The organism is Campylobacter concisus, assembly GCF_902460675.1.
Taxonomy (GTDB): Bacteria; Campylobacterota; Campylobacteria; order Campylobacterales; family Campylobacteraceae; genus Campylobacter_A; species Campylobacter_A concisus_AJ.
On record NZ_CABPUQ010000001.1, the window covers coordinates 359,242 to 414,315 of the forward strand.

Sequence of the window (55,074 nt, forward strand, 5' to 3'; positions counted from 1 at the left end):
GGAATTCGATGGAAATCAAAATCAAAGCTCTAGATAGCGTAAATACCCTAGCAAGCACGACTGTAAGTGCAGATACTATAAAGTCTAGCGTAGAAAAACTAGCAAAAAAAGCGGCAAAAACTATGAAAGTAGATGGCTTTAGACAAGGCCATGTGCCAGTCGCTGTCGTGCTAAAACGCTACGAGAAAGAGCTAACAAACGACGCTGAGCAAGATGTCTTAAGAGATGTAGTCGAAGAGGCTATCAAAAAAGCAGGCAAGAAGAATGACGACCTTATCGGCGAGCCTATCGTTTCAAAATTTGACAAAAAAGATGACAAGATCGACGTTGAGCTAACAGTTTCATTTAAGCCAAGCGTTGATGTGAGCGGTTATGAGAGCTTGATACCTGAGTTTTCAAACCCACGCGTTTTGAAAAAAGATATCGATGAGAAGAAAACTGAGCTTTTAAAAATGATAGCTCCGCTTGAAAAAGTAGAGGGCAAAAGAGGCCTAAAAGTGGGCGATTTTGCTAAATTTGACTTTGAGGGCTTTGTTGATGGCGTTGCATTTGAAGGTGGCAAGGCTGAAAACTACGTGCTTGAGATCGGCTCAAATCAATTCATCCCAGGCTTTGAAGATGGCATGGTAGGCATAAAAGCTGGCGGCGAAAAAGATATAAACGTTAAATTCCCAGAAAACTATGGCGCTGCACATTTAGCTGGCAAAGATGCTGTTTTTAAAGTCAAACTTCACGAAATTCAAGAGAGAAAGATCCCTGAAAAACTAGATGAAGAGATGCTAAAAACTATCCTTCCAAACGAAGAAAAACCAACTGAAGAGCTACTTGAAGAGCGCATAAAAGAGCAAATTCGCCAAGAGAAAATTTATAAACTTATAAACGAAGAGCTAAAACCAAAATTTGCTGAAGCTGCGGTTGAGAAATTTAAATTTGATGTGCCAAAAAATATCGTCGAGCAAGAGATCGATATGCAGTTTAGAAACGCATGGAGCTCATTTACTCCAGACGATATGAAGAAATTTAGAGAAGACAAAGACGCTCTAGCTAAAAAACGTGACGAGTATAGAAAAGATGCTGAAAATAGCGTTCGCCTAACTTTCATCATCGATGAGCTAGCTCGCGTAAGAGGCGTGAAAGTGAGCGATCAAGAGGTCGTTCAAGCGATCTATTTTGAGGCGTATAGAAGCGGTCAAGATCCAAAAGCGCACCTTGAAATGTACCGCAACCAAGGCATGCTTCCAGCAATAAAGATGTCGATGATCGAAGAAAAGCTATTTAGCGAGCTTTTCAACAAAGAAAAAGACGAGAAAAAAGCAAGCAAAAAAGAGAAGGCTGAGTAATGAGCTATTACGTTCCTGTCGTAGTTGAAAGAACTAGTAGAGGTGAGCGAAGCTATGATATATACTCCCGTCTTTTAAAAGACAGGATCGTTATGCTAAGTGGCGAGATAGAGGACGGCATGGCTGCTTCTATCGTCGCTCAGCTGCTATTTTTAGAGGCTGAAGATCCAGACAAAGATATCTACCTTTATATAAACTCACCAGGCGGCGTGATAACAAGTGGCTTTAGCATCTATGATACGATGAACTACATAAAGCCAGATGTTTGCACGATCTGCATCGGTCAGGCCGCTAGTATGGGCGCATTTTTACTAAGCTGTGGCGCACCTGGAAAGAGATATGCATTACCAAATTCTCGTATCATGATACACCAACCACTTGGTGGCGCTAGAGGACAAGCGACTGATATCGAGATACAAGCTCGTGAAATTTTGCGTTTGAAAGAAATTTTAAATGGAATTTTGGCAAAAAATACAGGTCAAAAGCTAAGCAAGATCGTAAAAGATACTGAGCGCGACTTCTTTATGAGCTCAGCTGAAGCTAAAGAGTACGGACTTGTCGATAAAATTTTGGAGAAAAGTTTTAAATAAGGCCCAAAGTGATAAAGATAGATAACGCACCAGATCCAAAGAAAAAAGCAGCTGAAGCAAAGCCAGCTGTCAAAAAAGAAAAGGTAAATATCTATAAATTTTCAGAGGACGTTTTACACGAGCTAAGCGACGACAACGTCCCATCTACGCCGACAAACTACTCAATATATTTTGAAAAGATGCTTGATGGGCAGTCAGATGAGTTTAGAAAAGAGATCGGCGATATCATTGTGGCAAATTCTGAAAGCTCGGTGCCAACAAATGGCAACATCTCTATCGAAAAAGAGGTAAAACAAGGCTTTATCCAGATAAAGAGCATGCTTCAAGCTGTCGTGCTCATCTATAAAAATTTAGGCGTTATGAGAGGCCTAGTGCAAAAGCGCATGGATGGGCTTAAAAACAACACAAATGTCCTTGCGCTCCAAAATGTTTTAAGCGCCTTTAATCAAGACCTCATCAAGCTAAACGACCTCATGGATAAGCACCTTGACGTCATCAAGATGAGCTATGAAGAGGTCGGCAAGATGTTTAAGGCGATCGAAGAGCAGTCGATCTACGATACGACTTATGAGGTCTATAACAAGAAATTTCTAGTAGCGACCATAAGCAGCGAGATCGAGTCTGTTAGGCGCTACGGCTATAATGCCTCATTTTTGCTAGTTAAGATAAAAGACAAATTTGCAAATCGCGTTAAAAATTTAAAAGAGCGAAACAATATGTTTAAAAGTATGTCACAGCTTCTTTTAAGGACTTCACGTAGAAGTGATATAGTCGCACACTACGGCGATGGCTGCTTTGCTATGGTGATGAAATACACCGACGAAAACGGCACAAAGCAAGCGTGCGCTAGAATTTTAAACATGCTCTCATCTATGCCTTGGAAGATCGACAACGAAGAGTGCAAGCTCGAAGTGCAGATAGTCTCAAGCATGATCTCAAAGACAAAGAGCACAGAAGAGCTGCTCTCACACGCACTTGACAAGCTAGAGACCAACCAAGACCTAAACGAGCCACTATTTTTAGACGAGAAAGCAGAGAATTAGTTTGATCCTAGACGTTTTATCCTATCCAAATAAAAAACTTTATGAAATTTCAAAAGAGGTTGAGATTTTCGATGAGAAGCTTCACAAACTTCTTGATGATATGTATGAGACGATGATCGCTAAAGAAGGCATCGGTCTTGCGGCCATACAAATAGGCGTTGCAAAGAGAATTTTTATCATAAATTTAGCCAACGAAGAGGGTGTGCAAGATAGAGAAAATTTAATCGAGATCATAAACCCAAAATTTGAGCTACGTGAGGGCGAGTGCGTCTATCAAGAGGGTTGCCTTAGCGTGCCTGGCTACTACGAGGACGTTAAGCGAAGTGAGGTCGTTAGCATCAAATTTCAAGACCGCTTTGGCAAAGAGCAGACCTTAAAAACTGACGGGCTACTAGCGATCGCTATCCAGCATGAAAATGACCATCTAGACGGACATCTTTTTATAGAAAAAATAGGCTTTAACAAACGTAAAAAATTCGACAAGGAATACAAAAAGCAAAAAAAAGAAAAGACATCATGAAGTCCCTAAAATGTGCTACTTATGGCGACGGACTAAAGATCATTGATGTTGAGTCGATCTTTTCTCGTGGGCTTCCTGGCTTTAGTATCGTGGGCCTTGCAAGCACCAGCATCAAAGAGAGCACAGAGCGTGTAAAGGCGGCACTTTTAGCGCTTGACTTTGCCTTTCCGGCTCAGAAAATAACCATAAATTTATCCCCCTCAGACCTACCAAAAAGTGGCTCGCACTTTGATCTAAGCATAGCCCTTTTAATCGCTCTTCAAAAGGCAAAGAGCTTGGAGAAAATTTTTGTTTTTGGCGAGCTTGGGCTTGATGGCAGCGTAAAAAGCACGGCAAATTTGTTTTCAATCCTACTTTTTTTAAGCACGCAGGTGCAAAAGGCAAAAATTTTAGTGCCTAGCGAGATAGCTGCAAAAGCTTCGATGATCCCAAATTTAGAGGTTTATGGCATTAGCACACTAGAAGAGGCGATAAAGTTTTTTAGCGACGCAGAATTTGCTAAAAGCACGCATTTTAGCGCCACGCACGAGCTATTTTCAAATGTGATAGAAGTTGGCGGCAAAAGATATGTTCCAAATTTAAATTTCGAGCTTGATTTTAAGGACGTTTTGGGTCAAGAAAGGGCCAAAAGAGCCTGCGTCATCGCAGCTGTTGGCATGCACAATATCTTATTTGAAGGTAGCCCAGGCAGCGGTAAGAGCATGTGCGCAAAACGCCTCGTCTATATCATGGCACCACAAAGCCTAGAAGAGGTGCTAAAGTCCGCCGCCTACCGCTCGCTAAACCTGCAAGATAGCGAATTTACAAGCACCAGAGCCTTTCGCTCACCACATCACACCTCGACTAAAAGCTCGATCTTTGGCGGTGGCTCAAACGTCGCAAAGATCGGCGAGATCGCACTTGCAAATGGTGGAGTGCTATTTTTTGATGAGTTCCCACACTTTGCTAAACAGGTGATAGAAAGCCTCAGAGAGCCACTTGAAGATAATCAAATCCACATCGCAAGGGTAAATTCAAAAGTGACTTACGAGACCAAATTTATCTTCGTAGCCGCTCAAAATCCCTGCCCTTGTGGAAATTTATTCTCCCGCAACCTAAACTGCAAATGCAGCGAAAATGAGATAAAAAACTACAAAGCCAAAATTTCAGCCCCAGTGCTTGACCGCATTGATCTAAAGGTCGCAATGGACGAGAACTCGCCAGATGACAAGGCTAGTTTGAGCTCGCAGCAGATGAGCGAGATGGTCTTAAAAGCCTTTATCTTTCAAAAAAAGCGTGCTCAAGAGGAACTAAATGGCAAGCTTAGTGACGCGCAGGTGGCTAAATTTTGCACGTTAAACGCCGAGACGAGTGAAATTTTACAAAAGGCTGCCACGAAGTATAACCTCTCTCAAAGGGGCATAAAAAGGACACTTAGAGTGGCTAGAAGTATCGCTGATCTTGATGAGAGCGAGCAAATTTTAAAGCCCCACATCTTAGAGGCGCTTAGTTTTAGGGCATAGAATGAAAAATTTATATTTAGACACGAGAGTTTTAGACGAGCGAGCAAGCGAGAAATTTGACCTTAGCGAAGAGCTTTTGATGGAAAATGCAGCCGCAGGCATAGCAAATTTTATCCGTAAGAAATTTAAAAAAGGCGAGAGGGTGCTTGGCGCTTGCGGTAGTGGAAATAACGGCGCTGACGTGCTTTGCGCTTTAAGGATGCTAGAGGGCGAGTTTGAGTGTGAATTTATCCTAGCTAGTAAAAATTTAAAGCCACTTGCCACCAAACAGCTTGAAAGGGCTAAATTTACTGGCGTGCGAGAGAGCAAAGACGTAGAAAGTAGCTTAAATATCGCAAAATGCCTCATAGACGGGCTTTTTGGCTCAGGGCTAAATAGAAATTTAGACGAAAAGCACATAGAGCTCATCTCAAAAATAAACGCTAGCCCTGCTTACATCATCGCTTGTGACGTGCCAAGTGGGCTAAGTAGCGAAGGCAAGGTGCTTGGCGCTTGCGTAAAAGCAGACGCTACTATCACGATGGGAGCTAGAAAGCTAGGGCTTTATAGTGACGCAGCAAAGGACTACGTGGGCAAGATAAAGCTCGCTACTCTTGGCATAAGCGCGCAAAACTACGAGTGCGAGAGCGACTATCACTTGCTTGAAAAATGCAATCTCATGCTTCCAAACAGAAAAAATCAGTGCGTAAATAAGGGCGATTTTGGCCACGCATTTATCATATCTGGCGAGCACATAGGGGCTAGCAAGCTTTGCGCAAAGGCAGCATTTGCCTTTGGGGCTGGGCTAGTTAGCGTGATAGGCGAGCAAGGTTTAAATTTACCAACGCATATCATGCAAGCTAGCAAGATAAGCGAGAAAATGAACGCTGGAGCCCTTGGCATGGGGCTTGGCAAAAAGGGCGTAGAAGAGCTTGAGGTGCAAATTTTAAAAGGCAAAAAGCTCGTTCTTGACGCTGATATCTTTTACAGCCCAAAAGTGCTTGACTTGCTAAGCGAGAACTGCGTCTTGACGCCTCATCCAAAGGAGTTTTGCTCGCTTTTAAAAATTTGCAAAATGGCCGATATAGATGTGCAAACTTTGCAAGAAAACAGATACGCTTACGCGAGGGCTTGGAGCGAGAAATTTAAGGCCGTTCTTGTGCTAAAAGGGGCAAATACCATAATCGCCAAAGATGGGCAAATTTACGTCATGCCTTATGGTAAAAGCGCGCTTGCAAAAGGCGGCAGCGGCGACGTGCTAAGCGGTCTTGTGCTAGCACTTTTGGCTCAAGGCTACGAGCCACTAAATGCTGCCATCTCAGCCACTTTAGCTCATGCGCTTAGCCTTAGAAATTTTGACAAAAACAGCTACGCGCTGGAGCCAACAGACATCATCAAAGGAGTAAAATGCTTACGAAAAAGATAGCCGTGCTTTTTAGCGGCAGTGGCTCAAATTTAGAAGCGATACTTAAAAAAGTTCATAATCAAATTTTTAACGGTGTAAAGATCGAAGTTTGCCTTTGTATCTGTAATAAACCTGGTGCATTTGGCATCGAGCGAGCTAAAAAATTTGGGCTTGAAACGACGATAATAGAAAGTGCTAAATTTGACAAACGTGAGGAATTTGACGCAGCTTTGGTGGAGCAAATTTTAAAAAGCGGGGCTGATCTAACGGTGCTTGCTGGCTTTATGCGGATACTAACGCCAGTTTTTACGACGCAAGTAAAAGCTATAAATTTACATCCTTCTATCTTACCGCTTTTTAAGGGCGCGCATGCGATAAAGGAGAGCTTTGAGAGCGATATGATGATAGGCGGTGTGAGCGTGCATTATGTGAGTGAGGAGCTTGATGGGGGCAAACTAATCGCGCAAAGGGCGTTTGAGCGTGAAGATGGCATGAGTTTAGAGGCTTGGGAGGAGAAAATCCACGCCATAGAGCATGAAATTTTGCCCCAAAGCATAATAAAAATTTTAACAAAGGAAACAACGAATGTTTGAATGGTTGAGTTCGCCAGAGGCGTGGATATCGCTACTTACGCTAACTGGCTTGGAGATAGTTTTAGGCATAGATAACATCATATTTATCGCTATTTTAGTAGGCAAACTGCCGCCAGAGCAAAGGGGCAAAGGCCGTATTTTAGGGCTTGGCTTTGCGATGATCACTAGGATCATACTGCTACTTTCGCTATTTTGGATCATGAAGCTTACAAAGCCGCTCTTTAGCATAGGCGAGCTTAGCATCACAGGGCGCGATCTAGTGCTCATAATAGGCGGTCTATTTTTGATAGTAAAATCATCAATGGAGATCCACGCAAACGCCACTGGCAAGCATGAAGAGGCTCACGAGAGCAAGTCTCATCCAGGATTTTTTGCGACTATCCTAGAAATAGGCATTTTAGACATAGTCTTTTCGCTTGATAGCGTTATCACCGCAGTTGGCATGGCTCAGCACATCGATATCATGATACTTGCTGTCATCATCGCAGTTGGTGTGATGATGTTTGCCTCAAAGGCGATCTCAGAATTTGTCGATAACAACCCAACGATAAAAATGCTCGCACTAGCATTTTTGGTGCTTGTAGGCTTTGCGCTCGTGCTTGATGGCTTTGGCGTACATGTGCCAAAAGGCTACATCTACTTTGCTATGGGCTTCTCGCTGGCGGTTGAGTGCATAAATATCTACGCTAGAAAAAGGGCATTAAGAGATCAAAAATAAAGATGTGAGCCAAAATACAGATAAAAAATTTAGATCACATCGTGATCGTAGTAAGCGACGTTAAAGAGGCGCTTAAATTTTACTGCGACATTTTAGGCATGCGACTAGCTCAGAAAGACGGTCACATTAGCCTAAATTTTGGCTCACAAAAGATAATTTTACATAGGTTTGAGGGCGAGTTTTTACCTGCGGCAAAGCACCCAACAAAGGGCAGTGCTGATATATGTTTAATAGTTGAAGACAACATAGAAGAAGTGCGCTCGGAGCTACTTAAAAAGGGCGTAGAGATCGAGCTTGGCGTCGTTGAGCGAAACGGAGCTCTGGGAGCAATGAAGAGTTTATATATTTACGACCTTGATGGAAATTTGATAGAACTTAGCTCATATGAAATTTAACAAGAAGGCAGCTTGGACCTACTAAAAGACCCGCTAAATAAACTAATCATCTCACTCTCGCTGCCAGCTGGCGTGGGCATGATGTTTAACACCCTTTACAACGTCACTGGCACATTTTTCGCCGCTAAAATTTCTACCATAGCAGTTGCTGGCATGGCGATGAGCTTTTTGCTCTATCTAAGCGTCGTTGGCATCGGGCTTGGCTTTGGCTCGGCACTCACCGCGCTAATAGGCAACAGCCTAGGCGCAAACAAACCAAAAATGGCTAAACTTTACGCCTCAAATGGCATCATCTTCGTGCTTCTTTTTGCCCTTTTTATGGGACTTTGTGGCTACTTGCTAGCACCAAATTTACTAATCCTTTTAGGCGCCGATCACCACTATATAAAAGAGGCTCTCGACTATGCTGGCGTCATCTTTCTTGCAGCTCCATTTTTCTTGCTTATAAAATCGCTTAATGGCATACTGGTCGCACTTGGCGATACTAAAAGCTACCGCAACTGGCTATTTTGTGGCCTTTTTATCAACGCATTTTTTTGCTATCTTTTTGCTTTTATCTTTGCTCTTGGCGTAAAGGGTCTTGCTCTAGCAACGGCTAGCGTGCAGTTTTTAGGCATGATCTATCTCTTTTTTAAAGTAAGAAAAAGCAAGATGATAGAGCCTAGAAATTTAGGCTACTTCGTGCCAAATTTCGCCGTCTGGGCAAAGATACTAAAGCAAGCCTTGCCAGCTTGTCTAAACTACCTCTCAATGTCGCTTGGCTCGCTTGTGCTTTTAAAATTTGTAAGCTTTTACGGCGTAAATGCAGTGGCAGGTTATGGCATAGCCTTAAGGATCGAGCAAATTTTAGTGCTTCCAACCATCGGCATGGCAGCAGGAGTGCTTAGCATCATCTCAAGAAATTACGGCGCTAAGAGCTTTCAAAGAGCGATGCAGTGCTACAAACTATCGCTTCTTTTTTTGCTCATCTACTGCGTCTTTGCCTACATCTTTATCAGGCTTTTTGGCGAGAGCGCGATCAAGCTCTTTGACAGCACGCCAGCCGTGCTAGAAGTGGCAAAGCTCTACCTTGGCATCAACTCACTTGCCTACATGGCTTACGGCACGATCAACATCTCAGGCAGCACGCTACAGGCTATAAAACGCCCAGTGGCGATCTTTTTGCTAAATGGCTTTAGACAGCTCTTGCTTCAATGCTCACTCTTTTACGTGGTAGTCTTTTGGCTAGGACTTGAGATCAAATTTATGTGGCTAGCGCTATTTTTTAGCGTCTATTTTACGGCGATTTGCTTTTTGGCTTGGACGCTTTTTAGGTTAAAAAGAGCTACGAGCGCAAGCTTTTAAATTTAAAGCTAAACGCAAAAAAGCAAAGTGAGGCGACTAAGATGATGCTAGCTCCGCCTGTGAGGTTGAAATAAAAACTGATCACAAGGCCACTAAAGCAAAAAATGATAGAAAAAATAGTTGAGATTAGCATCATTAGCCCAAGTCTTTTGGCAAAAATTTGAGCAATATATGGCGGTATGGTAAGTAGCGCGATGACAAGTATTAGCCCCACGACGCGTATCGTAGCCACCACGCAAAGCGCCATCATACAAACTAGAAGATAGTGAAAAAATGTCGTATTTACGCCGCGAAGTTTTGCAAACTCCGCATCAAAGCTGATCGCCACAAACTGGCGGTAAAAAAGTGCGATGAGCGCCAAAAACAAGAGGTCTAAAACGCTCATAAAGATAATATCTGTGCCGCTAACTGCAAGGATCGAGCCAAAAAGATAGCTCATAAGATCAGCGTTATAGCCAGGCGTTAGGTCGATGAAAATGATACCAATAGCCATGCCAATCGCCCAAATAGCGCCTATTACGGAGTCGATGTTTGTCTTGTCTTTTAGCGTGATCGTGGCGATGATGAGCGCTAAAAATAGTGAAAATATGCTCGCTCCAAAAAGTGGCTCGAGTGAGAAGAAAAATGCAAGCCCTATGCCGCCATACGCGCCGTGTGCGATGCCTCCAGCGATGAAAGTCATCTTATTTATCACGACAAGCGAGCCTATCATGCCGCATATTATGCTTACTAAAATGCCCGCAATAAAGGCATTTTGCATAAAATTTAACTCTAAAATTTCACTCATTTTCTCTCTTTAAAATTTAAAAACATTGCTCTTTGTTTTTTCACAACCGCACTCACCAAGTGCAATCTCGACATCACAAAAATGGCTGTGCGTTCTAGCTAGATGCTCGATAAATTCCCTCTTTGCAAGATTTTCATGGGTTTTGTGAATGTGTAAATTTTTACTCACATAAGCGATCTTTGTAGCGTAATTTAGCACGATATTTAGGTCGTGACTTACCAAAACCACGCCCACGCCATTTGCGTTTATGCCCTTTAAAATTTCATAAATTTCAGCCTGCCCTTTTGTGTCGATGCTGGCTGTTGGCTCGTCTAAGATGAGCACTTTTGCATTTGCGCAAAGCGCCCTAGCGATATAGACGCGCTGCCTTTGACCACCACTTAGCTCGCCGATCCTCGCGTTTGCAAACTCCCTCATACCGACCTTCTCAAGGGCACTTAGCGCTAGGGCTTTTTCATCTTTTGAGTAAAAACCAAAGATTTTTTTATCGATTAGCCCCATTAACACGACTTCTAAAACCATCATCGGAAAGCTTTGATTTGAGAGGAAATTTTGCGGCACGTAGCCTATAAATTTACTTACCTCGCTTGGGGCCTTACCAAAGAGCTTGATCTCGCCACTTTGAGGCTTAAGCAGACCCAAAATGAGCTTTAAAAGTGTGCTTTTGCCCCCACCATTTGGACCAATTATCGCTAAAAACTCGTCGCTACTATAGTCTAAGTTAATACCCTCTAAAACGACTTGCTTATCGTAGCTAAAGTTTAAATTTCTAATTTTTATAATATCTTTCAAAATAGGCTCTTTTGCGTAAATGTCGTGATAAAAATGAAAAGTCCAAGCCAAAGCATGATGCCAAGGGCTGCAAATTCTGCGTAGATTTTAAACTTTTTTAGCTTAATGTTCGTGCTGATCTTTGAGCCAAAAACTGCCGCTACAAATATCACCACACTCATGCCAAGCGCCATAAACAGGCCACTTATCACGCCTGCAAAGTAGCTACCTATCTCATTTGCCAGCACAAAGACTAGTATCGTGCCAGGACAGGGCACAAGAGCCGCAGCTGCCGCTACTAGCCACTCCTCTTTGCTCTTTGGCTTTTTAGTGGAGCAAATTTGACAGCCACAATCACTTTTAAATTTTGTATTTTTACTCAAATTTTGACTTAGATTTGATCTAAAAATATAAAATTTAGTCTCATTTTTGTTTGAGAGATAAAATTTGATCTTTTTAACGAGCATAAAAATCGCCACAAAAAAGATCACGACCCCTGAAAACGCGGTCGTTATGCTAGCTGTGTCCTTTGTAAGGTCGTTACTCACCTCTCGTAGCAACAAAAAGCTAGCAAAGACAAAGACAAATGCGCCTATAACGTGCATGAAACCGATCTTTAACGCAAATAAAAACGCCCTTTTGTAGCTGCCGCCAGTTGCGGCAAAATATGAGCTTGTTAGCACCTTGCCATGACCTGCTCCAGCAGCGTGCAAGAAGCCATAGCCAAATGAGATAAACGCCAAAAATAGCATCGTAAGCGGGCTTTTGTGATCCACGCTTCTTAAAATTTGCTTTAGCCTATCAAGCAAGCTTAGGCTAGTTTTTGAGACGATGTCAAATTTAGCCTCATCAATCTTGTCTATCTGCCTTAAATTTTCATCGCTCGCGCCTATTACTGGCTCTTTTAGCAGCTCTTTAAGTGCTGGCTTTTCGTTGTGAGCTTTGGCAGCTGCCCTGCTTGAAAAGGTAAAAAATATCAAATTTGAGTTTGAATTTGGTATCGCCCAGAAGCTTTCACCCACCAAAAATGCGTTATTTTGCGTAAATTTGAAGTTAAAATAGCCCTCTTTATCCTCCATATCAACCGACACGACAAGTCTGTCAGCGACCACTAAATTTGTCTTAAAACTAACATCAAATTTAAGCCTGCCCTCGTCAAAGTAGAGCTTGTATTCATTTAAATTTGGCTCTATTTTAGTGGCGTTTTCGTCCTTGTAATAATACTCAATCTGCGTCAAATAGTGCCTTGGCACGAGGTAGTCTAGCAAATTTAAGCGGATCTTTCTAAGCTCTTTATCATCTATCTTTTCATCTTGATTGAGATCAAAATTTTGCTTCATCAGCTCTGAGAAATTTTGCGAAAAGGTCCAAGTAAAGGCTATTTGCGTGATGTTATTTTCGTGTGCGACAAATTTCGCGCTAACATGAGCTGTGGGGCTGTAAAGCGAGCATAGAGCACACCCGAAAGCATTTATGGCTAGTAGGCAAATGACGATCAGGCGTGCTAACATTTTTATAGACTTTTTGCGAAAATTTCAGCCGTTTTTTTCATCTCAGCTAGCCAGTTTTCAGGCAACTGATCTATCATGACGACCTTTGAGCCAGTCTCTTTTGCTATCAAATTTGCAGCCTTTGTTGGAAACTGCGGAGCTACGAAAATGACCTTTACACCGTGCTCTTTAGCCTCTTCTATAAGCTCTTTTAGCTCAGCTGGCTTTGGCTCTTTGCCCTCTATTTCAATGGCGATTTGCTCTAAATCATAGCGCTTTGCAAAGTAGCCCCAAGATGGGTGATATACGATAAATTCGCGAGTTTTGACATCTTTTAGCTCGTTTTTGATAAAGCCATCAAGCTCATCAAGGCTAGCTTTAAATTTAGCCAAATTCTCCTCATAAAGCTTTGCATTTTGCGGGAATTTCTCTATTAGCGCCTTTGCGATGTTATCAGCCTGAGTTTTTACCAAGATAGGGTCAAGCCAGATGTGTGGGTCAAGGCCGTCATGGTGGTGATGATGGTGCTCGCCCTCGTGGTCATGGTGCTCATGCTTATGCTCACCCTCGTGCTTGTGCTCGTGGTGCTCTTCATGCTCATGCTCCTCGCTCATAGCGATCTTTTCGATGCCTTCTTGCGTTTTTACGATGCGTAAATTTTTAAACGTCTTTGAGAAGCGATCAAGCCACGCATCCTCAAACTCGATGCCGATAGCAAAGTAAAGCTCGCTCTTTTCAAGCTCCTTCATCTGCTTTGGTTTTGGCTCATAAGTGTGCGGATCAGCGCCTTTGCCAACCATCGCATTTACATCTAGCGTATCTCCAGCGATCTGCTCGACAAAAAATTTCGTTGGCAGTATGCTAGTAGTCACAACCGGCTTTGCAAAAAGAGACAAAGCACAAACAGCTAAAAAAACGATAATTTTTCTCATTATCTCTCCTTTAAAAAATAATTGCGAAGTTTAGCAAAATGCAACTTGGTTGCAACTTAAAAAGCAAATGCCTAAATTTAGCCTTTTCTTTTAAATATAGTTTAAATCTTTTAGCGTTAATATACGAAAAATGAAAAGGGCAAAGATGAACGCGAGAAATTTCTTAGAAGAGCACAATATCAAGGCTACGACGCTTCGTATAAAGCTTGTTGAAATTTTACAAAACGCCAAAACACCGCTAAGCTACGATGAAATTTTAGAGAGCCTTGACGCAAACAAGACGACCTTTTATAGAAGTATGGAAATTTTTGAAAAAGAAAATCTCGTGATAAAAACCGAAAACAACCACAAGAGCTACTACGAGCTGGCAAATGAAGCCAAAGCCTACTTTATCTGCGACGTCTGCCACAAAGTAACAAACATCGACATGCCACACCTAAGCGTCGCTAAAAATATAAAAAGCGCCGTGATAAAGGGCGTTTGCGACGAGTGTGGTCACGAGTAAAGCGCGATGATCTCCGCTGGGATCGCTTTTGGGCGGTTTGTCTTTAGATCGATATAGACAAACTCGGTCTTGCCAGTTGCTATTAGCTCGCCATCCTTTTTAAACTCAAAATACCTGCTTGAAGTGGCCTTGCCATCGGCCTGTGTGTAGGTGTGAATTTCTATCTTATCCATCAGCTTTGCACTCTTTATATATTTTGCTTCATTTTTTCTAATGAGCCAAATTTCACCCCTTTTATACTGCGCATCAACCGTGTCGCCAACTGCGGCAGAGTGGGCAAATGCGGCCTCTTGCATAAGCGTGAAATAATAGACATTATTCATATGTCCGTGCATATCGATGGCTTGTGGCGGGATGATGACGCGATATATAAAATCTCTCATTTTTGACCTTTTTTGCTAAAATTATAACCAAAAAGAGGAGCTAATATGCAAAATTTATGGGATAAAAAGGCGTCAAACTACCAAAGATTTGACGGCAAGATCAGCGCTATCCAGCAGCAAATTTATGCCAAAGCCTTGGCTTGGGGAGTTGATTTTAGTAGCAAAGATATCCTTGATATCGGCTGTGGCACAGGCGTTTGGAGCATATTTTTATCAAAAACGGCTAAGCATATAACTGGCATCGATAGCTCAGAAAAGATGATAGAAATTTTAAACGAGGACGCAAAGAGATTTGGCGTGACAAATTTAACCAGCGAGGTTTGCTCATGGAGAGAATTTAAGCCAGCAAGACTCTTTGATATCGCTATTTGTACGATGAGCCCAGCCATTGCGAGCGATGAAGATTTTGCTAAATTTCAAAACTGCGCCAAGCAAAAGCTCTATCTTGGCTGGGACAAGCCTAGAAGCTCTGATCTGCTTGAGCCATTTTTTGAAAAATTTGGCCGCGTGCTCTCTCAAAAAAACGTAGTAGATAGGCTTGAAGCGTGGCTAAATGAGCAAGGCATCGCTTTTAAGAGTCAAATTTTAAATGAGACAAGGATCACTAGACGAAGCGTGCAAGAAGCAGCTGAAAATATCTGCTGGCACCTTGAGATAAATGGGGCTAAAAACTACGATGAAAAGGCGGTTTTAGCGATGTTAAAAGAGAGATTTGAGGGCGAGTTTATAGATGAGAAAATAGATTCGCAAATGAAGCTTTTTGTCTTTTAGAGCTTAAATTTAGAGCAAATTTGCTTGCCAAATTCGCTAAAAATGACGCCAAAGATGATGAGCATTGCTCCAAAAATTTGCCAGATGCTAAGTATCTCGCTAGCAATAAAATAGCCAATTAGCCCAGCAGAGACTGGCTCTAGGCAGAAAAACAAGGCCGCCTTGCTAGCGGTCGTGTATCTTTGAGCGATCGTTTGCACAAAGTAGCAAAATATGGTGCCAATAACCGTCGTGATAAATATAGCTATGAAAAATTCCCTATCAAATTTTGGCACGATACTGCCCTGAAAAAGCGCAAAAACAAGCGATAGCATGGCATTTGTAAGAAAGACCACAAAGACAAGCAAATAAAGCTCACTCTTTCTTACAAAATGGCCATTTAGTGTAGTATAAAGTGCGTAAAATATCGCGCAAACAAGCGCTAGTGCCTCGCCGCTCCCAAGTGCTAGCGTGGCGCCACTTAAAAGCCAAAGCCCAAAAATAGCAATCATAGCGCCCAAAATGGCAAAAATGCTTATCTTATTTTTAAAAAAGATAGCCGCCATAAAAGGGACTATAACACACTCAAGCCCCGTGATAAAGGCGACGCTCGAGCTAAAAGTAAGCTTTAGGGCGTAAGTTTGTGTGGCAAATGATAAAAAGAGAACCGCTCCAAGGATAACGCCGTAGATAACGCTTTTTTTGTCAAATTTTTTAGTAAATTTAAGTGCGACAAAGCCCATAAAGATAGCCGAGAGAAAAAACCGGCAAAAGAGCATGACAAAGACGCCATTTGTCTTTAGCGCGTTTGCCATGGGTAAAAACGTAGCGCCCCAAACGACGGCAACTACGATAAGAGCGATGTCGGCTTTGTTTTGAGCGCTTAAACTTCTCATTTAAAGATCGAGTCTAGCACCTTTTTGCCGCTATCTAGGCTAAAGCCGCTTCTTAGCCCCTTTTCCTTCTCGCTCATCACGTTAAATAGCCCATCTAGCGTCTTTCTCGTGATATAAGCGTTTAGGTCTTCGCCATCATCTGGCACATATTCGCTTGCGCCTAAATTTTTAGCTAGGCTTTTGACTGATTTTATCGTTTCGTTGTTTTTTGCTGAGCCGCCGATGAAAGAATTTAGCCCATTATAGGCTGTCGCAAAGCTATTATCGCTCATCATTTTCTCGATTATCGGCGTAAATGCCGCCTTTAGCTTTTGGCTGGAGCTTTTCTCTAAATACTTCGTAACGCTGTCGCTGCCGCCGTTAAAGAGCTTTTTAACATCAGCCTCGCTCATATTTTTTATGCTCTCACTAAAAATTTCAGCTGCCTTTGGCACGGCCGTGGTTGCGGCGTTGTTTATCGACTTGCTAAGGTCTTGCGCCCACTTCTCGCCGCCCACTTTTTTGGCTAAATTTGACGCCATCTCAAGGCTTTTTGGGAGTGGGATTTTAGCTGTAGCGTTGTTTATAAAGCCCTCTTTTGAAAGCTCGCCAACAGCTGCATTTAGCGTCTCGCTAACTAAGCTTTTATAGTCGCCGCTTGATGCGTGAGTGGCGATTTTCACACCTTTATTTATCATATCATCCATGCTTGCGGCTTGTAAATTTAAAGCAAGCGCGCCACAAAGAATAACAAGAGATCTTTTCATCTTCTCTCCTTTTTTAAATTTAAAGCAAAATCATACAAAAAATATCTAAACGCTTAAAATGAATTTAATATTTTTGCACTAAAATTCACCCTTTTTTGAGGGGAATTTATGCAGCTTTTACTTCTTAGCTTCGCTCTTAGCATGGATAGCGCAGCACTAAATATGGCAAACGGCGCAAGGTATAAAAGCCTTGCCCTTGGCAAAATTTTATTTATCGCTTTTATGCTTGGCTTTTTTCAGTTTCTCATGCCGCTTCTTGGCTATTTTCTAGGCATTAGCTTTGCTAAATTTATAAGCTCCGTTGATCACTTCATCGCATTTTTTATACTCTGCTTTCTTGGCTTTAAAATGCTCAAAGAGGCCTGTAGTAGCGAGGTTGGCGACTCTTTGGGCATGGATATTAAGACCATTTTTATAGGCGCATTTGCCACGAGCATCGACGCACTTGCCGTTGGCGTCACGCTTAGCTTTGAAGCGGTTAATGTATTTGAGAGTGCGCTCATCATCGGCATAGTCTGCTTTGCGTTAAGCCTAGCCGCCTTTTACATCGGTAAATTTATGGGTGAAATTTTAGAGAAAAAGGCGCTATTTTTGGGCGGAGCGATACTTATATTTCTAGGCTTTAAAATCCTCATCACCCACCTGTTAGAAGAGGGAGTGCTCTAAATTTCTATCTCTATGCCAACTGGGCAGTGGTCGCTACCAACGATCTCTGGCAAAATAAAGGCGTCTTTTAGCCTATCTTTTAGCCCCTGCGAGATGAAGAAATAATCAATCCTCCAGCCGACGTTTTTCGCCCTTGCGTTAAAGCGGTAGCTCCACCACGAGTAAGCGTCCGCAACATCGCCATTTACGGCTCTAAATGTATCTATAAAGCCGCTTTTTAGCACCTCATCTATCCACGCGCGCTCGATAGGTAAAAAGCCCGAAGTCTTGGCGTTTGCCTTTGGATTTTTCAGGTCGATCTCGCGGTGAGCGGTATTTACGTCGCCGCAAAATATCACCTCTTTGCCGCTTTTTACAAGCTCTTTGCAGTAAGCTAGAAATTTCTCGTAAAAGTCCATCTTGAATGCCAGCCTCTCGTCGTCCTTTTGGCCGTTTGGAAAGTAGATGTTAAAAAGCACGATATTGCCAAATCTATGCTCCAAAACTCGCCCCTCCGTGTCGTCAAAAAAGGCCGCCTTTTGCGTTTGCACGTCAAATTTAGCAAGGCTCATCACGCCAGAATATCCTGCCCTTGCGCCTGAATTTACACTGATATCTTTAAAGCCAAGGTTGTAAATTTCTTTTGGCACGTCGTCCTCTTTGACCTTGATCTCTTGCAGTCCCAAAAAATCAGGCCTAACCTCATCAAGCCAGCCAAAGCCATCTTTTGCCACGACTGCGCGCAGACCATTTACGTTCCAGCTAATAAGTTTCAAATTTCATCCTTTTTTTAATTATAATTATGCCAAAAATCACAAAAAGGAATGTTATGAGAAACCAGCCAGAGTATAAATTTTTTAAAAATTTTGGCTACGCAAGAGAGGGTTTGGCTGAAATTTTTAAAAACGAGAAGAGCTTTCGCATAGAAATTTGTATATTTTTGGTAGCTACGATCTCGCTATTTTTTTGGAAATTTGACCTTATTTTTAACCTATTTTTGATCTTTAGCATGGCATTTGTGCTAGTTTGCGAGTGCTTAAATTCAGCCATTGAACGCGTAACTGATCTTGCGAGCCCAGACTATCACGCCCTAGCAAAGGCGGCAAAGGACGCTGGAAGTGCGGCCGTGATGATCGCAAATTTCTTATGTGGCGCGCTTTGGTGCGTGGCTGTGTGCTATAAAATTTGGAGCTAGCGTGAAAGAGCAAATTTACAAGGCGCTTCTTGGCGAGAAAAAGGTTGAGATCATAAATTTACTTTGCGAGCTAAGCGATGAAAATGGCTTTATCATGCTTAAAATTTCAGAAATTTGTGAAAAGCTAAATGTGAGCAAACCAACCGTGATAAGCACATTTAAGCTGCTTGAAGAGAAGAAAATTTTTGAGCGAGTAAAAAACGGGGTTTATAGATTTAAAAATTTATAGTGGCAAGCAAATGCCTGCCACTAGTAGTTTTAGCCTATGGTCTCAGCAGCGATCATACCAAATGTCAAGCAATCAGTTATAGCCACTGATCCTAGACGGCTGGCTCCGTGAACGCCACCTGTGATCTCGCCAGCTGCATATAAATTTGGTATAGGCATAGCTGTTTGAGAGTTCATGACTTGGGCTTTTGTGTTGATATTTAGGCCACCCATTGTGTGGTGAACTTTTGGCGTGCCACGCTCTGCGTAAAACGGCGGGACTGAGATATCAATGCCCTTTGTCGTAGTCGCAACAACTGGTTTGCCAAAGTCCTCATCAACGCCTTTTTTGACAAATTCGTTGTATCTTGCGACTGTTTTTTTGAGCTCATCAACTGGGATCTTATACTCAGCTGCCAAGGCATCAAGTGTGTCAAATTTCTTGCAAATTCCAGCTGCGATAGCCTTTTCATAGTGGGCTGGAAGCATGTGAGGAAGGGCTCTTGAGTCACAGAAGTTGATAGGGAAGTTTTTATCGTCTTCACCTTTTTCATGAATGACTTTAAACATCGCTTCTGTTCTTGTCCTGCGGTCTGCAAGCTCATTCATGTAGCGTTTGCCGGTTCTTGGATTGACTGAAATTCCAAACGGAAAAGCTCCATTTACGTTAAACATCGATCCCACGCCAAAGCCTGTCTCATCGGCACATCCCCAAGGGCCGTACTGGATCCAGCTTGGCTGAACTGGATAAGCACCAGCTCTAAATGCCGCTAGAAGCGCGCCTGCTGTTGAGCCTGGTTGGTTTGTCGAGTCTGTCTCAGGTGTGATCCTTGGATCTTGAAGGCGTCTAAAAATTTTATCCCTACAAAAGCCACCAGCTGCTAGTACGACGCCTTTTTTGGCTTTTATATATTTTGTATCGCCGCCTTTGTTTTCGACATCGTCACTCATCAAATTGCCATCAAATTTGTAGTTTTCTCTGACGATGACGCCCACAACTGCGCCCTTGTCGTCAAAGACGAAATCATCAAATTTTGTCCTTTTTTTGATCGATGCGCCATCTAACTTTTCAAATGTCGCAGTCATAGGGAGCACGATGCCAGCGCCGCTGCCGACCTCTGTTTGAAGGCTTCTTGGCACTGAGTGACCGCCCGCGTGAGTGATCTGGTCGATATATTTTGCACCACAATCAATTGTGAGTTTGTAAGCATCTTGCGCTCTCTCGCCGATCTTTGCCAAAAGATCAACGTGGTTGATGCCGCGACCTGCTTTCAAGCAGTCTTTGATAAATAGCTCGGTGCTATCTTTGATGCCAGCTTTCTTTTGCATGTCGCTGTTTGGAACGGCAAAAATTCCGCCATTGATGACAGAGTTGCCACCTGTGCGACCCATTTTTTCGATCAGAACGACTTTGTTGCCTTTTTTGGCTGATGTCACGCCAGCTGCAAGAGCTGCAAAGCCTGAGCCGATGATGACTACGTCATACTCCTCGTCCCATTTGACATCTTTTTCGTTCATTGGTGTGGCCATTAAATTTGTTGCGCCCATGCCTAGTGCCGTAGCACCGATAGCGCTAAATTTGACAAAATCTCTTCTAGATAAACCTGAATTTTTCATGCTCTCTCCTTTGAAGTAAGATAATTGCTAACTAGATTATACGACTTTTTTATTAAAATAGTATAATTAATTTTTTAAATTAAATTTTATTAAAGCTAAGTGCGAAAGGAGCGTAGTTTGGTAATATTTATTGACACTATTTTTATCCAAATTTGACTTTGGATTGACGTAAAATAGGCATTTAAAGTAAATTTAGCATAAAGTTTAGAAATTTAAATTTTAAAATTTGCCAGAAATAAATATGAATTAAATTTTTTATAGATCAATTTTTTTAGATTTTTGGGAGGATTTTCTTTTTTAGCTTAATAAAAAATATTAGTTTAAAGGGAGATCGGAGCAAATTTGCTCCGAAAATTATTTAACACCAACTATTATTTGAGTTGCTTTAATGATAGCAGTTACTTTGTCGCCTACTTTTAAAGCTAAGTTATGAACTGACTCTCTAGTGATGATAGCTGAAATTTTGCTGCCATTTGCGTCGATGATAACCTCAGCATTTACAGCGCCGTCTTTTATCTCGCTAACAACGCCTTTGATTTGGTTTGTTGCGCTAAGTTTTATGCTGTCATCTTTTGAAACGATAACGCTTGAAGCCTTGAATAAAAATATAGCTTTTTTGCCAACTTTAAGATCAAGAGCTTTCTCGCTATCAACCGTAATAGTTGCTTTTAGCACCTCACCACCTGCGATTTTACCAGCTATTAGCGAATTTACCGCACCTGTTCTTACTTCTGATATCTCAACATTTAGTTGATTTCTTGCACTTAGAGACATATTTTTCCTTTTTATGATTTAAATTGTTTTGAGATTGTAAAGTAATACTTTTAATGCAAACTTAAAATTGTTATATGAAATTTTATAATATCAAAAATTAAAATTTAGAACTTCTCAAACGCTAAAATAACGCTATTTATAAGGTCAAATTTACAAAAATAATTTAAATAATTTTTTCAAATAAATATTACTAAATATTACCTTTACCTTATTTTTATAAAATTTGACTCTAAATTTTAAATTTAAACAAGAGAAATTTATAAATTTGAGTTTAGAAATAGTAGAAGTTAGGGTGTTTAAATTCCAGCTTCAAGCATCGCTTCGGCTTGATAGTGTGTGATAAGTGGCTCAATGATCTCGTCAAAAAGGCCTGCAGCCATGATCGCATCAAGGCGGTAAAGAGTTAAATTTATGCGGTGATCACTTATGCGGTTTTGTGGGTAGTTATAAGTTCTTATCCTGCCAGAGCGGTCGCCAGTACCGACCTGACTTTTGCGCTCACTAGTCTCTTTTGCAAGCCTCTCTTGCTCTTGCATTTCATAAAGCCTAGCCTTTAGCACCTTCATCGCAGCTTCTTTGTTTTTGTGCTGGCTCTTGCCATCTTGGTTTGTGACAACAAGACCCGTTGGTATGTGCGTGATCCTAACGGCACTATCAGTTGTATTTACTGACTGACCGCCGTGACCCGAGCTTCTCATAACATCAACTCTTATATCATTTGGATTGATCTCGATCTCGCTATCTTCAACCTCTGGCATGATAGCCACAGTCACAGCCGAAGTATGCACCCTGCCCTGGCTCTCAGTCTCTGGCACACGCTGAACCCTATGTGTGCCACCTTCAAATTTTAGCCTAGAATAAGCGCCTTTGCCCTTTATGAGCACGATGATCTCTTTAAAGCCGCCAGTGTTGCCCTCACTTTGGCTAACGATCTCAAATTTGTATCCACGAAGCTCTGCATATCTTATGTAAGCGTTAAAAAGATCTCCAACAAATAGTGCAGCCTCGTCGCCGCCAGTGCCTGCGCGAATTTCTAAAAATATATTTTTGTCATCGTTTGGATCTTTTGGAAGAAGTAAAATTTTGATCTCTTCTTCAAGCTTCTCTCTTGAAATTTCTAAATTTTTAAGCTCATCCTTTGCAAGTTCGCCAAGCTCAGAGTCCTCAAGTAAGGCTTTATTCTCTTCGATGTCATTTAGAATTTGTAGATATTTTGTTGCGGCGGTTGCGACTGGCTCGATAGATGACTGCTCTTTTGAAAGCTTTGTCATCTTTTCGATATCGTTTGCTATATTTGGATCGCTAAGAAGCGTAGAAATTTCATTATAGCGATCCAAAAATGGATGAAGTTTATCAGCAAACATTAAAATTTAATAGATTAAGCAGCTTTTAGAGTATTTACTAATTGAGCAAGACGACTAACGCGACGAGCAGCAGTTTGTTTCTTCAAAAAGCCTCTACTTACAAAGCTGTGAATGCTTTTGTTAGCAACTTTTAAAGCTTCATTTGCAGCATTTAGATCTTTAGCTTCTACAGCTACGCGCACTGCTTTTGTAATGTTTTTAAGTCTAGTGCGGTAAAATCTATTTCTTTCTGTTCTTTTTATAGTTTGTCTAGCTCTTTTTTCAGCAGATTTATGGTTTGCCATAATATACCTTTTTTGATAATTTTAGTCCGTGATTATATGAAAAATATATTTAATTGTAACTGAATTTAAGTCTGCTTTAAAACAAATAAAATTTTAGATTTTAAATTTGATAATTTCTGATAAAATAGCACCATTTTATAATAAAAAGGATAATTTTATGAAACTTTTTGGAACAGACGGAGTTCGTGGTAAGGCTGGCGAAAAGCTTTCAGCTCAAACATCTATGCGCCTTGCAATGGCTGCTGGAATTTACTTTAGAAAGACCTCAGCGACAAATGTGATTTTGGTTGGAAAAGATACTAGAAAAAGTGGCTATATGATAGAAACCGCCATCGTTGCAGGGCTAACTGCAGTTGGCTACAACGTCCTTCAAATAGGCCCTATGCCAACACCTGCGATCGCATTTTTAACAGAAAATATGCGCTGTGACGCTGGCATAATGATAAGCGCCTCACACAACCCATACTACGACAACGGCATCAAATTTTTTGATAGCTTTGGCAACAAGCTTGATGAGACGATAGAGGCCGAGATAGAGAAAATTTTCTACGACGACGAGCTCATCGCAAACGCCCAAAAAACGATGACAGAGATCGGCGCAAACAAGAGGATCGATGATGTTATCGGCAGATATATCGTGCAGATAAAAAATTCATTCCCAAAAGAGCTAAATTTAAAGAATTTACGAGTAGTTTTAGACGTGGCAAACGGAGCTGCTTACAAGGTTGCGCCAACTGTATTTAGCGAGCTTGGAGCCGATGTCATCGTCATAAACAACGAACCAAATGGTAGCAACATCAACCAAAACTGCGGCGCACTTCACCCAGAAGATCTAGCAAGCGAGGTAAAAAGGCTTCGTGCTGACATCGGCTTTGCATTTGACGGCGATGCTGATAGACTTGTCGTTGTCGATGAAAACGGCGAAGTTGTGCATGGAGATGCGATACTTGGCTCACTTGCAGCATTTTTACACGAGCAAAAGGCACTAAAAGGTGGAGCCATCGTGGCTACGGTGATGAGTAATGCCGCACTTGATGACTATCTAAAGGCTCACAAGATCAAGCTACTTCGCTCAAACGTAGGCGATAAATACGTGCTTGAGATGATGAAAGAAAATGGCATAAATTTTGGTGGCGAGCAAAGCGGTCACGTCATATTTAACGACTACGCCAAGACTGGGGACGGCCTTGTTACTTCGATGCAAGTAGTTGCTATGATGCTTAAAAAAGGTAAAAAAGCTAGTGAAATTTTTGGCGAGCTAAAGCCGTATCCACAAATTTTACTAAATTTAAAGATCACAGAGAAAAAGCCGCTTGATAAGATAGAGGGGCTAAAAGAGCTTGAGGCTAGCCTTGCAAAAGAGGGCATAAGATCGCTCTTTAGATACTCTGGCACTGAAAATTTGATCAGACTTTTGCTTGAGGGTAAAAATCAAACTTTAGTTGAAAAACGCATGGATGAAGTTGAGAAATTTTTTGTAAAAGCCCTAAATGCGTAAAAATTTGATTAAATTTTTCATCGCATTTTTTCTCATTTTTATCGTTGATCAAGCGATAAAAATGATATTTATAGATGGTTTTTCGTGGGAGGGCGAGTTTTTCTCGCTAGTTCTTACATATAATAAGGGCGTTGCATTTTCGATGTTTGCCTTTTTAGATGAGTGGCTTAAATTTATCCAGATCGCCCTCATTTTAGGCGTTTTTGTCTATCTGGTCGTCGAGAAAAAGCTGCTTTGCTCGCATGCCATTTGGCTTGGGGCTTTGCTAGGAGCTGGCAGCTCAAACATCACAGATAGATTTATCCATGGCGGCGTCGTGGATTACGTCTTTTGGCATAAGTGGTTTAACTTTGCAGTCTTTAACTTCGCTGATGTGATGATCGATCTTTGCGTTGTGATGATACTTTGGCAAAGTTTTAGAAAAAGGAGAGAGAGTGGGAAATAATATCTACGTCGCATACGCGCTTTGGCTACTTACTGGCTGGCTTGGAGCGCATAGAATTTACCTTGGTAAATTTATTACTGGCTTTTTGATGATGGGACTATTTTTCGTTGGCTACTCTACGTTTTATTTCATTATAGGCATACCATTTTTAATAATTTGGGGCATTTGGTGGCTTATCGATGCATTTTTAGTTGGTGCTTATATCGAGAAAAATTTACAAAAAGTCGAGCTAAAAGAGAGATTAAAACTAAAAGATAAAGAAGATGACTTAAAAAGGCTTTACGAGCTTTTTGAGAGTGGTGCGATCAGCAAGGCTGAATTTGAAGCTAGAAAAGAGATACTTTTTAGATAAGGAGACGTTATGGCAGAATATTATCTTTACTTAAAATACCTCCACTATTTGTTTTTCATCTCGTGGATGGCAGTGCTGTTTTATCAGCCAAGGCTCTACGTTTATCACGTAGAAAATATGGACAAGCCTGACTTTGTCAAAGTGGTAGAGGTGATGGAGTATAAGATGTATCACTACATCGGCTGGGTCGCACTCATCGGCTCATTTGTCACTGGCATTTTGATACTTATCGCGATGCCTGATCTTATAAAAACTGGCCACATACATGTCAAAATTTTAGTTGTCATCTTAATGGCTATCTATCACCTAGACCTTGGACGCTACATGAAGCAGCTCAAAGAGAAACGCTGTAACAAAAGTGGCATCTTCTTTAGAGCTTACAACGAAGTGCCAACTATCGCGATGCTCATCATCATCTGGGTAATGATAGTAAATCCATTTTAAAGGAATTTGATGAAGAAATTTTTAGCATTTATCGCTTTGCCAGCGCTCTTGCTCGCAGCAACTCAGTATTTTGAGCCGATGCAGATAAAATTTGACAACAGACTCTACTCGCTAGCAGGCTCAGCCAAGCCTGTGCCAAATTTATTCACGCAGGAGTACTTACTCCCTGGCGAGAAGCTAGATAGTTTTAGCTACATGCTCTCGCTAAATACCCTTAAATTTGACGCTACGCCAGAACAAGCGGTCGAGCAAAAGATAAATGATCTAAAAGAGCTAAAAGCAAAAGGGCTAAAAGTGGCTTATAAAAAGGGCTCACTGGCAAATGAAATTTATCTTGATATCACGATATTTTCAAATTTAAATGGCACTCCAACAGCCGAGCACTCGATATATCGCTACACCAAACAAGGCGGAAATTTAGTCCTTTTTACCATCCAAAGGCGTGCTTATAAAAAAGATGGCATTCAAAGATTTGCTACAAATTTCACGATCGAGTCGCAAGACTTTAGCAAAAAAGCCCTAGCCACACCTTTCCCACAAATCATCAGCAAATAAAGAAATTTGAGTGTAAATTTAGCCTTTGCACTCAAATTTTAAAACCAGACTTAACAAATTTATCTAAAAATAAATCGAATAGTTATATGATAAGAAAAACTCAAAAAGGATAGCCTATGATACATAAAATTCTTATCGCAAATCGTGGTGAGATCGCAGTTAGGATAGTCAGAGCTTGTAGGGATTTACACATTCAAAGCGTAGGAATTTACACAGCACCAGACAGCGAGTGCTTGCATGTCAGGATCGCTGATGAGGCCTATCAAGTGGGTGAAGATCCGATCAAAGGCTATCTTGACGCCAAAGCGATCGTAAAGCTTGCTAAAGAGTGCGGGGCTGACGCGATACACCCAGGATACGGCTTTTTAAGCGAAAACTACGAATTTGCAAAGGCGGTTGAGGATGCTGGGCTCATCTTCATCGGTCCAAAAGCCGAAGTCATCAAGAAAATGGGCGATAAAAACATCGCTAGATATCTGATGAAGAAAAACGGCATACCAATAGTGCCAGGTACTGAAAAGCTAAATGATGAGAGCATGGACGCCATAAAAGAGCACGCTAGACGCATCGGCTATCCAGTCATCTTAAAAGCAAGTGGTGGTGGTGGTGGCCGTGGCATCAGGGAGGTTTGGCAAGAAGAAGATATGCAAGATGCCTTTGAGTCGTGCACCAGAGAGGCAAAAGCATACTTTAACAACGACGAAGTTTTTATGGAGAAGCTTGTCGTCAATCCTCGCCACATCGAGTTTCAAATTTTAGGCGACAACTACGGCAACATCATCCATCTTTGCGAGCGTGACTGCTCTATCCAAAGGCGCCACCAAAAGATCATCGAGATCGCACCTTGCCCTTCGATTAGTGAAAATTTAAGAAAGATCATGGGTGTGACTGCTGTGGCCGCTGCAAAGGCTGTGGGCTACTCAAACGTCGGAACGATCGAGTTTTTGCTAGATGACTACAATAACTTTTACTTCATGGAGATGAACACCCGTATCCAAGTGGAGCACGGCATCACTGAAGAGATCACAGGACATGATCTTGTCGTTAGGCAGATAAGGATCGCAGCGGGTGAAATTTTAGAGATCGAGCAAAGCGACATCAAACCGCGCGGCTACGCGATAGAAGCAAGGATCACGGCTGAAAATGTCTGGGAAAATTTCATCCCAGCACCAGGCACGATCGAGGGCTACTACCCAGCTCTTGGCCCATCTGTACGCGTCGATAGCCACGTCTATAAGGACTACACCATACCGCCATTTTACGACTCACTTATCGCAAAGCTGATCGTCAAGGCGACTGATTATGATCTAGCGGTAAATAAGCTTGAAAGAGCACTTGAAGAATTTACCATCGAGGGCGTGCGAACGATCATCCCATTTTTGCTAACGATCAGCAAGAGCAAGGAATTTAGAAGGGGATTTTTCGATACTAGCTACGTTGAGAAAAACTTAAAAACTATCCTTGAAAACACCTATGATGATATGAACAAAGAGCCAAATGACGACCTAGAAGAGGTCATCGTAGAGGCGATAAAAAGATATAAAAAGAAGAGATAAATTTATCTCATTATGGCTTTGGCGATAAATTTCGCCAAGGCTAAATTTCCGCGCAAACTGCGTAAATTTTAGCTCCATCATTTGCCACAGCGTAGAGCCTACCACCGCTTACTAGCATGATCTGATCTGCGCTAAGGCTAAATTTCTCAAACTCTATCTCTTTTAATAGCAAGCCATCTTTGGCGCTTATCAAAACTGGCTTATTTTTGCGGTTTGCGAGTAAAATTTGACCTTTGATCCAAACAAAATGCTCCGTGCCACTGGTTTTAAACTTAAACACCACTTCGCCACTTTTTGCATCCACGGCGTATAGATCTCCGCCCTTGCCAGCGGTGCCAAAGTAAAGCACTCCCTCACGCAGGCAAACTGGCGTGTAGAGATATGCGCCAAGCTTTAGCCGCCAGATGGTCTTGCCTATCCTTACGCCCTGCTCTTTGGGCGGCAAATTAGCGTTTAAATTTTCATCTTTCGCCGCACTTTTGAACTCTGCGCTGTCCAAAATTTCTTTACACTCCATCATAAATGGCGAACTCATTCGCACGCAAAAGCCATCAAATTCATAAGTTTTAGCGTCGTTATATATCTCTTTTATGGGCTCATTAGCAACGCCGAGCTCGCTCATCAGCCCGTTATCTATCTTTATAAGCTTTGCTGGGGAGTTTATGTAGCCATTGTAGTATCTAGTATTTAGCACGAAGTGGCCATTTTCTGGGTAGCAAAGTGCGTCGCTGGCTATGAAAATTTCGCTTTGTTTATAGGTAAGCGTTGATCTCTTATGTTCGCTAAAGTCGCGTGAAAATGTATCTAGTAGCACGTAGTTTGGCGTTAGTTTTTGAGCTATCTCTAACTCGCTAGGCACCCCAAAAGCAAAATGCACAAATGCAATGCGCTCACCCATCTCGTAAATGCCAGTTACACCGTGCCCGCGAAACTCCACGCCAGGCATATCAAGAGGATATGATCTAACCATGCTAGCTCCTTAAATTTATGGCGATTATAACCCAAATTTTAAAGCGCACTGGGCTAAATTTGATAAAATTTGTCAAAATTTATCAAATTTAAGGACCGATATGTTTTTAAAATTAGATGAGATCACTAGGAAGCTAGATCAAATTTTCTTGCTACTAGAGCAAGAGGGTATGACTGGCATGAGGCTTTTGCCGCAAAAGGACGTTTCGGCGTTTATGCAAGCGCAAAAGAGCCTTGGCGTAAATTTTCCAGCTAAATTTACAGAGCTTTTAAACAAATTTGACCTTGGCAACTTTGAAATTTGCAATGTCAGCTTTGGCTCTAGAGGCGACTACGCAAGCGAGCTAGTGCGCCTAAACAGCGTAGATGAGTTTGGTGGAAAATGGTGGAGTGGCGAGGAGAGGCCAGCGAATTTGATAGTTTTTGCCGTGGGAGATCCTTGGATATTTTTGCTTGATTGCGCGAGCGGTGCGGTCTATGCGTGGCTACTTGGAGATGAGGAGCTTTGCAGTAGGCGCGTTGCGAGTGACTTTGAGAGATTTTTCATAGCGCTTGCCAGCACCTATATAGCAAGACTAAATGGCGAAACCATGCCATCATCCGAGCAAATCCTAAATTTTGTCCAAGCAGACGACGCGGCACTTGATTTTTGGCAAGAGATGGCGCAAATTTAGTAAATTTAGGCTCACTCTAACCAAATCCTCTTTTATAAATTTATCCCAATAAATGATGCAAAAACCACTTTTTATAAATTTAGTTTCGATATGTAACACTCATTGCCCAAAATAAAAATATTAAAATATCTTTAAATAAAAATTTTTTCTAGCCGAGTTAATATTTAACTACAAAAAAAGAAAAAAGGAGCAAAAATGAGCGAGTACATCGAACAAACGATGGAGTGGATAAAGAAGACCAACCCAGGTCAAGGCGTCTTTGTCCAAGCTGCGACTGAGGTTTTAAATAGCCTAGAGCCGCTTATCAAAAGAGAGAGCAAGTACCAAAAACACGCGATCCTAGAGCGCATCGTCATCCCTGAGCGCACGGTGATCTTTCGCGTGACATACACAGGCGATGATGGCAGACCAAAGGTAAATAACGGCTACCGCGTGCAGTTTAACTCAGCTGTTGGCCCATACAAGGGCGGTCTAAGGCTCCACCCAAGCGTCGATCTTGGCGTGCTAAAATTTCTTGGATTTGAGCAAATTTTCAAAAACTCGCTCACTGGCGTAAATATCGGCGGCGCAAAAGGCGGCAGCACCTTTGATCCAAAGGGCAAGAGCGAGGGCGAGATAATGCGATTTTGCCAAGCATTTATGAGTGAGCTTTACCGCCACATCGGCAACACCGTGGATGTGCCAGCAGGCGACATCGGCGTGGGCGCTAGAGAGATCGGCTATATGTTTGGTCAGTATAAAAAGCTAACTGGCAGGTTTGATGGCATCCTAACTGGCAAAGGGCTAAACTGGGGCGGCAGCCTAGCGCGCACAGAGGCTACTGGATACGGACTAGTATATTTCACTCAAAACATGCTAAAAAAAGCTGGACTTGATCTAGAGGGCAAAAAATGCAGCATCAGCGGTAGCGGAAACGTCGCCATCTACACGGTCGAAAAGCTCTATCAAGCAGGCGCACTGCCTATCACCGTCTCTGACTCAAACGGATACGTCTATGACGCTGAAGGCATCGATCTAGCGGTACTTAAAGAGTTAAAAGAGGTCAAGCGCGCTCGCCTTAGCGAATACACCAAATTTAGACCAAATGCAAAATATGTAAGCGTGAGCGAGTACAAAGAGGGCAGAAACGGCGTCTGGGACGTACCATGCGACGGAGCCTTCCCGTGTGCGACACAAAATGAGCTTCACCTAGCTGACATAAAAGTGCTTTACGCAAATGGCTGCCGCTTCGTGGCTGAGGGCGCAAACATGCCAAGCACACTTGATGCGATAAATTTCATGCTTGCACAAAAAGACTTTAACTTTGCTCCAGCAAAAGCAGCAAACGCTGGTGGCGTGGGCACGAGCGGACTTGAGATGATGCAAAACGCCGGCATGACTTCGTGGAGCTTTGAAGAGGTCGATCGCAGACTTCATGGCATCATGAACCACATCTTTGAACTAAGCTACGAGACAAGTAAAGAGTTTGGCGATGAGGGCAACTTGGTGCTTGGCTCAAATATCGCTGGCTTTAGAAAAGTGGCTGATGCGATGATAGATCAAGGATATGTGTAGGCCAATTTGGCTCTGCAAATTTACGTCCAAGTTAAATTTGGGCGTAAATCGATACGAGGCAGGCTATGATTTTTAGCCAAAAAAGAGTTTTGCCTTTTATATGGCAAATTTTACTAGCAAGCTATCAAATTTACGCTAGATCGAGACATTTTATGCGGTGCATATAGAGCGTTTCTTTTGGTAAATTTGCGCTAGAGTGATAGATGTGGATTTGAAGTTTGACTAAATTTCACTAGGGTGGCTAGCAGACCACATTTTTTAGAGCTTTTTATAGAAATTTTGTCAAAAGAGCTAATATAGTGGCAAATGGTGGTATGGCAAGGCTCATCCAGTAAAATTGAAAGTTTTTGCCATGGAGCATCCTGTGGATATTTTTACTTGATTGCACTGGTGGTGCAGTCTATGCGTGGCTACTTGGCGATGAAGAAATTTGCAGCAAATGCGTTGCGAGCGAAAAATTTCATGGCACTTGCAACTTCGACATAGTAAGGCTAAATGACAAAATCCTACCAAAAAGCGAGCAAGGCCTAAAATTTCTCAAGCAGATAACAGAGCTTTTTTTGACAAGAAATGACTTATGAAATTTAGTAAATTTAGGCTCGCCCATCCTAAAATATCTTTTATAAATTTAAGCTACAAAAAAACGAATTTTTTGCCAAATTTAGCTTAAAAAACACTCTACACGCACCATAAATTTATAAACTCGCAAGATGGTTATCAAATTTACTTTACTAGGCGACTTTACCCAGTCAAATTTCAGCAAAACACCCATGTAATGGTTGACAGAAAAAGGTGGGATAAATTTTGGTAAGCAAAAATTAAAATTTTATAAATTTAAGCTACAAACAAACAAATTTCTTGTCAAATTTAGCCTAAAACATTCATACAAGCTATAAACAAATTTTAAAACTCACAAGAAGTTTTCAGCACAGCGCTTTTCGAGTGGCAGCAAGATAATAAAATTCGGACAAGAGAATTTAAAATTTACTAAATTTAAGCTACAAATAATCGAGTTTCTTACCAAATTTAGCCTGCTCACAGACGAAATTTAGTTTAAAAACTCACGCAAGCAAATAAAACAAACCTACAAAAAGCTATCAAATTTACTCCAACAAAGAGTTTTTAACCTAGTCAAATTTCAGCTCCAATGCAAGTGACAACAAAAAAGGTTAAAATCCAGCAAGCAAAAATCAAAATTTACTAAATTTAAACATGTCTAAATTAATCCTTCAAAATTTAACCGCAAGCCACATCAGCCCAGAAAGTGCCCCCAGCGTAAATTTAGCAAATATAAAAATGATAGAATTTTTGAGAAATAGTTATTTATAAGTTTTTGTATTAAAAATTTAGTAAAAGAGCAAGCCCTAGCCTGCTCTTTGTGAGATTTTAACCCTTTTTTGGAGTTACAAGCATATTTACATAACGACCTTCTATTATAGGCTCTTTGTCGCGGTCAGCCTCATCTTTGATCATCTCCCAGACCTTCTCAAGCATGGCTACACCAGCCTCTGGGGTGCTCATCTCGCGACCCTTTAAAAATACACGAAATTTAACGTGTTTGCCATCTTGCAAAAACTCACTTGCGTGTTTAACCTTATAGTTTATATCGTTTTGGGCGATCTTGACAGAGAGTTTTATCTCTTTTATCTCGATGGTTTTTTGCTTTTTCTTGGCCTCTTTTTGCTTTTTCTCTTGCTGATAGCGGAATTTACCATAGTCCATTATCTTGCAAACTGGCGGCTTCGCGTCTGGCGCTATAAGCACTAGATCAAGCCCAAGCTTGTTTGAGATCTCTAAAGCCTCATCTCTTGAGATGACACCGTATGCCGTGCCATCATCCCCTACACATCTTACCTCTCTCGCCCTTATGTCCTCATTGAGCAATACTTCATTTTCCTTACTCAAAAATGTACCTCACTAAGTTTCTCCTTCGTTAAATTTATAAATTCCGCCAAGCTCATATCGCTCTGCGTCCTAGCCTGTCTGTCGCGCAACGCAACGCTCTTGTTCGCTACTTCGTTGTCTCCTAGCACGACTATCATAGGCACCCTTTGTTTTTCTGCCGTTCTTATTCTCTTATTTAAACTCTCATTTTTACTTGCGATCTCGCTATCGATGTTGATCTTTCTTAGCTCACGTGAAATTTCTTTTGCATAGTCTAAATGCGCGTCGCTAATAGGTACGATGACGACTTGCGTTGGAGCTATGAAAAATGGCAGCTCGCCAGCAGTGTGCTCAAGTAAAATTCCTATAAATCTCTCAAAACTGCCAAGCAATGCTCTGTGAAGCATTACAGGACGCTGTCTTTCGTTGTTTGCGTCGATGTAGCCTAGATCAAAGCGCTCTGGCAAGTTAAAATCGACTTGTATCGTACCGCACTGCCACTTTCTCTTAAGTGCGTCGGTGATCTTAATGTCGATCTTTGGTCCATAAAATGCGCCGCCGCCCTCGTCGATGCCGTATTTAAAGCCGTTTTCATCAAGAGCTTCTTTTAACGCTTTTGTAGCAGTTTCCCAAATTTCATCGCCACCGATAGCTTTGGCTGGCTTGGTTGAAATCTCCATCTCGTAGTGGAAACCAAAATTTTCCATTATCGTGCCAGCAAATTTTAAAATTTCTAGGATATTTTCTTTTATCTGGCTTGGCATACAAAAGATATGTGAGTCATCTTGTGCAAATTCACGCACCCTGAAAAGTCCGTGAAGCACGCCACTTTTCTCATGGCGATGCACAACGCCGTACTCAAAAAATTTAAGCGGCAAGTCGCGGTAAGAGCGGATGTCACTTTGATAGACTTTGATGTGACCAACGCAGTTCATCGGCTTGATGCCATACTCTGTCTCATCGATCGTTGTAAAGTACATATTTTCTTTATAGTTTGCGTAGTGACCGCTTCTTCTCCACACATCAGCCTTTAAAAGCTCTGGCCCACGCACTGGCTCGTAGCCGCGATCTCTGTGAGCTTTGTATAAGAGCTGCTCTAGTTTTGATCTTAAGCGTCCGCCATTTGGTAGCCAGATAGGCAAACCACCGCCCACTTCTTCATCAAATGTAAATAGCTTCATCTCGACGCCAAGCTTTCTGTGATCGCGCTTTTTAGCCTCTTCGATGATGCGGATGTGCTCTTTTAAGCTCTCTTTGTCTGCGTAAGCTGTGCCGTAAATTCTAGTTAGCATCTCACGGCTCTCATCACCGCCAAGATATGCGCCAGCCACGCGTGTAAGCTTAAAGAATTTTAAAAATTTAGTATTTGGCACATGTGGTCCGCGGCAAAGGTCCTCAAAATCACCCTGCTGATAGCTACTCACTTCGCCATCTGGAATTCTTTTTAAGACCTCTTGTTTTAGGTCGTCATCTTTAAATTTATCGCTCATATTAGCTTTGGTTGAGCAGGTTTTAACTATGTCAAATTTCTTCTCAGCAAGCTCTTTCATCTTATCTTCGATCGCCGCAAGATCGCTCTCGCCTAGCTTCGTGCCCTCATCATCAACTCTAAAATCATAATAAAATCCATCTTCTACGTTTGGGCCGACAAAGAATTTTGCCTTTGGATAGAGTGATTTGATAGCTTGTGCCATGAGGTGCGCACAGGAGTGTCTGATAACGTGTAGTGCCTCTTTTGAATTGTCGAAATAGATAGGCTCAGCACTACTCTCACGCCCCGCGATACTTTGAGTATCGACTATTTCGCCATTTAGTTTGTATGCGATGATATCGCTCATTGTTTTTCCTTATATCAAATTGTCTTTTTTACGATAAAAGAACGATTAAGGATTTTATCAAAATGGGCTTTAAGCTAAACTTAATAATTGCTAAGCAAATTTTTATAAATTCTTTTTAAATTTAATGAAATTTGAGCCAAAATTTTTGGATTTTAAAATATATTTTTTTATATATAAATATAATAATCCCTAAAATATACGTATTTTATCAATATAATTTATTATATTTTAATATTACCACTGATAATATTTGCTCCTGAAATGAATTTAGCAATTTCTCGTCTTTGCATTACTTAAATTCATTTTTCTCCCGACAAATTTAGTGCTAGGAAGTGGTTAGCCTAGCACTTTTCTTTTGCAAATTTAACAAACACTGGCTTTACTATCCTAGCGTAGTCTTTTGCGTTTAAGATGAGCGATCTATCAAGAAGCCCCGCGTTAAAGGCGATCTCATCGTTTCGCTCTAGCAAACTCTCATCCACGACAAGGTGCAAATTTTTATGAAAGCTAAATGGCGGAACCGAGCCAAATACGCAATCAGCCAAGGCCGTAACCTCCTTTGGACTAGCAAGGCTCGCTCTTTTACCATCAAATTTTTGCGTAAGCGCGTCAAGATCAGCCTGCTCGTCAGCTGGCAAGACCGCTAGCAAGTAAATTTTACCAGCCTTCATCGCTGGCTTTTCGTCATCCAACAAGTAGCCATCTAGCACATTTTCATCTTTAAAAATTTGCCTAAATTTCTCTTCATCAACGCCTTTTATAGAGCAGACCAGCGCCTTTGCGCCCTGACTCATTTTAGTGCCCCTTATCTTCGCAACCTCATCTGAAGTCCTAGCACTCTCATGCTCTATTACTCTAAATTTAGCCCCATTTTTGCTAAGAAGCTCGTGGATTTTATTAAAAATTTGCTCTGACACAGCTCTTTCCTTTGGATAAATTTAGTTAAAATTATACCGCTAAAACCAAAAAAGGGCAGGAAAATGCAGATAAATTTAGATGATGTAAAGATCGAGCCAAGCTGGAAAGAGGTGCTAAAAGATGAGTTTTTGAGTGAAAATTTTGCACGCATCAAAGAGAATTTCTTAAAAGCAAAGAGCGCTGGCGTCGTCTATCCACCAAGCGGACTTATATTTAACGCATTTAATCTAACGCCATTTCACGCCGTAAAGGTCGTCATCCTAGGCCAAGACCCATATCACGGTGCAAATCAAGCCATGGGGCTAAGCTTTTCAGTGCCTAGTGGCGTGAGAGTGCCACCAAGCCTTGTGAATATTTATAAAGAAATTTACGCCGATCTTGGCATAAAAGAGCCAAATAGCGGCGATCTTACAAAGTGGGCAAGGCAAGGCGTGCTGCTACTAAACTCGACTTTAAGCGTTAGTGCAGGAGTGGCAAATTCTCACGCTAGCTTTGGCTGGCAGGGCTTTACAGACGCCGTCATAAGAAAGATAAGTGAAAATTTACAAAACGTAGTTTTCATGCTCTGGGGCAACCCAGCCAAGGCAAAAGCGCCACTTATAGACGCCAGCAAGCACCTTATCTTAGAAGCAGCGCACCCAAGTCCGCTAGCTCGTGGGGCATTTTTTGGCTGCAGACACTTTTCAAAGGCAAATATCTACCTAGCAAACCACGGCAAAACGCCCATTGAGTGGGACTTAAACGCTCAAATTTAAGCTATTTTTTAAGCTCAGCAAGAAGCTTATTTACCTTTTCAAGCTCGCTTTTGCAAAATTTCTCATCGTTATTTTGCATTATCATCGCTTCTTGGCCGCTTTGCCTTTGCTTAAACTCGTCAAATTTAAGCTCAAAAAGCCTTAGCGCCTTCTCATCACCCGCAAGCTTCTTGCTCTCTTTGGCGTAAAGCTCATCAAGATAGAGCCTACTTTGCTTGACATACTCCTTGCAAACCTCGCTTGCACCAAATAAATTTACGCCCAACAAAAGGGCAAAAATGGCAAATTTTTTCATATTTTTCCTTGAAATTTTTGCGTTATACTAGCCTTTAAGCACTTAAATTTTAAAATATTTTGCAAAAAAAGGATTAAAAATGAGACGAAAAGATAGAGAACTAAGCCCTGACGAGGCACTTGACATTATCGATAGTTGCGAATACAGCGTGATCTCATGCGTAGATGATGAGGGAGAAATTTTTAGCGTGCCTATCTCGCCTGTTAGGGTTGGTGAGAGCATTTTTGTCCACGGAGCGACCGCTGGTAGCAAGGCAAAACTACTTCAAAATGGGCGAAAAGTGGAGTTTGTCTGCGTTAGCTTCAACAAAGTCCCACAACTAAATGATAGCGAGCTAGAGGCGATAAAAGACGACGGCAAGGCGCTTGGCGGCAAGGTTTTTACGACTGAATACAAAAGCGCCATCGCAAAAACAAGAGCCTACGAAGTGACAGATGAAGCAAAAAGATATGAAATTTTAAAAATTCTCAGCCAAAAATACACCGCCTACGCGATGAGCACCTTTGACGTGGCGGCCGAGTATGGGCTAAAAAACATGAAAATTTATGAGCTAAAGATAGAGAGTCTTAGCGCAAAGGCCAAAATTTTGCCAAAAGCGGTTAAGGAGTAAATTTGAGCTCACTTGCACTGATGTTTAGACCAAAAAACTTGGATGAAATTTGTGGTCAAAAGGCGGTTAAAGCAGCCTTTTTAAAATTTATAGCCACAAGTAAGATACCGCACTCCATATTTTATGGTCCAGCAGGCTGTGGCAAGACGAGCTTTGCAAGAGCCGTGGCGAGTGGGGCAAACTACGACTTTTACGAGTTTGACGGCGGAAATTTAAAGATAGATGACTTTCGTAAAATTTTAAAAAACTACGAAAACGCCCTAAATAAACCGCTCTTTTTCATAGACGAGATCCACCGCCTTAGCAAAACCCAGCAAGAAGCGCTGCTCATCCCCATGGAAAACTACAAAGCCCTAGTCATCGGTGCAAGTACTGAAAATCCCTTTTTCACGCTAAGCTCAGGCATCAGAAGTCGCTCGATGCTCTTTGAGTTTAGACCGCTTAGCAGTAGCGACTTTGAAGAGCTTCTTAGCAAGATAAAAGAGCAAATTTCATTTAGCATAGATGAAGATGCCAAAGAGTATCTCTTTAAAAGTAGTGGCGGCGACGCAAGAGCTATGCTAAATTTACTAGAATTTGCCATCACGCTTGATGAAAATGTGAGCTTAGAAAATTTAAAAACACTTCGCCAAAATGCCCTAAAAGAGGGGGCAAAAGAGGATGACACGCACTACGAGCTAGCAAGCGCCTTTATAAAAAGCCTGCGCGGAAGCGACGAAAACGCCGTCATATACTATCTCGCAAGGCTCATAGACTCTGGCGAGAGCGCTGACTTCATCGCTAGACGCATGGCGATATTTGCCAGCGAAGACATCGGCAACGCAAACCCAAATGCGCTAAATTTAGCCGCAAGCACGCTTAGCGCGGTAAAAGAGATAGGCTTTCCAGAGGCTAGGATCATACTGGCTCAGTGCGCCGTCTATCTAGCCAGCTCGCCAAAGTCAAACTCAAGCTACAATGCGATAAATGCCGCCCTAAGATACGTGCAAAGCGAAGAAATTTTAAAGATCCCGCCATATCTAAAAAATCACACAAAAGAGAGCAAAGACTACCTTTATCCGCATGATTTTGGCGGCTGGGTCGAGCAAAAATACCTAGAAAAACCGCTCGTTTTTTACAAAAACAAGGGCATAGGCTTTGAAAAGACGCTAAATGAGTGGCTAGAAAAGATAAGGTCAAAGGGCTAAATTTTGGGCTTTACTCTTTTGAATTTAAAAAGGTACGCAAATGGTCGAGCAAAATTTAGAATATATCGCAAATTTAAAACTAAAAGACGTGCCGTGGGATAGACTAAGCTGCAGTTACGGCACGGCGGAGCTTTTTGCACAAATTTTAAACACACTTGCAAAGGCTGTGAAAAAGTCTAAATTTGATGAAAAAGAGCTTAGCGAGCTGCTTGATGATATCTTTGGTGAGTGTGAATATCAAGAGACATTTTGGCATGCAACGCCATTTGCGCTCGTTTTTTTGGTGCGAATTTATAAAAGTGCGCTAGGCGAAAAAGGCGAAGTAGCTAAATTTATCTCGTGTAAGCTTGAAGTCTTTTTTAAATTTATGCTTGAAATTTGCGAAAAAATAGAACAGATGGATCACGCAAAGCCGCTTGCAAAGATGAAGCAAATGCTAGAGCCAAAGTATCTTGAGATCATCGAACAAGATGAACTAAACTATGACGATAGGCTATTTTACAGCTTTTACTACTATTCAAGCGTGGTTTTGCAGGGCTCTCTTATAAAAATTTAGCTTGGGTATGATTTTTTAGTAGTTAATTTAAATTTTATATTTTTTCAAATATACTTCTCAAATCCAAATCAATCACGAAAGTTAAAAAATGCCTACAAATTTTGCTGAAATTTTAAATAACTGCGTTGAAAGTATAAATTCATTTCTTTGGGGTCCATACTTCCTAATCGCCCTACTTTGCGGCACTGGACTATTTTTCACCATTAGACTTGGCTTTGTTCAAATTTTTAAATTTAAGATGGGTTTAGGCAAGCTTTTTGGAAATTTCTCGCTTCACGGCGAGGCCGCTGGAAAGGCTGGTATGAGCTCGTTTCAAGCAGTCGCAACAGCGATCGCAGCGCAAGTTGGCACTGGAAACCTCGTGGGTGCGACGACAGCTCTTATCATGGGCGGTCCTGGAGCCATATTTTGGATGTGGTGCGCAGCCTTTTTAGGCATGGCTACAAATTTTGCTGAAATTTGCCTCGCTCAAATTTACCGCACCAAAGACGACAGCGGCCACACGATAGGAGGCCCAGCGTTTTATATAAGCCGCGGTTTAAAGGGCGGCTGGGCGAAATTTCTAGCTGGATTTTTCGCTATCGCTATCATCATCGCACTTGGCTTTATCGGCAACATGGTTCAAGCAAACTCCATATCTGATGGCTTTAGCGGCGCTTTTGGCATACCGCAGTGGCTAACAGGGGCGTTTTTGGCTCTCATTTGCGCAGTCATCTTTATAGGCGGCGTAAAAGCGATCGCAAGGGTCGCTGAAAAGATCGTGCCTATCATGGCTTTGCTCTACGTTGGCGTGGGTCTTACTATCATATTTTTAAATTTCGAGCATATCCCAGAGGCGATCTCGCTAATATTTAGAGCTGCATTTGATCCTTCTGCTGCTTGGGGCGGCGCAACTGGCGCTAGCATCGCAGCTGCTATGAGATACGGCATCGCAAGGGGACTTTTTAGCAACGAAGCTGGCATGGGCTCGACTCCGCACGCACACGCTGCTGCAAACGTCAAACACCCAGTCGATCAAGCCGTACTTGGCATAATGAGCGTCTTTGTAGATACATTTATCGTGCTAAACATCACCGTTTTTGTGGTGCTAACCGCAAATGTCATCAGCTTTGAAAACGGCAAGGCAGTCTTTACAGGCATCACCTTGGTGCAAGAGGCGTTCTCGTCGCACATCTTTGGCAAAACTGGCGGTTATAGCTTTGTGGCGATCTGCCTATTTTTCTTTGCATTTACGACCATACTTGGCTGGTACTACTTTGCTGAGATCAACGTGCGCTACCTTTTTGGCGCAAAAGCGGTCAGGGCGTTTCAAATTTTGGTAGTCGTTTTTGTCTTTTTGGGAAGCTTGCAAAAGGTAAATTTCGTCTGGAGCTTGGCTGATATGTTTAACGGCCTTATGGTTGTGCCAAATTTAATCGCCATTATCCTTCTAAGCCCAGTCGTGGCTAAACTTTTAAAAGATCACGACGCTGGCAAAGAGTACGACGTAAAAGAGTATTTGAAGTAAATTTAAAAGTCGTGGAGAGAGGTCTCTCCACATTAAATTTATGATTATAGGTGGTCTGTTGGAGCAACAGTTATAGGCTCAAGTGGCATATAAAATGTCGTTGCTTGAGGTTCTGCGTATTTATTGCCAGCCTCATCTACTGATGAAGCTTGGACTGTGTATTCGTTAGTATCAAGAGTATCCAACACACTACTCTCAGCTCTCCAGTTGCCATCAGCATCAGCCCTAGCACTTAGTCTTTCAACTACATGAGCTTCGTTGCCTTGCTCTACCCAAGAGTTACCTAAGCCATCATTGTAAACAACTTCAGCTTTTGTGATGACTAAATTTATATCAGCAAATGGCTCTGCTTTGCCCTCTATAGTCGGTGAAAAGTCGTATTGTTTATTGCTATCATACATTGTGTTATAGTGTGACAAGTCAGAAAAGTCATCAGTAGATATTTTTGTGATAGACAAGGTGCTATTGTCTGTATCAACAGTTATCTCTTGCGTGCTTGTAGCTTTTAGCTCTTCGCCATTTGCAGCTACTTTGCTAGCTTCAATTGTAAATTTATGGTCTCCATCAGCTAAAGGTGAAGTTGGAGTATATGACCAGTTGCCATCATTATCAGTAGTTGTCGTACCAAGTAGCGGTGCGCTCTCACCTTCGCCATCAAATATACTTATAGTAGCGTTTGAAGTAGCCTTACCAACTAAAGTTGGAGTGTTATCGTTTGTGATATGCAGACCTGTTCTTTGTGAATTTTCATGCTCTAAGATATTGCCCTCGATGTCAAGGTTGCCGCTTACTGCCTGATCTGTATTACCAGTCACTACGTTATCATCCACTGCCGTAACAGATACTTCTAGCGTCTTTGGAAGTATATTATTGTAAGCATTATCTATCGCAGCTGCAAGTATATCAAGACTAAAGCCCTCCTCGCTTGCGCCACCGCTTACATTTGTAAAAGCCTCTGCGCTAGCATTTGCTTGAGAGCTTAGATCGCCAAAATTTGCATTTACGTTTGAGTAGTGACCGCCATTTGCAAAGCCAGCAGCGCCAAGGCTCACGCCATTCGAGCTTACTCCGCCTGCTGATTGAGTGCCTCCAGCTGCAGTCTCTTCAAGATCAGAGATATTTTTACCATTTAGTAGTTGCTCTTGTAGTGATGCTATCTCTTTGCCAGTCTCATCGCTAGCATTTTCATTTTGAGTTTGCGCAGCCTGCACCTCAACCTTTACGCCGTCTTGCTCTTTTATGACCTCATTGTCATAGATCACGTCGCCAGCTTTTAGAGTTCTTTGATTTCCATTAGCATCAACTGCGACGATGGCATCCGTGCCGATTATTGATTTTATTAGTCCTTTAATTTTACTCATAACATTTCCTTTTTATGTTTTTAGTTTTTATGCTGCAATTATAAGTAAATATTTTAGTTCTTTGCTATTGTACTCTGGTACAGTTGTGACATTTTAGAAATATGAAGTTGTAAATTTTTGAGTTAAATTTAGTAAAAATTTGCCGTATTTTAGGAATTTAGTTTAAAAATTTAAAAACAGCAGAGTTACAAAAAATATTTTTAAATTTTATTTTTTTAGTTTTTTTGTGTTCTGGAGAATTTGATATAAAAATGGTGGCCCCGAATGGACTCGAACCATCGACCACTACCATGTCAAGGTAGTGCTCTACCAACTGAGCTACGGGACCAAAGATTTGGGATTATATTTTATTTTCCATTTTATTTAGCTTAATTACCATTTTCTTTAAAATTCAACTTCATAAAACTAGTCTATATTTTAGCACTCTAAAATATTATTAATGCAGATTTAATCAAGCAAGGACTATAATTTCATAAAAGTAAGTTTAAGCAAAAATATTAGTTTTCCGTTGAAATTTGATGTTTATAAAATCTTAAAAGAAAGGAAAAGGGTATGAATAAGCTTAAATTCATCGCTATTTTTGCCTGTTTATTTTCGCTTCATCTCTTTGGTGCCGATATGCCAAAGGGCGATCTAAACGTCACAAAAGTAGTAGTCTCTGATGAGCTAAGAGCCAAGTATAAGATCAAACCTCATCATGAACACCTAAGCTTTGACTGCGTTGATTGTCACCAAAACCAAGGCGATGATCCTAGCAAATTTAAAGCGATCGGCGACGCTGGCTGCCTATCCTGTCATAAGAGCAAAAAGCTCTTAGCCCAGAGGCTAAAATTTATGGATACTCTAAAGGCAAATCCTCACAACTCTGTTCACGATGGTCCGACTTTGTACTGCGACGAATGCCACAACGAACACAAACCATCTACAAACATGTGCTCTGAGTGCCATGAACACGAGGTGCCACAATGGATGAACGGAGTAACACCATGAAAATTTCAAAAAAATTACTAGCGCTTATAATCTTCATAAGCGGAATTGTTGGATTTTTAGTCGTTCTGCCAGTTCATTACGCGCTTGATGAGACGAGTGGGGATAAATTCTGCATCGTTTGCCACGAGATGGATCCTATGGTTATCGCCTACAGCGACGATATCCACAGCGGCAAGGGCAAAACTGGCATCAAAGCAAGATGCGTGGATTGTCACATACCACATGATAACATCGCAAAATACGCCCTAACAAAGGCGAAAAACGGCATTTTAGAGGGCTGGGTGCATTTCTTTGGCGATCCTAGTGCTATTGATTGGCACAAAAACCTCAAAAACCGCGAGCATTTCGTCTTTGACAACGGCTGCACAAGCTGCCACACAAACGTGATAGATAGCAACAACACTTCAGCGCAAGCTCAAAAGATGCACGCTCACTACAAAAAGCTTCTTGGCAGCGATAAAGAGCTAAAATGCGTAAGCTGCCACTATGACGCAGGTCACGGCGCTGGCTTTAGAAACTATCTTGAGTATTGGAAGCCGTCATATAAAATTTATGATAAAAAGATGCTTGAAAAGAGGATCGAAACTAAGCAAAAATTCTTCAAAGATGAGTACAAACCTACAAAAGACGAAGAGGAATTTTTAAAACAAAAGGCTGAAAAAGACGCCAAAAAACCAGTCGGCGGTGGCATGGCTGGCTGATGAAGAAGATATTGTTGCTCTCAAGCGACTTTGAGCAAAATGTCATCCTAAATGCATCGCTTTACCGCTTTGGGTTTAGGATGATCCAGCTCAAAAGCGCCAGCGAAGTCATCAAAGACTTTGAGTGCGGCAACAGATAAAGAAATTTAAACCTTGATCTAGTTAAATTTATAAGAGATAGCCAAAATATCACTCCCATTATGCTTTTGCTAGATGTTAGCGTCCCTAGCGTTTTTAAGAGGATTTACTACGCTATGGGAGTGACTTTATCATTAAGCCATTTTGCCCTGAAGAGTTTTTATTTCACGTTTTTAGGCTTTGTAAGGTGCTTTTGGGCTCTAAATTTGAGCTAAAAAATGGCCTAGTCTTTGACAAAGACTCCCTTTGCATAAGAAAAGAGGACGAGGTCATCTACCTTGGCAAAAAAGAGAGCCAGCTACTTGAAATTTTATGCAAAAACTCGCCACACGTCGTCACTTACGACGAGATAGATCACCACCTATATAAAAACGAAACCTTATCGCAAGACCGCATAAGATCGCTCGTGCGAGAGATAAGAGCTAAGATTCCAAATATATGCTTAAAAACCGTGCGAGGCACTGGATATAAGGTGGAGTGGGGGGGGTTAGTCAAATTTAGATCTTGTTTGAGGGCTAAATTTCTATACTTTTGGATCAAATTTGCTTAAATTTGCAAAAACTCTTGCTTGTTTGGCTATTTTGACTTCAACGATTTTCACAGCACCTTTGATAAATTTGCCTTACCAAAGCACCGCCTTTTTCTCTTAGCAGTTTGTCGTATTCGTATATCTCGTAAAATTTCTTACATAAAGCCATATTATTTTTGCTATAGCAGTTTTTAAAATTTGACAAGCAGTGGCAACCGACCTTAAAACAGCTTGTGATCGCTAATGATAACGACTATTCTTTGTGGATTTGTGGCGCCATTGCACCATCAAGAAAGAACTTGTAGAAATTTGTTGCAAGAGCTGGCTTTACACCAACTCTCTTATGCTTTTTGTAAGCTCCAGGCTCGCTTCGATCTCGGCACGTTTTGCCATTACACTTTCTATATTTATGCTTAAATTTAGTCCATTTTCGTCGCCAAATTTCTTTAGCTCGCACCAAATTTCTTTGATGATCTCGCAGCTACTAGCTAGGTAGTCAGAGCTTAAATTTAGTCTCTCCTCAACCGAGCTTGGCACGCTCACTCCGAGCCATTTGATAAATTCAAGCGTTTTTGGGTTGCCTGCTGTGCTAAATGTAAGAAATATCGGCTCGCTTATCTTTGCAACCGCGCAATCCTCTAAAAATTTACGCGCTAGCTGTGCGTCAAATATCGCTTGCGATATGAAAAATTTAGCCCCAGCTGCGATCTTTTCACGCATCCTTTGTGGCTCATCGCCCTTTTTGCCGTGACGCTCTGCGATACAGACGCCGCCCACTGCCAACTCTTTAAATTCGCTAGCGACCTCGTAAGCGCGAGCCAAATTTAGCCTTACTTTTTGCGTGCTTGAAGTTGCCCCCACTAGCACGTTTAAATTTGAGCTTTGAGCCTTAAGTGCTGCGCGAAATTCATCCTCGCCGTATCCGCTAGCCACGCGGTAAAATATACTAGGAGTAGCGACGTTTAGATACTTTTTGTAGTAAATTTCTGGGCTTAGCGTCCCACTAAACTCAAATGTCCTCTCGCTATCATTTCTCTCACTCTCGTCTTGCACCTCGTAAAGCACGAGCCCGTCGGCCTTGATATCATTTATCCGGCCCGTCCAGCGCTCAGATATCTCACGCAGCTTTGCCTCTTCAAATTCGGCCTTTGGCGGCGTAAGGCCATATAGCACGAGCCCTTTTTCTTTATTTAAAATTTTCTCTTTTAGCATTTTCTCACTTTTGAACTAGATCAGCCCTCATCACCACGCCAACAGAACTTTTTGACGACATGCAGACAAACTCGTCTTTTAGGTATTTTGCGTCGGCTCGCCAAAAGCTTACGATATTTGCTACGTCGGCATTTTGCTTTTTAGCAGCTATCATATATCTTTTTATGACAGCGACAAAAGCCTCTTGGCAATAGCCCTTTATATCTCCGCTATCAGTGATAAATCTTTGAACCTTTACATTTGCCTTGATGACGCTTTTATTTTGGTCGTTTGAGCCAAATTCAAGCCTCACATTTTCAAAGCCTGCTAGCTCTTTTTTGGCAGCTTCTAAATTTAAAGTCTCACTGATACTATAGATATTTGTTTGCTTATACGCACCTTTGTTGAGTGGTATAGAGTGGCGTCCAGAACTACATCCGGACGCAAAGATAACTAATATTACAAATAGAAAAATCCTTTTCATTTTTCAAATCCTTTTTAATTAAATTTTATAGACCTCTTACGATCTTGACGGCTTCTACCATGTTTTTAAGGCTTGGCTCGACCTCTTCCCATTTTCTAGTTTTTAGGCCGCAGTCTGGGTTGATCCAGAGTTGCTCTTTTGGCAAGACTTCAAGCAGAGCTTTGATCTGAGCGACGATCTCCTCGACACTTGGCACGCGTGGGCTGTGGATGTCGTAAACGCCAGGTCCGACCTCTTGTTTGTAGCCAACGGCTTTGAAAATTTTAAGTAGCTCGTTGCCACTTCTTGCAGTCTCGATACTGATAACATCAGCATCCATAGCCTCAATGGTCTTAATAATATCGTTAAATTCAGAGTAGCACATATGCGTGTGGATCTGAGTTTTTGCCTCAGCTGAGCTTACTGAAAGCTTAAAGCAATCAACCGCAAATTTCTCATAAGCTGGGATATTTTCAGCTCTTAGCGGATAGCCCTCTTTAAACGCTGCCTCATCGACTTGGATCACTCTGATGCCAGCATCTTGAAGGTCTGCGATCTCGTCGTAGATGCAAAGTGCGAGCTGTTTTGCTACTTCGCTTCTTGGCAGATCGTCACGCACAAAGCTCCAGTTTAGCATAGTCACAGGACCTGTTAGCATGCCCTTCATTACGTGTTTTGTGATGCTTTGAGCGTATTTCATCCACTTAACAGTCATCGGCTCTGGGCGGCTTACGTCACCAAAGAGAAGTGGTGGCTTGACGCAGCGACTGCCGTAGCTTTGTACCCAGCCATTTTGGCTAAATGCATATCCGCTGATCTGCTCGCCAAAGTACTCAACCATGTCATTTCTCTCTGGCTCGCCATGTACTAGCACGTCTAGGCCGATATCTTCTTGAAATTTCACGCAGTGATCGATATATTTTTTGATGCCTGCTTCATAAGCAGCCGCGTCGATCTCGCCTTTTTTGAAATTTTGGCGAAGTACGCGAAGATCAACCGTTTGAGGAAAACTACCTATCGTTGTTGTTGGCAATATGCCGTATTTTAGCGTTTCACGTTGGATTTTGATGCGGTCTTCAAATTTCTCATCACGTTCAAATTTGCTTAAATTTTTGATACGTTTTTGAACGCTTTCAGAGTGGATGAGCTTTGAAGTGGCGCGAGTTTTAACAGCATTTTTATTCTCTTCGTAAATTTTAGCCTCAGCCTCATTTAACTTCTCGCCATTTGCTAGTTTTGTGATGATCTTGATCTCGTCAAGCTTCTCGACCGCAAAGCTTAACCAGCTTTTGATCTCAGGGTTTAAATTCTCTTCATATTTTAGAGTGTATGGCACGTGAAGAAGTGAGCATGAAGTGCCGATATAAAAGTCTTTGCCGCCTATTTTATCTGAAATTTCACGAACAAGTTTTACCTTATCATCGATGTTGCTTTTCCAGATATTTCTGCCGTCGATCACGCCTGCAAATAGCGTCAAATGGCTATTTTTGATAGTCTCAAGTGCCTCAAAATTTCTCTTGCCGTGGATGAAGTCAAGTGCGATGCCGTAAATTTTAGTTTTAGCCACTTCGCTAACTGCCTTGATCGCATGCTCAAAATATGTCGCAAACACGATCTTGATGTTGCTAGCAACGCCTGTTAGCTCGTTATAAACCTTTGTGATAAGTGGCAAAAGGTCGCTTTCGTTTTTGTCAGTTACAAAGATCGGCTCGTCAAACTGCACTAAAATTTCATCATCAAGCTTAGAAATTTGCTCAAGTAGCTTTTTATACTCGCCTACAAGCGCGTCAAGGTGCTTAAATGGGCAGCTGCCATCAGTTGTCTTTGAAAGAGCCAAAAATGTGATAGGGCCGATCAAATTTACCTTGCCTTTTACGCCGTTAGCCTTCGCCTCTTTGTATTCATTTAAAATTTTATCCGCTTTTAGACTAAATTTACTCTCGCTGCTAAGCTCTGGCACGATGTAGTGGTAGTTTGTGTTAAACCACTTTGTCATCTCCATCGCAACGCCATTTTTATTGCCTCTTGAGCAAGCAAAATATTGCTCCAAGCCGCTTAAATTTGCAAATCTTGGAGGCGTAGCGCCAAAAGCGATGATATTATCAAGCATTAGGTCGTAAAATGAAAAATCATTAACGCTAATGGCCGAAATGCCAGCATCTTGTTGATATTTCCAGTGTCTTTGGCGAAGCGTCTTTGCAGTCTCTTGCAAATTCTCTTCACTAAAGCCCTCTTTACCAGCCCAAAAGCCCTCTAATGCGCGCTTTAACTCTCTTTTTTCTCCGATTCTTGGAAAACCTAAAACATAACTTTTTATCATTTTTATCCTTTATAAATTTCTATTTTTTAATTAAAACTGCGCAAGGCGCAGCCACCTTGAATATTTTTTATGCAGGTATATCCCTGCGACCCAACCCCCCCCCAGCACGTTCAATGTTGTTGCGCTGCGCACAAGTCTGGATCACACCACATGCGGTGGATGACACCCGCTTCTTCTTAAACTAAAGTAAAATTTATAAAAAACCCTGCTAAAAAGGTCCTTGCCAAATTTCAGGCATTGCTTAGCTTTGCTGTTAAAAATGCAGTTACAATGCAGCGGACCTGCTAGCAAAAATGGATTTATCTCAATGTGAAAAAATGTAAAATCATTTAAAAATTTGCGTGTTTTTTGAAAATCGCTGATATGTTTTTTGCCGAGATTAATGAGCTTTACGCATGGGACAAGGCATCAGCGTTTTTCCTTTGTAGTGAATTTTTGTCGCATTATAAACGCTCTTTGCCAAATTTTTGTTTAAAGTTTGGGCGCTACTAAATTTCACGCCCAGAATATTTAGTCTTTTTTGCCTTTATTTAGGGATTTTAGCTTAGCATCCATATCGGCTGTAAGCATAGTAAAGACTTTGTTTGTAAGCTCCTGGGTTAAATCCTTAGCCTCTTGCATAGTCTTTTGGCTAAATTCATTTAAGAGTTTGTCCGCTTTTTTCTTATCTTTTTTATAAAGCTTTACGTACTCATCTTCAAATTTAGCCTGTTTTACTGCCAACTCTTTTTCAAATTTAGCGTAAGCCTCTTTTACCACTGGCGAATACTTCTCATAATCAGTCATTACAAGGGTTTGAAGCTTTCTATAAACCCAGTATATCGAAGTATCATCAGCATCGTATGAGCCGTCTGAGTAGCCTTTTATAAAGCCATCAAGCCCCTCGTAATACGGCAAATAAACGCTAAGATCGGCCATGCCAAGAGCGACGTAGGTCACACGGCCGATCTCTTTTGGTAACCATGGGCGCACCTGCATGACGTGAGACTCGTATGTTCTAAAGACGCTTATAGCGCGGTAGATGTTTCTCTTATCTTCATCTTTGCTAGCGTAGTTATCAAACGCAGTGCCGTCGTAGTGGGCTCTCATCGCAGCTTTTAGATCCTCAACACTTAGTTTTTTCTCTGGTTTTAAAAATACTGGAAATTTCTGACCATCGGCGAAGTCTTGTTTTAGACTTGGGTTAAACATACTTTGAACCCAGCAAACACGTGGGTAGTTATAAGTCACATCTCTCTCATCATCCCTTGTATAGGCCTTTGTAAAGTTAAATTCTCCGTCTTTTGCAGGGTCATAAGTCTTGTTATCGATCGCAAATTTGATGACATCTTTTGCTCCCATGAAATTTGGATCATTCTCTTTATAAGTGTGAAGTCTGCCTTGGTTTGCAGTGACAAAATACTCATCTTGTGGGATTTTTGAAGCGATCCACTTGTGGCCTGTGCCAGTTTCAAAGTACCAAAGCTCATTTGCATCGACAAATACCACGCCAAAGCCCTCGCCAGCGCCTTTTGTCTCCACTATCTCGCCAAGAAGTTTAACGCCCTCTTTTGCGCTTTTGATGCGCGGCAAAAGCACGTCTGGGATGTCATCTTCTGTGATGCCGGTTTCTTCATTGTATGGATCAACTTTTAAAAGCTCATCTTTTGCATAGATGGTCTCAGTGCCACTAAGTCCTACGCCAGCCTCGTTGTAGCCGACTGCTCCGTGAAGTTTTGTGTGTGAGTTTGCGATAGTTGTGTATCTCATGCCATCTTTTGGGAGTGGATATGTAAAGTCATTTGCGCCGTCATGTGCCTTTGAGCTGTGCATGCCAGTTTGGTTTTTCGTAGCTGGATGTATCAAAAAAACTTGAGCCTTTATGGCCTTGCTATCAGCGCTTCTAGCCACTAACATAGAGCCGTCGTTTGAGGCTTTATCTCCTACTAAAATGGTAGTGCATGCCAAGCTACTTGTGCCTAAAATCGCACTCATAGCGACGATTGATGCGAGAATTTTCCCTTTCATTTTTACTCCTTTAGTAAAATAAATTTCTTATATGTGATTATATGTCAAATTTAATAATTTAATTATAAATTTTAAAATTCTTTTAAGTTTAATGTAAATTTATTGCAAATTTTGTCTAAGTGAAATTTAAATTTTCTAAAGGATTTTTCGCTATAATCCAAATCTTACGCACTTGCGTATAAAATTTCAAAAAGGATTAGCATGCCAAAGATGAAAACCGTTCGCGGTGCTGCTAAGCGCTTTAAAGTAGGTAAAAATAAGATAAAAAGAGGCTCTGCTTTTAGAAGCCACATCTTAACAAAAAAACCTACTAAGCGTATGAGAGATTTGCGTGGCCCAAAATACGTGGACAGCACAAATGTCCCAGCCGTTCGCAAAATGCTCGGCGTATAAGCAGCTGTAGATTTAAGTTTTTGACAAAAAGTCATTCAAACTCCCCCAAATTTAGGGGCAAGACTCACTTTGTGAGCGCCAATTTGTAAAAGGATAAATATGGCAAGAGTAAAAACAGGCGTAGTTAGAAGAAGACGCCATAAGAAAGTTTTAAAGCTAGCACGTGGCTTTTTCAGTGCTAGACATAAACACTTTAGAAAAGCTAAAGAGCAACTAGAGAGAAGTTTAGTTTATGCATATCGCGACAGACGCCAGAAAAAACGTGATTTCAGACGTTTATGGATCGTTCGTATAAACGCAGCTTGCAGACTAAACGACATTAGCTATTCAAGATTTATCAACGGCTTAAACAAAGCTAAGATCGAACTTGATAGAAAAATTTTAGCTGATCTAGCTATGAATGACGCGAAGGCATTTGCGGCACTTGCAAAACAAGCAAAAGATGCTTTGAAATAAACCTTTTCTCCGCTTCGGCGGAGATCTTCTTTTTTATACTTTAAAATTTAATAACAAAAACTCTTTGTTTTACACAAAATTTGATATGAAATTTAAATTTACTACCCACGACTTTTACAAACTACTAGCCAAATTTAACTACTAGCAGCCAAAAAAGCTTAAATTTCAATACTCGTATCAAAGCAGTGTTTCACCGCTCCGCTAAATAAGATTTTGCCATTTTCTAGCCTAAGTCCAAGCTCCTCGCCACTTTTTGGATAGACTTTTAGGCTTTGCGGTGCGTTTAAATTTAAAGTAGCACCGTAAAAGCAAGCTGCCATGCCAGTACCACAAGCTAGCGTCTCGTCCTCCACGCCCCTTTCGTAGGTTCTCACTTTTAAAACTCCGCCATCAAATTTGGCTAAATTTACATTTGCATTGTATTTTTCACGAAGTGTCCAACACTCTATGATGTCAAATTCATCTAAATTTTGTGTGAAATTTACAAGATGAGGCACGCCAGTATCGTAAAAATACCAAGTTTTGCCACCTTCATTTAGTGGCTCACTTAAAATCTTTGGACTTGTTAGCACGACCTCAACGCACTCATCTTTCACGCTCGCTATCACCTCGCCGCTGCCAGTCAGCAAGGCAAATTCGCTCGAACTTACAAGGCCGTTTAGATAGGCATATCTAGCAGCCGCGCGTGAGCCGTTGCCACACATCGCAGCGTAGCTTCCGTCGCTATTGTAAAACTCCCATTTCACGCCCTTTTCATAAGGCAAAAGCACGATGAGCCCATCAGCTCCCACGCCGTTTGTCCGGCTGCAAATCTGCCTTGCAAGCTCGCTTCTATCTTTGCTTAAAAATGTGTGAAATATGACAAAATCATTGCCGCTGGCGTTGTACTTTGAGACTTGCATGAGCTGTCCTTTTATTTTTTGCGTGATTTTACTAAAATTTAGGTAAGAGTTGTTAATAAATTTAAAGGAGCCACCTTGAAGAGCTACATCTTAAATTTAGAAAAAGAGTTTTCTTTGATAGAAAATGGCTTTAAAGAGCAAGAAAGTAGGGCCTTGGCTGACTATAAAGCAAAGGGAGCTTCGCACTGCAAAGAGCTTGCATACCTAGCATACAGCTCAAAGCTCTATCAAGTGCGGATGTATGCGGTTTTTCTCTTTGGTCACCTATCGGATCGTGAAGAAATTTTGGCATTTATGAGAGATGAAGTCTCAAAAGATGAAAACTGGCGAGTTCAAGAGGTGCTGGCAAAGGCGTTTGATGAGTTTTGTAAAAAGGTTGGCTACGAGCAGGCACTTTTAACCATTGATGAGTGGCTAGAAAATGGCAACGCAAATGCAAAAAGGGCCGTAAGCGAGGGGCTTAGAATATGGACTAGTAGGCCCTATTTTAAAGATAACCCAGATGAGGCCATTAGGCGCCTAGCCAGCCTAAAAGAAGACGAGAGCGAGTATCTTAGAAAGTCGGTTGGCAATGCTTTAAAAGATATAAGCAAGAAATTTCCAAATTTAGTAAAAGCTGAGCTTGATAGCTGGGATTTGGGTAGTAAAGAAGCCATGCAAACATATAAATTTGCTAGTAAATTTATCAAGAAGTAGCGCCGATCTGCTTTAAAAATTTCTCTAGCTCCAGCTCTAAATTCTCCCTGTCATTGCTATTATCGATAACAAATTTTGCCATTTCTCTCTTTTGCTCGATGTCCATCTGAAGCTCTACTCTAGCTTTTGCATCCTCTAAATTTAAACCATTTCGGCTCATTAGACGGCTTAGCAAAAGCTCTTTTGGCGCGTAGATCACAGCTACATTTTTAAACTCAGCGTAACGCTCTTTTTTTTCAAAAAATAAAGGGATATCGACAAAATAAACTTGCCCCAAACTCTCAAGCTGTGAGGCTTTGAAAAAAATTTCAGCTTTTATCTTTGGATGTAAAATTTGCTCTAAATTTTTAAGCTTTTTTGGCTCATGAAAGACAATGGCTCCAAGCTTTTTGCGATCTATCTTGCCAGCCTCATCTAAAATTTGCTCGCCAAAAACTTCTAATATCTCTCGTTTGCAAATTTCAAGCTGCTCGTGTGCGATCACGTCTGCGTCGATCACGCTAAAACCTCGCTCTTTTAGTAAATTTACAACCGTGCTTTTGCCGCTGGCGATCGAGCCTGTGATGACGTAGGCGTTTGGAAATTTCTGCAAAGTCGCTCCATTTTTGAAAATTGATAACAATTTTAGCAACTTTTGGCTAAAGTTTTAAAAAATAACCAAAAGGGCGAAAATGATAAGTTATAAAGATGCCGGAGTCGATATAGATGCTGGAAATAGCTTTGTTGAGGCGATCAAGCCTTTCGTAAAATCTACGCAAACACCAAACGTCATAGGCGGCATCGGATCATTTTCAGGTGCGGTCAGACTGCCAAGCGGATATAAAAATCCAGCCATTTTAGGCGCGACCGACGGCGTTGGCACGAAGCTCCGCCTAGCTATCGACGCTAAGAAATTTGAGGGCGTGGGCGAGGATCTAGTCGCCATGTGCGTAAATGACCTCATCTGCAACTTCGCCACACCACTATTTTTTCTCGACTACTACGCGACTGCAAAGCTTGAGATAGAGAGTGCCAAAGAGGTGGTGAAAAGCATCGCAAATGGCTGCAAAAAGGCGCAGTGCGCGCTGATAGGCGGTGAGACAGCCGAGATGCCGTCGATGTATGAAAAGGGCGACTTTGACCTTGCCGGATTTGCCGTGGGTATAGCTGAGGCTGACGAGATCGATAGGAGCAAATTTGTAAAAGCAAGCGACGTTTTAGTCGCACTTCCTAGTAGTGGCCTGCACTCAAACGGCTTCTCTCTTGCAAGAAAAGTAGTAAGCGAGCTTGGACTTAAATTTGACGAAAAAGTGGGCGATAGAGCGCTCATCAACGTGCTTCTTGAGCCAACTAGAATTTACGTGAGCGACTTTTTAAACTTAAAAGATAAGATCACAGCGATGGCGCATATAACGGGTGGTGGCATAGTTGAAAACCTGCCTCGCGTCTTTCCTGCTGGACTTGGTGCGAAGGTGCAAAAAAGCGCTATAAAAACGCCTGAAATTTTTAAAATCCTCGCGCAAAAAGTTGAAAATAGTGAGATGATGAGGACATTTAACATGGGTGTTGGCATGATCCTTGTTGTGCCTAAAGAAAACGTAGATGCTGTGCTAGCAAATAGCGATGGCTACGTGATCGGTGAAGTGGTAAGTGGCAAAGGCGTTGAGCTAGTTTGATGCAAGAATTTAGCAAAAAACGTCTGCTAAAAACCAAAAATAAAAGCTTTTTTGATCTTAGCATTTATGAATATATAGGCTATTTTGGTGTACTAGAAAGCGATATCAAAAAGCTTGATTTTTATGAGTATTGGTGTGAGGTCTCGCGAGGATCAGGCATGCTGCCTATCATGCAAGACAACGGCGAGAAATTTAGCCGTATCTACATAAATACAGGAAAGTGACTTGGCAAAACAAAAGGCAAAAATCGCACCGATCTGGGCTAGAGTAAAGGCCTCTATCATCGATCTTTTTATCATCGGTATGCCAGTATTTTACATCAGCACATATCTTGTTCTTGGCGGTAAAGAGGAATTTTTAAACAACCAGCTTGCGATCTTTGTGGTAAATAGTATCATCTCACTTATAATGTGCCTATTTTTTAGCATAAAGGCGCAAACTCCAGGCTACAAGGCACAAGAAATTTATCTCATAAATTTACAAACTGGCAAAAAACTAAGCCTTTTTCACGCGATCTTGCGCCAAATATGCTTTGCGTTTGCTGGCTTTAGCATCATCGGACTTTGCCTTTGCTTTTTTAGAAAAGACAAGCTAAATTTACACGACATCATCACTCACTCAGCCGCAGTGCAAAAAGCAGTTTAAATTTACTTCGCTCCGTTCCAAAGTAGACGGTTTTTGCCTAGCTTTGTGTCGATACTCTCTTTTATAATAGAGCAGAATACTCTTTTGAAAGCCCTATAGCCTCCTCTAGGCTCTTGCCCTTTTCAAGGTAGCCAAGCAAGCGACGCCAAGAAAGTGTAACCAGTCCCACTCATCACAAGCGGGCTAATCTATACGCTTAATTTTTTATCTTGGCAACAGCTTTATCACAAAATAATGCACATTTATCAATGTAAA

General features: G+C 41.5%; 63 protein-coding genes and 1 tRNA gene. 39 read left to right on the forward strand and 25 right to left on the reverse strand.

From position 1 onward, the window contains the following. The first annotated feature begins 8 nt into the window (after positions 1-8). Genes tig through F3G88_RS01800 form a run of 10 tightly spaced genes read left to right on the forward strand, consistent with a single transcriptional unit; the run spans position 9 to position 9,429 of the window. On the forward strand, positions 9-1,340 hold the full coding sequence (tig, locus tag F3G88_RS01755) for a trigger factor (protein ID WP_103574116.1): 1,332 nt from the start codon (positions 9-11) through the stop codon (positions 1,338-1,340). Further along, positions 1,340-1,930, forward strand: a complete 591-nt coding sequence (gene clpP / locus F3G88_RS01760) for an ATP-dependent Clp endopeptidase proteolytic subunit ClpP (protein WP_004317374.1) — start codon at positions 1,340-1,342, stop codon at positions 1,928-1,930. Before tig ends, clpP begins: the two co-directional genes overlap by 1 nt. Before the next feature lie 8 nt (positions 1,931-1,938). Continuing rightward, complete coding sequence (locus F3G88_RS01765) at positions 1,939-2,973, forward strand: GGDEF domain-containing protein (RefSeq protein ID WP_149715215.1); 1,035 nt, start codon at positions 1,939-1,941, stop codon at positions 2,971-2,973. A gap of 1 nt (position 2,974) precedes the next feature. After that, positions 2,975-3,493, forward strand: a complete 519-nt coding sequence (def, locus tag F3G88_RS01770) for a peptide deformylase (protein WP_149715216.1) — start codon at positions 2,975-2,977, stop codon at positions 3,491-3,493. Then, positions 3,490-4,995, forward strand: coding sequence for a YifB family Mg chelatase-like AAA ATPase (locus F3G88_RS01775; protein ID WP_149715217.1), 1,506 nt, complete (start codon positions 3,490-3,492; stop codon positions 4,993-4,995). The genes def and F3G88_RS01775 overlap by 4 nt, the downstream gene beginning before the upstream one ends. Before the next feature lies 1 nt (position 4,996). Next, entirely contained in the window at positions 4,997-6,400 is a 1,404-nt protein-coding gene (locus F3G88_RS01780) for an NAD(P)H-hydrate dehydratase (protein ID WP_149715218.1), read from the forward strand. Beyond that, on the forward strand, positions 6,382-6,972 hold the full coding sequence (gene purN, locus F3G88_RS01785) for a phosphoribosylglycinamide formyltransferase (RefSeq protein ID WP_148824137.1): 591 nt from the start codon (positions 6,382-6,384) through the stop codon (positions 6,970-6,972). The genes F3G88_RS01780 and purN overlap by 19 nt, the downstream gene beginning before the upstream one ends. Next, positions 6,965-7,690, forward strand: a complete 726-nt coding sequence (locus F3G88_RS01790) for a TerC family protein (protein ID WP_021087117.1) — start codon at positions 6,965-6,967, stop codon at positions 7,688-7,690. The genes purN and F3G88_RS01790 overlap by 8 nt, the downstream gene beginning before the upstream one ends. A gap of 41 nt (positions 7,691-7,731) precedes the next feature. Next, complete coding sequence (locus tag F3G88_RS01795) at positions 7,732-8,085, forward strand: VOC family protein (RefSeq protein ID WP_223228706.1); 354 nt, start codon at positions 7,732-7,734, stop codon at positions 8,083-8,085. Between the two features lie 12 nt (positions 8,086-8,097). Further along, positions 8,098-9,429, forward strand: coding sequence for an MATE family efflux transporter (locus tag F3G88_RS01800; protein WP_149715219.1), 1,332 nt, complete (start codon positions 8,098-8,100; stop codon positions 9,427-9,429). Here the strand turns inward: F3G88_RS01800 and F3G88_RS01805 are convergent. Genes F3G88_RS01805 through F3G88_RS01820 form a run of 4 tightly spaced genes read right to left on the reverse strand, consistent with a single transcriptional unit; the run spans position 9,410 to position 13,409 of the window. After that, complete coding sequence (locus F3G88_RS01805; protein ID WP_103575551.1) at positions 9,410-10,216, reverse strand: metal ABC transporter permease; 807 nt, start codon at positions 10,214-10,216, stop codon at positions 9,410-9,412. The two genes, F3G88_RS01800 and F3G88_RS01805, sit on opposite strands and share 20 nt — an antisense overlap. Positions 10,217-10,225: 9 nt before the next feature. After that, the gene (locus tag F3G88_RS01810; protein WP_149715220.1) at positions 10,226-11,008 is read right to left on the reverse strand and encodes a metal ABC transporter ATP-binding protein; all 783 of its coding nucleotides are present in this window, start codon (positions 11,006-11,008) and stop codon (positions 10,226-10,228) included. Further along, positions 11,005-12,498, reverse strand: a complete 1,494-nt coding sequence (locus tag F3G88_RS01815) for a nickel/cobalt transporter (RefSeq protein WP_149715221.1) — start codon at positions 12,496-12,498, stop codon at positions 11,005-11,007. The genes F3G88_RS01810 and F3G88_RS01815 overlap by 4 nt, the downstream gene beginning before the upstream one ends. 2 nt (positions 12,499-12,500) lie before the next feature. Continuing rightward, on the reverse strand, positions 12,501-13,409 hold the full coding sequence (locus F3G88_RS01820) for a metal ABC transporter solute-binding protein, Zn/Mn family (RefSeq protein ID WP_149715222.1): 909 nt from the start codon (positions 13,407-13,409) through the stop codon (positions 12,501-12,503). A 145-nt stretch (positions 13,410-13,554) separates the two neighbouring features. Here F3G88_RS01820 and F3G88_RS01825 point away from each other — a divergent pair, with 145 nt between their 5' ends. After that, on the forward strand, positions 13,555-13,914 hold the full coding sequence (locus F3G88_RS01825) for a Fur family transcriptional regulator (protein WP_004317429.1): 360 nt from the start codon (positions 13,555-13,557) through the stop codon (positions 13,912-13,914). Here F3G88_RS01825 and F3G88_RS01830 read toward each other — a convergent pair. After that, positions 13,905-14,297, reverse strand: coding sequence for an acyl-CoA thioesterase (locus F3G88_RS01830; RefSeq protein ID WP_103574109.1), 393 nt, complete (start codon positions 14,295-14,297; stop codon positions 13,905-13,907). The genes F3G88_RS01825 and F3G88_RS01830 overlap by 10 nt on opposite strands. 45 nt (positions 14,298-14,342) lie before the next feature. Here F3G88_RS01830 and F3G88_RS01835 point away from each other — a divergent pair, with 45 nt between their 5' ends. Further along, entirely contained in the window at positions 14,343-15,068 is a 726-nt protein-coding gene (locus F3G88_RS01835) for a class I SAM-dependent methyltransferase (protein WP_103574108.1), read from the forward strand. Here F3G88_RS01835 and F3G88_RS01840 read toward each other — a convergent pair. Both F3G88_RS01840 and F3G88_RS01845 read right to left on the reverse strand, forming a co-directional pair. After that, positions 15,065-15,943 carry a DMT family transporter gene (locus F3G88_RS01840; RefSeq protein WP_149715223.1) on the reverse strand — a complete coding sequence of 293 codons (879 nt, stop codon included), beginning with the start codon at positions 15,941-15,943 and terminating at the stop codon, positions 15,065-15,067. The genes F3G88_RS01835 and F3G88_RS01840 overlap by 4 nt on opposite strands. After that, complete coding sequence (locus tag F3G88_RS01845; RefSeq protein WP_149709444.1) at positions 15,940-16,689, reverse strand: DUF4197 domain-containing protein; 750 nt, start codon at positions 16,687-16,689, stop codon at positions 15,940-15,942. Before F3G88_RS01845 ends, F3G88_RS01840 begins: the two co-directional genes overlap by 4 nt. 108 nt (positions 16,690-16,797) lie before the next feature. Here F3G88_RS01845 and F3G88_RS01850 point away from each other — a divergent pair, with 108 nt between their 5' ends. Continuing rightward, positions 16,798-17,355, forward strand: coding sequence for a manganese efflux pump MntP (locus F3G88_RS01850; protein ID WP_103574105.1), 558 nt, complete (start codon positions 16,798-16,800; stop codon positions 17,353-17,355). Here F3G88_RS01850 and F3G88_RS01855 read toward each other — a convergent pair. After that, positions 17,352-18,110: an exodeoxyribonuclease III gene (locus F3G88_RS01855; protein ID WP_149715224.1), complete on the reverse strand. Its 759-nt coding sequence runs from the start codon at positions 18,108-18,110 to the stop codon at positions 17,352-17,354. The two genes, F3G88_RS01850 and F3G88_RS01855, sit on opposite strands and share 4 nt — an antisense overlap. A 53-nt stretch (positions 18,111-18,163) precedes the next feature. Here F3G88_RS01855 and F3G88_RS01860 point away from each other — a divergent pair, with 53 nt between their 5' ends. Continuing rightward, positions 18,164-18,529, forward strand: coding sequence for a diacylglycerol kinase (locus F3G88_RS01860; RefSeq protein WP_149715225.1), 366 nt, complete (start codon positions 18,164-18,166; stop codon positions 18,527-18,529). 1 nt (position 18,530) lies between these two features. Then, the gene (locus F3G88_RS01865) at positions 18,531-18,758 is read left to right on the forward strand and encodes a winged helix-turn-helix domain-containing protein (protein WP_021092590.1); all 228 of its coding nucleotides are present in this window, start codon (positions 18,531-18,533) and stop codon (positions 18,756-18,758) included. 29 nt (positions 18,759-18,787) lie between these two features. Here the strand turns inward: F3G88_RS01865 and F3G88_RS01870 are convergent, their stop codons facing one another. From F3G88_RS01870 to rpsT, 4 genes are all read right to left on the reverse strand, one after another. Continuing rightward, the gene (locus F3G88_RS01870) at positions 18,788-20,353 is read right to left on the reverse strand and encodes a flavocytochrome c (protein ID WP_103574102.1); all 1,566 of its coding nucleotides are present in this window, start codon (positions 20,351-20,353) and stop codon (positions 18,788-18,790) included. 354 nt (positions 20,354-20,707) lie between these two features. Beyond that, positions 20,708-21,127 carry a TOBE domain-containing protein gene (locus tag F3G88_RS01875; RefSeq protein WP_103573643.1) on the reverse strand — a complete coding sequence of 140 codons (420 nt, stop codon included), beginning with the start codon at positions 21,125-21,127 and terminating at the stop codon, positions 20,708-20,710. Positions 21,128-21,423: 296 nt separating this feature from the next. Then, a complete protein-coding gene (gene prfA / locus F3G88_RS01880) occupies positions 21,424-22,491 on the reverse strand; it encodes a peptide chain release factor 1 (protein ID WP_149715226.1) in 1,068 nt (355 codons plus the stop codon). 14 nt (positions 22,492-22,505) lie between these two features. Further along, positions 22,506-22,775: a 30S ribosomal protein S20 gene (gene rpsT, locus F3G88_RS01885; protein WP_004317319.1), complete on the reverse strand. Its 270-nt coding sequence runs from the start codon at positions 22,773-22,775 to the stop codon at positions 22,506-22,508. Positions 22,776-22,932: 157 nt separating this feature from the next. Between rpsT and glmM the strand changes: the two genes are divergently transcribed. The 6 genes from glmM (at position 22,933) to F3G88_RS01915 (ending at position 27,625) form a co-directional block, all read left to right on the forward strand. Next, positions 22,933-24,273 (forward strand): phosphoglucosamine mutase, encoded by a 1,341-nt coding sequence (glmM, locus tag F3G88_RS01890; RefSeq protein WP_004317384.1) that lies wholly within the window; start codon positions 22,933-22,935, stop codon positions 24,271-24,273. Next, the gene (lspA, locus tag F3G88_RS01895) at positions 24,266-24,718 is read left to right on the forward strand and encodes a signal peptidase II (protein ID WP_103579162.1); all 453 of its coding nucleotides are present in this window, start codon (positions 24,266-24,268) and stop codon (positions 24,716-24,718) included. The genes glmM and lspA overlap by 8 nt, the downstream gene beginning before the upstream one ends. Continuing rightward, complete coding sequence (locus F3G88_RS01900) at positions 24,708-25,070, forward strand: NINE protein (protein WP_103610375.1); 363 nt, start codon at positions 24,708-24,710, stop codon at positions 25,068-25,070. The genes lspA and F3G88_RS01900 overlap by 11 nt, the downstream gene beginning before the upstream one ends. 9 nt (positions 25,071-25,079) lie before the next feature. Continuing rightward, positions 25,080-25,514, forward strand: coding sequence for a HemJ family protein (locus F3G88_RS01905; protein WP_004317437.1), 435 nt, complete (start codon positions 25,080-25,082; stop codon positions 25,512-25,514). 9 nt (positions 25,515-25,523) lie between these two features. Then, a complete protein-coding gene (locus tag F3G88_RS01910; protein ID WP_149715227.1) occupies positions 25,524-26,069 on the forward strand; it encodes an HI_0983 family protein in 546 nt (181 codons plus the stop codon). A gap of 116 nt (positions 26,070-26,185) precedes the next feature. After that, the gene (locus tag F3G88_RS01915) at positions 26,186-27,625 is read left to right on the forward strand and encodes an acetyl-CoA carboxylase subunit A (RefSeq protein ID WP_004317286.1); all 1,440 of its coding nucleotides are present in this window, start codon (positions 26,186-26,188) and stop codon (positions 27,623-27,625) included. A gap of 40 nt (positions 27,626-27,665) precedes the next feature. Here F3G88_RS01915 and F3G88_RS01920 read toward each other — a convergent pair whose 3' ends face one another. Continuing rightward, positions 27,666-28,595, reverse strand: coding sequence for a PQQ-binding-like beta-propeller repeat protein (locus tag F3G88_RS01920; RefSeq protein ID WP_021092489.1), 930 nt, complete (start codon positions 28,593-28,595; stop codon positions 27,666-27,668). A 100-nt stretch (positions 28,596-28,695) separates the two neighbouring features. Between F3G88_RS01920 and F3G88_RS01925 the strand changes: the two genes are divergently transcribed. From F3G88_RS01925 to F3G88_RS01935, 3 genes are all read left to right on the forward strand, one after another. Then, complete coding sequence (locus F3G88_RS01925) at positions 28,696-29,268, forward strand: SMI1/KNR4 family protein (RefSeq protein WP_021092700.1); 573 nt, start codon at positions 28,696-28,698, stop codon at positions 29,266-29,268. 195 nt (positions 29,269-29,463) lie between these two features. Further along, positions 29,464-30,822 (forward strand): NADP-specific glutamate dehydrogenase, encoded by a 1,359-nt coding sequence (gene gdhA / locus F3G88_RS01930; RefSeq protein WP_149715228.1) that lies wholly within the window; start codon positions 29,464-29,466, stop codon positions 30,820-30,822. A 347-nt stretch (positions 30,823-31,169) separates the two neighbouring features. Further along, positions 31,170-31,403, forward strand: coding sequence for a hypothetical protein (locus tag F3G88_RS01935; protein WP_149715229.1), 234 nt, complete (start codon positions 31,170-31,172; stop codon positions 31,401-31,403). 805 nt (positions 31,404-32,208) lie between these two features. Here the strand turns inward: F3G88_RS01935 and infC are convergent. From infC to F3G88_RS01955, 3 genes are all read right to left on the reverse strand, one after another. Next, entirely contained in the window at positions 32,209-32,727 is a 519-nt protein-coding gene (infC, locus tag F3G88_RS01940; RefSeq protein WP_009295104.1) for a translation initiation factor IF-3, read from the reverse strand. Further along, positions 32,724-34,544, reverse strand: a complete 1,821-nt coding sequence (thrS, locus tag F3G88_RS01945) for a threonine--tRNA ligase (RefSeq protein ID WP_149715230.1) — start codon at positions 34,542-34,544, stop codon at positions 32,724-32,726. The genes infC and thrS overlap by 4 nt, the downstream gene beginning before the upstream one ends. A 341-nt stretch (positions 34,545-34,885) precedes the next feature. Then, positions 34,886-35,461: a YbaK/EbsC family protein gene (locus F3G88_RS01955; RefSeq protein ID WP_149715231.1), complete on the reverse strand. Its 576-nt coding sequence runs from the start codon at positions 35,459-35,461 to the stop codon at positions 34,886-34,888. A gap of 63 nt (positions 35,462-35,524) precedes the next feature. On the opposite strand from F3G88_RS01955, the gene ung reads away from it, so the two are divergent. Further along, on the forward strand, positions 35,525-36,217 hold the full coding sequence (ung, locus tag F3G88_RS01960) for a uracil-DNA glycosylase (protein WP_149715232.1): 693 nt from the start codon (positions 35,525-35,527) through the stop codon (positions 36,215-36,217). Between the two features lies 1 nt (position 36,218). Here ung and F3G88_RS01965 read toward each other — a convergent pair whose 3' ends face one another. Beyond that, positions 36,219-36,512 carry a hypothetical protein gene (locus tag F3G88_RS01965; protein ID WP_103632248.1) on the reverse strand — a complete coding sequence of 98 codons (294 nt, stop codon included), beginning with the start codon at positions 36,510-36,512 and terminating at the stop codon, positions 36,219-36,221. 79 nt (positions 36,513-36,591) lie between these two features. Between F3G88_RS01965 and F3G88_RS01970 the strand changes: the two genes are divergently transcribed. From F3G88_RS01970 to F3G88_RS01985, 4 genes are all read left to right on the forward strand, one after another. Continuing rightward, the gene (locus tag F3G88_RS01970; protein WP_149715233.1) at positions 36,592-37,122 is read left to right on the forward strand and encodes a pyridoxamine 5'-phosphate oxidase family protein; all 531 of its coding nucleotides are present in this window, start codon (positions 36,592-36,594) and stop codon (positions 37,120-37,122) included. Positions 37,123-37,142: 20 nt separating this feature from the next. Further along, positions 37,143-38,309, forward strand: coding sequence for a replication-associated recombination protein A (locus F3G88_RS01975; RefSeq protein ID WP_223228756.1), 1,167 nt, complete (start codon positions 37,143-37,145; stop codon positions 38,307-38,309). A 40-nt stretch (positions 38,310-38,349) separates the two neighbouring features. Then, positions 38,350-38,865, forward strand: a complete 516-nt coding sequence (locus F3G88_RS01980) for an ATP-dependent DNA helicase RuvA (RefSeq protein WP_149715235.1) — start codon at positions 38,350-38,352, stop codon at positions 38,863-38,865. 88 nt (positions 38,866-38,953) lie between these two features. Then, a complete protein-coding gene (locus F3G88_RS01985; protein WP_149715236.1) occupies positions 38,954-40,372 on the forward strand; it encodes an alanine/glycine:cation symporter family protein in 1,419 nt (472 codons plus the stop codon). 44 nt (positions 40,373-40,416) lie between these two features. Here F3G88_RS01985 and F3G88_RS01990 read toward each other — a convergent pair whose 3' ends face one another. Continuing rightward, the gene (locus F3G88_RS01990) at positions 40,417-41,733 is read right to left on the reverse strand and encodes an Ig-like domain-containing protein (protein WP_149715237.1); all 1,317 of its coding nucleotides are present in this window, start codon (positions 41,731-41,733) and stop codon (positions 40,417-40,419) included. A gap of 252 nt (positions 41,734-41,985) precedes the next feature. Next, positions 41,986-42,061: transfer RNA gene (locus tag F3G88_RS01995), tRNA-Val, on the reverse strand. A gap of 224 nt (positions 42,062-42,285) precedes the next feature. On the opposite strand from F3G88_RS01995, the gene F3G88_RS02000 reads away from it, so the two are divergent. From F3G88_RS02000 to F3G88_RS10175, 4 genes are all read left to right on the forward strand, one after another. After that, positions 42,286-42,723, forward strand: a complete 438-nt coding sequence (locus tag F3G88_RS02000; RefSeq protein ID WP_004317425.1) for a cytochrome c3 family protein — start codon at positions 42,286-42,288, stop codon at positions 42,721-42,723. Then, positions 42,720-43,424 (forward strand): cytochrome c3 family protein, encoded by a 705-nt coding sequence (locus F3G88_RS02005; RefSeq protein WP_149715927.1) that lies wholly within the window; start codon positions 42,720-42,722, stop codon positions 43,422-43,424. The genes F3G88_RS02000 and F3G88_RS02005 overlap by 4 nt, the downstream gene beginning before the upstream one ends. Next, complete coding sequence (locus F3G88_RS10170; protein WP_188117448.1) at positions 43,424-43,564, forward strand: hypothetical protein; 141 nt, start codon at positions 43,424-43,426, stop codon at positions 43,562-43,564. Before F3G88_RS02005 ends, F3G88_RS10170 begins: the two co-directional genes overlap by 1 nt. A 191-nt stretch (positions 43,565-43,755) precedes the next feature. Beyond that, a complete protein-coding gene (locus F3G88_RS10175) occupies positions 43,756-44,112 on the forward strand; it encodes a winged helix-turn-helix domain-containing protein (protein WP_188117449.1) in 357 nt (118 codons plus the stop codon). A 306-nt stretch (positions 44,113-44,418) separates the two neighbouring features. On the opposite strand, the gene F3G88_RS02015 is transcribed toward F3G88_RS10175, so the two are convergent. The 4 genes from F3G88_RS02015 to F3G88_RS02035 form a co-directional block, all read right to left on the reverse strand. Next, positions 44,419-45,303 carry a methylenetetrahydrofolate reductase gene (locus F3G88_RS02015; protein WP_149715238.1) on the reverse strand — a complete coding sequence of 295 codons (885 nt, stop codon included), beginning with the start codon at positions 45,301-45,303 and terminating at the stop codon, positions 44,419-44,421. A gap of 4 nt (positions 45,304-45,307) precedes the next feature. Continuing rightward, a complete protein-coding gene (locus F3G88_RS02020) occupies positions 45,308-45,766 on the reverse strand; it encodes a hypothetical protein (RefSeq protein ID WP_103615970.1) in 459 nt (152 codons plus the stop codon). A gap of 25 nt (positions 45,767-45,791) precedes the next feature. Further along, complete coding sequence (metE, locus tag F3G88_RS02025) at positions 45,792-48,065, reverse strand: 5-methyltetrahydropteroyltriglutamate--homocysteine S-methyltransferase (RefSeq protein ID WP_149715239.1); 2,274 nt, start codon at positions 48,063-48,065, stop codon at positions 45,792-45,794. A 510-nt stretch (positions 48,066-48,575) separates the two neighbouring features. Further along, positions 48,576-50,072, reverse strand: coding sequence for a C69 family dipeptidase (locus tag F3G88_RS02035; RefSeq protein WP_149715240.1), 1,497 nt, complete (start codon positions 50,070-50,072; stop codon positions 48,576-48,578). Positions 50,073-50,273: 201 nt separating this feature from the next. On the opposite strand from F3G88_RS02035, the gene rpmI reads away from it, so the two are divergent. Together rpmI and rplT are read left to right on the forward strand one after the other, a co-directional pair. Continuing rightward, a complete protein-coding gene (gene rpmI / locus F3G88_RS02040; RefSeq protein WP_004317422.1) occupies positions 50,274-50,465 on the forward strand; it encodes a 50S ribosomal protein L35 in 192 nt (63 codons plus the stop codon). Between the two features lie 99 nt (positions 50,466-50,564). Then, positions 50,565-50,921: a 50S ribosomal protein L20 gene (gene rplT / locus F3G88_RS02045; protein WP_004317321.1), complete on the forward strand. Its 357-nt coding sequence runs from the start codon at positions 50,565-50,567 to the stop codon at positions 50,919-50,921. A gap of 158 nt (positions 50,922-51,079) precedes the next feature. Here rplT and dapF read toward each other — a convergent pair whose 3' ends face one another. Then, positions 51,080-51,823: a diaminopimelate epimerase gene (gene dapF / locus F3G88_RS02050; protein ID WP_149715241.1), complete on the reverse strand. Its 744-nt coding sequence runs from the start codon at positions 51,821-51,823 to the stop codon at positions 51,080-51,082. A gap of 75 nt (positions 51,824-51,898) precedes the next feature. Between dapF and F3G88_RS02055 the strand changes: the two genes are divergently transcribed. Beyond that, positions 51,899-52,519: a DNA alkylation repair protein gene (locus F3G88_RS02055; protein ID WP_149715242.1), complete on the forward strand. Its 621-nt coding sequence runs from the start codon at positions 51,899-51,901 to the stop codon at positions 52,517-52,519. Here F3G88_RS02055 and coaE read toward each other — a convergent pair. Then, positions 52,509-53,111, reverse strand: coding sequence for a dephospho-CoA kinase (coaE, locus tag F3G88_RS02060; protein ID WP_149715243.1), 603 nt, complete (start codon positions 53,109-53,111; stop codon positions 52,509-52,511). The genes F3G88_RS02055 and coaE overlap by 11 nt on opposite strands. Before the next feature lie 79 nt (positions 53,112-53,190). On the opposite strand from coaE, the gene purM reads away from it, so the two are divergent. The 3 genes from purM to F3G88_RS02075 are packed head-to-tail and all read left to right on the forward strand — an operon-like array spanning position 53,191 to position 54,819. After that, positions 53,191-54,174, forward strand: coding sequence for a phosphoribosylformylglycinamidine cyclo-ligase (gene purM, locus F3G88_RS02065; protein WP_149715244.1), 984 nt, complete (start codon positions 53,191-53,193; stop codon positions 54,172-54,174). After that, positions 54,174-54,398 carry a hypothetical protein gene (locus F3G88_RS02070; protein WP_149715245.1) on the forward strand — a complete coding sequence of 75 codons (225 nt, stop codon included), beginning with the start codon at positions 54,174-54,176 and terminating at the stop codon, positions 54,396-54,398. The genes purM and F3G88_RS02070 overlap by 1 nt, the downstream gene beginning before the upstream one ends. A 1-nt stretch (position 54,399) precedes the next feature. Continuing rightward, entirely contained in the window at positions 54,400-54,819 is a 420-nt protein-coding gene (locus F3G88_RS02075) for an RDD family protein (RefSeq protein WP_149715246.1), read from the forward strand. The last annotated feature ends 255 nt before the right edge of the window (positions 54,820-55,074 follow it).

Excerpts from the sequence above, each read along its gene's own strand:
- tig (WP_103574116.1), top strand. The coding sequence starts at position 9 with ATGGAAATCAAAATCAAAGCTCTAGATAGCGTAAATACCCTAGCAAGC.
- clpP (WP_004317374.1), top strand. The coding sequence starts at position 1,340 with ATGAGCTATTACGTTCCTGTCGTAGTTGAAAGAACTAGTAGAGGTGAG.
- F3G88_RS01775 (WP_149715217.1), top strand. The coding sequence starts at position 3,490 with ATGAAGTCCCTAAAATGTGCTACTTATGGCGACGGACTAAAGATCATT.
- F3G88_RS01780 (WP_149715218.1), top strand. The coding sequence starts at position 4,997 with ATGAAAAATTTATATTTAGACACGAGAGTTTTAGACGAGCGAGCAAGC.
- purN (WP_148824137.1), top strand. The coding sequence starts at position 6,382 with ATGCTTACGAAAAAGATAGCCGTGCTTTTTAGCGGCAGTGGCTCAAAT.
- F3G88_RS01790 (WP_021087117.1), top strand. The coding sequence starts at position 6,965 with ATGTTTGAATGGTTGAGTTCGCCAGAGGCGTGGATATCGCTACTTACG.
- F3G88_RS01805 (WP_103575551.1), bottom strand. The coding sequence starts at position 10,216 with ATGAGTGAAATTTTAGAGTTAAATTTTATGCAAAATGCCTTTATTGCG.
- F3G88_RS01815 (WP_149715221.1), bottom strand. The coding sequence starts at position 12,498 with ATGTTAGCACGCCTGATCGTCATTTGCCTACTAGCCATAAATGCTTTC.
- F3G88_RS01820 (WP_149715222.1), bottom strand. The coding sequence starts at position 13,409 with ATGAGAAAAATTATCGTTTTTTTAGCTGTTTGTGCTTTGTCTCTTTTT.
- F3G88_RS01825 (WP_004317429.1), top strand. The coding sequence starts at position 13,555 with ATGAACGCGAGAAATTTCTTAGAAGAGCACAATATCAAGGCTACGACG.
- F3G88_RS01830 (WP_103574109.1), bottom strand. The coding sequence starts at position 14,297 with ATGAGAGATTTTATATATCGCGTCATCATCCCGCCACAAGCCATCGAT.
- F3G88_RS01835 (WP_103574108.1), top strand. The coding sequence starts at position 14,343 with ATGCAAAATTTATGGGATAAAAAGGCGTCAAACTACCAAAGATTTGAC.
- F3G88_RS01840 (WP_149715223.1), bottom strand. The coding sequence starts at position 15,943 with ATGAGAAGTTTAAGCGCTCAAAACAAAGCCGACATCGCTCTTATCGTA.
- F3G88_RS01845 (WP_149709444.1), bottom strand. The coding sequence starts at position 16,689 with ATGAAAAGATCTCTTGTTATTCTTTGTGGCGCGCTTGCTTTAAATTTA.
- F3G88_RS01850 (WP_103574105.1), top strand. The coding sequence starts at position 16,798 with ATGCAGCTTTTACTTCTTAGCTTCGCTCTTAGCATGGATAGCGCAGCA.
- F3G88_RS01860 (WP_149715225.1), top strand. The coding sequence starts at position 18,164 with ATGAGAAACCAGCCAGAGTATAAATTTTTTAAAAATTTTGGCTACGCA.
- F3G88_RS01870 (WP_103574102.1), bottom strand. The coding sequence starts at position 20,353 with ATGAAAAATTCAGGTTTATCTAGAAGAGATTTTGTCAAATTTAGCGCT.
- F3G88_RS01875 (WP_103573643.1), bottom strand. The coding sequence starts at position 21,127 with ATGTCTCTAAGTGCAAGAAATCAACTAAATGTTGAGATATCAGAAGTA.
- prfA (WP_149715226.1), bottom strand. The coding sequence starts at position 22,491 with ATGTTTGCTGATAAACTTCATCCATTTTTGGATCGCTATAATGAAATT.
- rpsT (WP_004317319.1), bottom strand. The coding sequence starts at position 22,775 with ATGGCAAACCATAAATCTGCTGAAAAAAGAGCTAGACAAACTATAAAA.
- glmM (WP_004317384.1), top strand. The coding sequence starts at position 22,933 with ATGAAACTTTTTGGAACAGACGGAGTTCGTGGTAAGGCTGGCGAAAAG.
- lspA (WP_103579162.1), top strand. The coding sequence starts at position 24,266 with ATGCGTAAAAATTTGATTAAATTTTTCATCGCATTTTTTCTCATTTTT.
- F3G88_RS01905 (WP_004317437.1), top strand. The coding sequence starts at position 25,080 with ATGGCAGAATATTATCTTTACTTAAAATACCTCCACTATTTGTTTTTC.
- F3G88_RS01910 (WP_149715227.1), top strand. The coding sequence starts at position 25,524 with ATGAAGAAATTTTTAGCATTTATCGCTTTGCCAGCGCTCTTGCTCGCA.
- F3G88_RS01915 (WP_004317286.1), top strand. The coding sequence starts at position 26,186 with ATGATACATAAAATTCTTATCGCAAATCGTGGTGAGATCGCAGTTAGG.
- F3G88_RS01920 (WP_021092489.1), bottom strand. The coding sequence starts at position 28,595 with ATGGTTAGATCATATCCTCTTGATATGCCTGGCGTGGAGTTTCGCGGG.
- F3G88_RS01925 (WP_021092700.1), top strand. The coding sequence starts at position 28,696 with ATGTTTTTAAAATTAGATGAGATCACTAGGAAGCTAGATCAAATTTTC.
- gdhA (WP_149715228.1), top strand. The coding sequence starts at position 29,464 with ATGAGCGAGTACATCGAACAAACGATGGAGTGGATAAAGAAGACCAAC.
- thrS (WP_149715230.1), bottom strand. The coding sequence starts at position 34,544 with ATGAGCGATATCATCGCATACAAACTAAATGGCGAAATAGTCGATACT.
- ung (WP_149715232.1), top strand. The coding sequence starts at position 35,525 with ATGCAGATAAATTTAGATGATGTAAAGATCGAGCCAAGCTGGAAAGAG.
- F3G88_RS01965 (WP_103632248.1), bottom strand. The coding sequence starts at position 36,512 with ATGAAAAAATTTGCCATTTTTGCCCTTTTGTTGGGCGTAAATTTATTT.
- F3G88_RS01970 (WP_149715233.1), top strand. The coding sequence starts at position 36,592 with ATGAGACGAAAAGATAGAGAACTAAGCCCTGACGAGGCACTTGACATT.
- F3G88_RS01975 (WP_223228756.1), top strand. The coding sequence starts at position 37,143 with ATGTTTAGACCAAAAAACTTGGATGAAATTTGTGGTCAAAAGGCGGTT.
- F3G88_RS01980 (WP_149715235.1), top strand. The coding sequence starts at position 38,350 with ATGGTCGAGCAAAATTTAGAATATATCGCAAATTTAAAACTAAAAGAC.
- F3G88_RS01985 (WP_149715236.1), top strand. The coding sequence starts at position 38,954 with ATGCCTACAAATTTTGCTGAAATTTTAAATAACTGCGTTGAAAGTATA.
- F3G88_RS01990 (WP_149715237.1), bottom strand. The coding sequence starts at position 41,733 with ATGAGTAAAATTAAAGGACTAATAAAATCAATAATCGGCACGGATGCC.
- F3G88_RS02000 (WP_004317425.1), top strand. The coding sequence starts at position 42,286 with ATGAATAAGCTTAAATTCATCGCTATTTTTGCCTGTTTATTTTCGCTT.
- F3G88_RS02005 (WP_149715927.1), top strand. The coding sequence starts at position 42,720 with ATGAAAATTTCAAAAAAATTACTAGCGCTTATAATCTTCATAAGCGGA.
- F3G88_RS10170 (WP_188117448.1), top strand. The coding sequence starts at position 43,424 with ATGAAGAAGATATTGTTGCTCTCAAGCGACTTTGAGCAAAATGTCATC.
- F3G88_RS02015 (WP_149715238.1), bottom strand. The coding sequence starts at position 45,303 with ATGCTAAAAGAGAAAATTTTAAATAAAGAAAAAGGGCTCGTGCTATAT.
- F3G88_RS02020 (WP_103615970.1), bottom strand. The coding sequence starts at position 45,766 with ATGAAAAGGATTTTTCTATTTGTAATATTAGTTATCTTTGCGTCCGGA.
- metE (WP_149715239.1), bottom strand. The coding sequence starts at position 48,065 with ATGATAAAAAGTTATGTTTTAGGTTTTCCAAGAATCGGAGAAAAAAGA.
- F3G88_RS02035 (WP_149715240.1), bottom strand. The coding sequence starts at position 50,072 with ATGAAAGGGAAAATTCTCGCATCAATCGTCGCTATGAGTGCGATTTTA.
- rpmI (WP_004317422.1), top strand. The coding sequence starts at position 50,274 with ATGCCAAAGATGAAAACCGTTCGCGGTGCTGCTAAGCGCTTTAAAGTA.
- rplT (WP_004317321.1), top strand. The coding sequence starts at position 50,565 with ATGGCAAGAGTAAAAACAGGCGTAGTTAGAAGAAGACGCCATAAGAAA.
- dapF (WP_149715241.1), bottom strand. The coding sequence starts at position 51,823 with ATGCAAGTCTCAAAGTACAACGCCAGCGGCAATGATTTTGTCATATTT.
- purM (WP_149715244.1), top strand. The coding sequence starts at position 53,191 with ATGATAAGTTATAAAGATGCCGGAGTCGATATAGATGCTGGAAATAGC.
- F3G88_RS02070 (WP_149715245.1), top strand. The coding sequence starts at position 54,174 with ATGCAAGAATTTAGCAAAAAACGTCTGCTAAAAACCAAAAATAAAAGC.